Genomic DNA, 52784 nt, shown 5'->3' with positions numbered 1-52784 from the left:
TTCCACTAATTTATGCATAGGCCCTCCGGTGTGATGGGGTTTCTCTTGGTCGAAAGATCCGATCACTTGGAGGGCTATTAGTTCAAATTTTCTTATCCCGAGTTCAGGTTATTTAGGATAAATATGAGTTGAAGGCGAAGTTTTGAGTAGATTAAGCAAAGGTATGAGGTTCTAGTGGCGGCGGTTTAGATAGTATCACTTTACCCACAGCCTTTTAATTTACGCTATTCACCGCCTTTAAAATCATAGCAATATTTTCGCTATTGATATCAATAGTTTTTATGCCATATTGAGCAGTTTTTTCACCCTGACTAACGTTGAATACCTGGACCTAATTAGAGGACTTTGCAGCGGATAACTGGAAAAGTAACCCAGGTTCCATTCTTTGCGCCAAAAGTAACCAACCATGTGTGAGTGCTATTTCCTTGCATATAGATAAACCTAAACCGGCCCCTAAATCGCGACGATGCTCTCCACGCCAAAAGCGTGTAAACAATAGCGAGAACTGCTCTTCTGTAACACCAGAACCCCTATCTCTAACCGTAATATCATGGGGGTAAAGTCGTATAAGAATGTCAGTATTAGGCGGGGCGTGCTGTATCGCGTTTTCTAACAAGTTCTTCAGTAAAGTAAATAACGCACCTTTATCCGCGAACCACTGACTCCCTGCACTATAATCTTCAACAATTAAGTTGACCTTCGCAGTCTCAGCCATACGTTGTAAATATGCGCCAGTCTCTTCAGCGATAGACTTTATATCAACAACCGTAAAACTGTAGTTATGCGGTTCGCTGGTTTCTGCCAACAGTAATAATTGCTGAACCTGTCGCGACATATAGCTGACATCATGCAGTAGCCAATTGCGCTCTTCTGTTTCAGTCATCAACTCGAGTTGAGCACGGATCAGTGCCAATGGCGTCTTTAATTCATGTGCCGCTGTGGCAAGAAACTCCTGCTGCACACGGTAGCCATGTTCCAGCCGCTCCAGAGCTTGATTAAAACTGTTTACCAAAGGTGCAATTTCTGCTGGCACATTGTCATTACTCAAGCGAGCTTGTAAAGAACGGGGAGAAATCAACGCTGCCGACTCAGATAGCTGACGCAGCGGCTTAAGGGTATGTTTGAGAGTAAAATGCGCACAGGCGCCAAACACGATAAACAGCACCACAGATAATACCGTCAGCCCACTCTCTAAAAAGGTAAAACCAAAGGCATCGTGGGCAAAATAGATAAACCGCCTGCTAACGGCGATCTGAATAAACCAACGCTGACCACCATGATCTATCCACCCGGTAGAGGCATCCATCAAGATGCCATCGCGCTCAAACTCAAAAGAGCCGGTGACTAAAGGAAGGTTAATTTCAGCAGCCGACCAGAAAGATGCTCCGGCTGCAGAATAAAATACTACCGTTCCTGATTGATCCAGCACTCGGTAAGCGACTTCCTGTGCGAGGCTTTCGAACAGCCAGTTGTAATCGTCATCTAAGCCAATTTTTACCGGAATGCCTTCTGCATTAAACAGCAGATCTTCAGCTAAATCCTGAGAAGCATCGTTTACTTCAAGTTCTGAAAAAATATTGTTTTTAAACAATAATGTAGTGACCAGTACCAAAGTGATAAGACTGACACTCAGCACCATACCAACCACAAAAGCCAGTAAGACTTTAATACTGATACTATTTAGTTGGTCCGCGAGCCTGAAGCGCATAACCTATACCCCTAATATTTACTATCCGCTGCTGCGAACCAATAGCCAACAATTTACGCCGGATACGATGTAAAGCAACATCTAGCGCGTTGGGAGTAACTGCCTCACTAAAACCCCAACCTGCGGTCTCAAGAGCACTATGGCGTACCGACTCTTTATACTTGCGCACCAGCAACAACATAATTTGCAGCTCTGCCTGAGCCAGAGTTTCGCTTTTATCTCCGCAACAAATAAGACTGTCTGTTGGGCGCAGCACTAAGTCACCACATTGAGGCTCCAGCGAACGGGTTTCAGCTGGGCGGCGTAGCAGTGCCCGTACCCGTGCGATCATTTCTTCCATTGCAAATGGCTTGGCAAGATAATCATCAGCGCCAGCATCAAGTCCCTCAACCCGGTCATGCAGAGCATTACGCGCAGTCAGCACCAGACAGGGGATATTGTTGTTAGCAGCCCGTAAACGCCGCAACAACGATAAGCCATCACCGTCCGGTACGCCGCGATCAATCACTAGTGCCTGATACGGCATTTGCTGAAGCGCGACCAGCGCATAATCAATACGGCTAAACACATCTGCCATAATACCCGCAGATGCAAGCCCCTCGCATATCAGCCGAGCTAAGCGTTCATGATCTTCAAGTAAGAGTATGCGATTCATCAGAAGTTGTAGATGTAACCGAGAAACACTCGGTTTTCAGTTGAGCTGTCTACCAGAGGGCTGTCTTTAATTTCTGATGCTAGGCTGGTAACGCTAACATCCAAAAACATAAAATGCTTTTGCTTAAACATATAGCCTCCACGCGCGCCTATCTCAAAATTTACCGCGGCCTCACCTTGATAGTAAGCCCGGCTGGTATTGACTTCATTTTCACGCACCCCGTAGTAATAATCGACATATTTATCGTCGAACCAACTCACTACAACACGTGGCGTAAACATAAATTGCTCTTTAAAATGCCAAGTTCTTTCTATTCCAAAATTAAACATACTGCCTTCGCTGTCACCAGAAACTTCAGTAATGTATTCAGCACTGATATCAGCAAAGCTGTTTTGCCATTCTGCTTTTAAACCTGCCCAGACACCGCCATCACGATCTTCCATGCCATTCAATATCTTGGCATCATCTTGTTCATACCCAGTAAATTCGTATTTACCGATAATACTGAAATTAAGTCTATTGGAATCACTAAACGCATAACTCGGCAATTTAAATGCTAACTCTGGCCCTGATAACCGGAAATAGCTGTTTTCATAGGTCAGTATCGGCAATACATTATGGTCACGGTCAATATCAATATAGGCTTTCTGGCTGCTGATAGCTGCCACGCCAAGCCCCCAAGATGACGAAGATGAATCGTCCTCCTCCAGCCCCGCTGCAACCGCTGACAAAGGTGAAGCCAAACCAAAAACTATTATCGAAGCTACCACACCACGTATAGCTACTGCACCAAAATGACATTCAGTTGAGAATAAAGACCGCATAGATAAATTCCTTTCAGGTGATGTTATTGAACCTCCATCTTCAATCCCCCTGACTTACATAGAACTTACCAAAACATTTTTTGCCACTGCTCGTCGGTAAGTTTCCTGAAAGGCTCCTTGTCTGATAGTGCCATCCGGTTTCAGATACTGATGAGAGTTTCAGATGCTTCCCTTACCCAAAATAAATTTTGCCTTTATAAGGCGGTACCAAGGCTTAGTCACGCCAGTACATGCGGGGCTCATTATTGTGTCGACGCTATGGCTATCAGGTTGTGCATCCACAGTATCCAGACAGGTAACCGCCGATATCGACTCCCGCATGGCTACACAGTGGCATGCGCCACTCCCCCACAACGGCCAGCTTTTTGACCTTAATCAATGGTGGGCTCAATTTGATGATCCGCTTTTGCTTCAGCTTATAACTGCAGCTCAAGCAGCAGTATGGCTGCCCATACCGAGGTTGAAGGTTTTGAACTGTCATTTCAGGCGATGCAATCCCGCTATCTGCGGGTATTGCTAGTTTGTTTGAACTCGAAGATGCCCGCCGGAGCATGACAGCTCACGCTAAATATAAGGAACTAGATAATGAGAAGGTCACACCAGGTTATTTTAATTACCACGGTGTTCGTGATGGCCGTGACAGCTGTAATCGTCGCCGCTGATAGCGCCAATACGCCCGCGGATAACACTGCTATTGCAACGGCTAAGCCCACGCTGACAGTTAACGTCACGACACCACAACTTATCGTGCTACCAATGACGATATCGGCCAATGGCAATATCAGCGCCTGGCAGGAAGCGAGTATCGGCAATGAAACCGATGGTTTAAGGTTGGCACAGGTGGAGGTGAATGTGGGTGATATTGTCCAGCGCGGCCAAGTGCTGGCTAGCTTTGCCGCCGAGACGGTCAAGGCTGAGCTGGCACAAAGCCAGGCTGCAGTGGCAGAAGCCGAAGCGGTACTCTCTGAAGCTGCCGCCGACGTAAAGCGTACTATTGAATTGCAAGCTGGCGGAGCGCTGTCAGCACAGCAAATTCAGCAATACTCCACGACCGAAAAAACCGCACTAGCCCGGCTTAAATCGGCACAAGCCAACCTGGATACACAACAACTACGCCTGAAACAAACTCAGGTGCTCGCACCGGACAATGGCATTATTTCAGCCAGAACTGCCACTGTCGGCGCAGTCTTGCCAGTAGGACAGGAACTGTTTCGGCTGATCCTAGGCAGCCGGCTTGAATGGCGGGCTGAAGTGTCAGCACAAGATCTGACAAAACTGCACCCAGGGCAAGTGGTACAAGTTACCCCCGTTGGCGGCAAGACCATCACAGGTTCGCTACGCATGGTCGCGCCGGTAGTGGATACCCAAACCCGCAACGCTTTGGTCTATGTTGACCTGCCTGTGGATAACACCACCCGCGCAGGTACTTTCGCACGCGGCCAGTTTGAACTAGGTAGTACCGAAGTCATAACCCTGCCACAAAGCGCCGTACAACTGCGCGACGGTTTTAGCTATGTGATGCGTGTCAGTGCAGATTCCAGAATAATCCAAACCAAAGTCAGTACAGGATGGCGCACTGACAACCTGATAGAAATCGTCAGCGGTATTGAACTATCCGACCAAGTAGTTACCACGGGTGGAAGTTTTCTTGGCGATGGGGATCTGGTGCGAATTATTGGAAATCTGCCACCTGCAAAATCCAGTGCAACACCAGCGGCTTCTGCCACTCAGTTAGACGAAGTGATGTAAGCCGGAGTACAAAATGAATTTAAATATCTCGACTTGGGCAATACGCAACCCCACACCAGCTATCCTGCTGTTTATTCTGCTGACATTTGTTGGACTTATCAGTTTTCGTGCGATGAAAATCCAAGATTTGCCTGATCTTGATCTACCCACGGTTACCGTAGCAATCGAGCTGCCGGGGGCTTCACCTTCACAGCTTGAAACCGATGTAGTACGTAAAATAGAAAGTGCTTTGGCGACGGTGCAAGGCGTTAAACACATTTACAGCAACCTGACCGATGGTGAAGCCAGCATTTCGGTGGAGTTCCGTTTGGAACGCTCGATACAAGATGCGATTGATGATGTGCGGGATGCGGTATCGCGCATTCGCTCTGATCTACCATCTGACCTACGCGATCCAGTAATTAAAAAGGAGGAATTGTCCGGCTCGCCCATTCTGACTTACAGCCTTAGCTCAGAACGGATGGATAACGAAGCCTTGTCCTGGTTTGTCGACAACGATATAAGCAAAGCCCTGCTAGCCGTGAAAGGCGTGGGCGCTATCGGCAGAGTGGGTGGAGTTAACCGCGAAATACGCGTTGATCTGGATTTTGCCGCACTGCTGGCATTCAATACCACTGCCGCCGATATATCACGCCAGTTACGTTTGGTGCAGCAAGAGGCCGCTGGTGGCCGTGCCCATTTTGGTGGTATGGAGCAATCGGTAAGGACCATTGCGACCGTGCAGTCTGCTGAAGAATTCGCCAGTATGGAGATTACCCTAACCGATGGTCGCCGGCTCCGGCTGGACCAGATAGCCACAGTGTCTGACACAGTTGCAGAGCAACGTTCAGCAGCTTTTCTTAACGGCGAGCCTGTGGTGGGTTTTGAGATAACCCGCGCCATAGGTTACGGCGAAATTGAAGTTGCTGAGGGGGTGCATACTGCACTCGAGCAGCTTAAACAACAGCGGCCAGATATTACCATAACGGAAGTATTCAACCTGATTGACCCGGTAGCGGAGAACTATGCCGGTTCCATGCAACTACTATATGAAGGTGCCTTGCTGGCGGTACTGGTGGTATTTCTGTTTCTGCGCGACTGGCGCGCCACCTTTATTTCTGCGGTGGCACTGCCACTATCGATCATTCCCACCTTTATGGTGATCCATATGATGGACTTTTCGCTAAATACAGTGACGCTGTTGTCGCTATCCTTAGTGATTGGCGTGTTGGTTGATGATGCTATCGTTGAAATAGAAAATATCGAGCGCCACTTGCTCATGGGTAAACCGCCGTATCAGGCTGCCATGGAAGCCGCAGATGAAATTGGTCTGGCGGTGGTTGCTACCACCTTTACCCTGATAGCGGTATTCTTGCCCACCGCCTTTATGAGCGGCGTAATAGGTAAGTTTTTTGTCCAGTTTGGCTGGACAGCCGCCATAGCAGTACTGTTCTCCTTGTTAGTTGCCCGCCTGCTTACGCCAATGATGGCAGCCTACCTACTGCGCTCCCCCCAGCAACAGCATAATAAGCAGCAGATTAAACCAGAGCCGGGCTGGATCCGCTACTACCTGAATCTGGTGACTTGGTGCTTACAACACAAAGGCACAACTATTACCGCTGCTACCGTATTCTTCGCTGGTGGCATTATGCTGGCGATGGCACTGCCCGGTGCTTTTATGCCAGCAAACAACGACCAGCAAACCCAAGTAACTATCACATTGCAACCTGGGACTAAGCTGCAGGACACTATCGCCCTCGCCGAACAGGCGCGGCAAATGCTGCAGCAAAATGAATATGTAAAGCAGGTTTACACAGCTATCGGCAGCGGTAGCTCTGGTGCATCAGATGACGCTGGTAGCGCAACAGCCAGTGTGCGCTCTGCAGTGCTGACACTTAGCCTGACCCATCGTAACGAGCGTGCTGGTTTTGAGAAGCAACAAATTGAACAGCAATTACGTGAAACGTTAGGCACACTGCCCGGTGCTAGGATTAAAGTAGGAATGGGTGGTTCCAGTGAAAGCTATACACTGGTGCTGGCTGGCGAAGACAGCCGCATACTGCAACAACATGCACTGCAAGTTGAACGCGAGTTACGTGCTATCCCGGGCATTGGCGCCGTGACCTCCAGCGCCAGCCTAGTCAGGCCTGAGCTGATTGTCACCCCAGATTTTGCGCGGGCTGCCGACCTTGGCGTTACCTCATCGGCCATTGCCGATACCCTGCGGGTTGCCACGGCCGGAGACTATGATCAGGATCTGCCCAAACTTAACCTGAGTGAACGCCAAGTACCAGTGGTGGTGCGCCTGAGCGATATCGCCCGCGAAGATTTTGACACCTTTAAACGCTTACCAGTACCCGGCGCCCGCGGCCCGGTAGCACTAGAGAATGTCGCCAGCCTAGAAATAAGCAGCGGCCCGGCAGAAATCGCCCGCTTTGACCGGATGCGCAATATCAACTTCGACGTAGAGCTGAATAACCTACCGTTGGGTGTGGTTGAACAAGCCGTATTGGCACTGCCCAGCCTGCAAACCCTGCCACCGGGTGTGTCACAAACTACATTGGGCGATGCCGAAATGATGGGCGAATTAGCTAGCGGCTTTGCCGTAGCGATGCTAACTGGCGTGCTCTGTATTTATATGGTGTTGGTATTGCTGCTAAAAGATTTTGTTCAGCCAGTCACCATTCTTGCTGCGCTGGTGTTATCGGTGCCGGGCGCCTTTCTGGCGCTGTTTTTAACCAATGCCGCGCTATCGCTACCGGCGATGATTGGCTTAATCATGTTAATGGGCATCGCCACCAAAAACTCCATCCTGCTGATTGATTACATCATCATTGCCAGACGTGATCACCAGTTAAACCGATGGGATGCCACTATCGACGCCTGCCGCAAACGGGCACGGCCAATAGTGATGACAACGATTGCCATGGGCGCAGGCATGATGCCTATCGCCTTAGGTATGGGTGGTGATCCGAGTTTTCGCGCACCCATGGCGATAGTGGTGATTGGTGGCCTGATCACCTCAACTTTCCTTAGCTTGCTGGTAATACCTGTGGTGTACAGTTGTGTAGATGATATCGTGCAATGGCTAAAACCACGCTTACGCCGTTTTTCTCCGCTTAATCATTAAGCCTTGCCGCTCATTTAACTAAAGATCCGGCATAAGGCATAAATAGAACTGCAAACTCAGGGTTAGCCGCTCTTTTGGCAAAAGAGAGAAAATTAGTGCTGGATCACCAGATCGTCCTCTGAACGACGCCACTGCGCCTCGATTCGGGCATCTGTTGAACGATAGCCCAGCGCTATCACCAAAGGGATGACTGTGCCACGGGGTAAATCTAAAAGTGTGGCTATTTTTGATGCTGAAAATCCTTCCATTGGACAGGAATCAATACCTTTGGCTGCAGCGGCCAGCATCAGCGTTTGCGCTGCAAAAACTGCATTGCGGGCAGCCCAGTGTTTACTGCCTAAATGGCCTACAGGCAGCAGTGACAGGCTGGGACGAACCAAGGCAGCAATAGAGACCAGCGGTGTCCAAATAGGGAAAGCCCCCAGCTTTAACAGGCGTTCAAACATATTCAATTGTTTATGGTAGTAGGCCTTGGATTTCTGCTCAAAGGCTGCAGAACTATCAACATAGGCCCGCTGCTCCGTTGCAGTCTTTAAGCCAAATGCCGGATTGGCCGCCACCACAATTAGCGTAGCTGCAGTCTTAGCCGCTTTCTGACCATTACAGGCCTGTGCAATTGTCGCTTTCGTCTCGGCATTACTAATCCAATGTAATTGATACGGTTGCAAATTACCGCTAGATGGCGCGAGTACTGCCTCTGCCAATATTGCGGCTATGTCATCATCACTGATCTGAGCGCCATTAAAATCGCGGATGGCACGACGTTGGCGATTTGTTGCTTGGAAATCAGCCCAGTTAGCCGCTGTTGTTGAGTTTTTCATTGTAATTTTTCCTAAAAAGTAACTTACGGCGACACTGCATCATGGACATCGCCTTGTGAGTAAAACCACAATATAGTAAGCTTTTACTTTAATTTTTAATACTTACGTTAAGGCATGTCGTGTGAGCCGAATTAGTACTACACAAAAATCAAGGAAAATGCCCTCTCAGGAGCGTTCGCGTTTAACCGTAGATGCGATTATTCAAGCTTCTACTTACATTTTGACCGAGGTAGGTTGGAAGGGATTCACAACAAATGCCATTGCTGAGCGGGCAGGAGTAAATATCAGCTCTCTTTATCAATTTTTCCCAAATAAGGAGGCTATAGTTGCAGAACTGCAAAAACGACACGCGGCAGAGATGAGTGATGAGTTGCATAAAATACTGCAGCTTGTTTCACTACAAGGCTCACTAAAACAAGTACTAACATTACTGGTTCATATGATCGTTGAAAAGCATAAGGTGGCACCTGCAGTACACAAAGCCGTGCTCGAGGAGGTCCCGCTAACCTTAAAAACCAGTTGCTCCGATGCCGACAGCCAATTGAGGATATTATTTTTAGAGGCGTTAAAACCTTTTATGCAAAACGTGCCGAACCCAGAACTGGCTATTCACATCATCACAGTAACGGCGCAGGCGTTGATTAATAACATTATCGTAGAGCGGCCAAAGCTGTTACAGGGTACAGAAATCGTGACTGAACTGGTCGCCTTGTATGAATATTATCTTGAACGACCCACAGCGACCACCTTGCCCTGAGCGGTTCCTATATATGTGGAATGTTCCAGATACAGTACTGCTAGCTTCAACTACTGATCATGTGAGGTATTAGTCAAATCCATATGCCATTCCTTAAAAATATTAATGAACCATCCCATCTATTCATTTGCAATTGTCGCTGAGAAAACGATACGGATTTGTACTATTTTTTTGCACGGTACTATAGTTAAAGTATCAGAAGTACAGATTGAGCTTTCATTTTGATAGGTGGGACAAACATGAATATCCATCGAGAGAAGAACCTAGCTCGCGAAGGAGTATCTATTAATTTTCTTTGGATTTTAAAATTGTGTGAACCTCTTAATATTAGCTTTAAAGCTAACGCTATTAAATCCAAATATTCTAAAATTAACCTTAAGTTGTTATGTACCACCCTAATGAAAATAAATATTTTTATTTTGCTTATCGCTATTTCAACAAACTCAATTTCAAATGAAAATAATATTAAAATCGCAACATTAGACTACCCCCCATTCATATATCAAGATGGTGGTATAGAAAAGGGAATCGTACTTGATATTGTAGTTGCGGCCTTTCACAAACTGAATGTTAATGTTGAAATTGAGTTTTATCCTGTAAAACGAGGACTGGAGATGGTTAAGGATGGTAGAGTTGACGCTTACTTTTCTTTAAAGAAAACACCTGAAAGAATTGAAACTTTGTTATTCACCACCAAACCACTAGTCCAACAAAAATTTGTCGTATTCACATTGATTGACAAAGAGATAAATTACACTGGGAAAATTGAAGATCTTTCAACTTATAGTATTGGAGTAGAATGTAATACATCATATGGGAATATAGTTGACAACGCCATTAAAGGTGGGATATTAAAAAATGTCGATTGTGCTCAAAGTTTTGAATTTTGTATCAAAAAATTACTAGCTGGTCGCACTGATATCATTATAAATAGTCTTGATGTTGGCAATGAACTTATTGCCAAAATGAATAAGACTGGTTTAGTTAAATCGTTAAATCCACCAATAGAGACTTTAAGCAGTTATCTTGCATTCACTAAAGTTAGAGATTATTCAACCCTAGCAGAATCCTTTGATAATGTTTTAAGCGAGATGATTAAGGATGGAACCGTCGAAAAAATTAAATCTAAGTATACTGATAAGGTTTCAATCGGATACTAATTAAAGGTTTAAATTAGTCCACATTCACCACACTAAATACATGCTCCTAGTTAGGTTACGACCTTCCACATCAATAAGCCGATCCTTCACCCCATAGATGAAATTATGCGTGCCTGGGTTTGAGATCGGCTTAAGTGTCTATAATTCTTAACGGCTATTTAGCCATAAATTATTATGGCTAACTCACCATTCATTATGGCTTAAAGCCAAACAAAGACTGCAGTTAATAAATTCCTCGTTAATAAACGAATTAGCTTTCATCGCCATCAGTTGTCATTCAAAAACCAAATGACCAGAGTGCGGGAATGAGGCTCACCAGAGTGACCCCGGCCAGCAGTCGTTCGCGACCACTGAGCCGCTGATGGTCACCAAGCTGTCGGCGGCTGTAGAGAAACAGCAGCAGGCCCGGCCCGTACAGCAGCAAGGAGAGCAGCAGGTATTCCACACCGGCGGCATAGAGCAGCCAGAGGCCATAACCGCTCGACACCAGTGCCACTGTCCGCATCAGGCCATTGCCCTCGCCACTCAAGGAAAGTTTGAGCAGGAACAGGCCGATCAGCAGATAGGGCACCAGTATCATGGAGGTGGAGATGAGCAGCAGGTTGGTATACCCCTTGCCGAGCAGCCATACCAGCAGCAGGCAGCCCTGCACCGTTAGGCTGGTGAGCCACAGCGACGCTATAGGGGTGCCGTTGCGATTCTGGCGCCGGAAGATGGCCGGGAAGGCGCCGTGGCGCGCCGCGCTGAAGGGCACCTCGGCCGAGAACAGGGTCCAACTTACGTAAGAAGCGAGCACAGAGACAACGAGGCCGACACTGATCAGCACCTTGCCCCAGGATCCCGTCATCTGGGCCATCAGCCCCGCCATGGAGGGATTGGGCAGGGCTGACAGCTCAGGGCGACTCAATATCCCCAGCGCCAGTACCGAGATGAGCACATAGAGCAGCAGCGCCAGCACCACCCCCAGCACTGTGGCCGTGCCCACGTCCCGCTTGTTCCTGGCGCGGGCCGACAAAACGGCGGCCCCTTCGATGCCGGTAAAGACCCAGAGGGTGATCAGCATGGTGTTGCGCACCTGTTCGGAGACCGGCACAGCAAGCGTGCTGCCCCCCTGATCCGTCGCGAAGGTCACAGGGTCGAACCAGTAGCAGGCGAACAGGATGAACAGCAGCAGCGGCAGGCTCTTGGCCAGGGTTGCCACCAGATTGAACAGGGCCGCCTGCTGCACGCCACGGGCCACCAGCAGATGCACGGCCCAGAGGATGCAGGACTCGCCGATAAAGGCCGCCAGGGTATTGCCATCGCCAAACCAAATCTGTTCAGGGGTATCGACGAAGCTGCCAAGGGCGGCGAACGCGATCACCAGGTAACCCACCACACCTATGGTGGCGCACAGCCAGTAGCCCCAGGCGGAGAAAAAGCCCACCAGCTCCCCAAAGCCTGCGCGGGCATAGCTGTAGATGCCGCCATCGAGATCCGGTCTTAGCCGCGACAGGTAGAGAAAACTCGCGGCGAGCGCCAGTATGCCCACCCCGGTCACACCCCAGCCAATCAGCACGGCGCGAGCACCGGCCACCTCGGCCATGTTCTGGGGCAAGCTGAAGATGCCCGCCCCCACCATGGAGCTGAACACCAGCGCAGTGAGGGACCAGAGGCCTATTTTGCTCTCTTTCATGTGCTTTCCTTAGCGCAGCCGGCTGGCCAGTGCCTGAATATGCTCGGGGCCTATGCCGCAGCAGCCGCCGATGAGAGAGGCCCCCACGGCGCGCCAGCGCTCGGCCCAGCCGAGATAATCCAGCGGCCCCAGATCGGCGCGGATCTCGTCCAACCCGTCGTTGGCGGTCGCCTCCTTGGGCTGGGGCGGAAACGCATTGGCATAGGCGCCGAGGCGAATATCCCCTCGACCCAGCGCCTGCAAGCTGTCACCGGCCACCGTCAGCGCGGCCTCGATCACCTCGGGCTGACAGCAGTTGAACAGGATGGCATCCACCCCGACCGCGGCCAGTGCGGTGACGGCATCCGCCACCCGCTCACCGGAACGAAGCGCAGGCTCGCTGCCCGGTGCCTCATCTTCCAGGGTGAAGGAGACCCAGAACGGCTTGCCATCCTGTGGCAACAGCGCCTTGAGGGCCAGCGGCTCGGCAATCAGGCTCATGGTTTCGGCCAGCCAAATGTCCACATGGGGCGTCAGCGCCCGAATGAGCGGTGTGGCCAGCTCGCCCACTCTGTCCGCCTCGAACAGGTCGGCGCGGTAGGAGCCAAACAGTGGCGGCAGGGATCCTGCGACCTGCACCGAGCCCGGTTGCTCATTGGCAACCTCACGCGCCAGCTGGCCAGCCAGCGCGGCCAGCGCTTCCCCTTCGGCGGCAAATCGCTCGGCACCGATATGAAACGGCACCAGGGCATAACTGTTGGTGGTGATGACACGGGCACCGCTCGCCACATAGGCCTGATGCACTTCGCGCACCGTCTGTGGCGCCTCCATCAGCGCGAGCGCCGACCATTCAGGTTGGCGAAATGGCGCCCCTCGCCGTGCCAGCTCGCGTCCCATGCCACCATCCAGTACCCACAATGCCTGCTTCTTCATCAGCGTAATCTCTACCTTTTTTGTACAACGTCATCTATCAAGGTACTGATTATTACAATAAAAACCTTAATAGCCACAAAAACATCTAGATGTTTAGATGGCTATATAAGTTAAAGGAATGCGGATGCTAGTGCAATTGGTATTGCTATAAATGGATCTAAACAAAACAGACAAATTCGTAAGACATTGTTATTAAATGAAATACACTATTTAGTATATTTATCGTGAAAGGTTTTAATCTGATTAATGATGGAAATAGTAAGCCTTAGCTCCCTATAAATTTAAGCAATAGGAGAAAGCATAATTTCAAGGCCACACTGAAAGGCGTGTATTGCGATATGATTGGGCTTAGCAAAAACGAGCTTAAATTAATCCTCACCACACTGGGACTTGCCAGTTTGATAGCAACTGGGTTGGCGAGGACACACTGCGCCGCGAGAGCAAATTAAGCGGGCATCATTTATAATCCCGCGCTCAATCCAATTGATATTTAAGATCTTAGCTACGCTGACTAAATCACTTTTAATGTGTTTGGGGATCTTAACTGAACCACCGCTGGCAACGCAGGCATCCTTTAAATCGTGGGCAATAGACAAGGCATCCTTACCTTGGGCTTCAATTGCAGGATTTAAATCAATGCCGGCGCAGAGCACATGGGGATTACCCGCCGAATCTTCGACCTTAATCGACTCACAGCAGTAAATTCGCGGCTCATTGCCGACATTCAAAATTGAAATCTGTGCCGAAGTGCCCACCGTCGGCTCGCTGATCATCCTAAATACTGCCCAATGCTGGCAGGGGTCTTCCACTAAACGCATATTGCCCCAAGGCAATGGAATACCATTGCCACGGTAAACCGCCTTTAGTTTTCCTGGTGCATAAGCGTCGAAATAATGCCAATGGGGATAAGGAGAAACGACTGTCATGCGCCGCATGGCAACCGAAGCAGACACTTGTAGTTGCTTATGTACTTCAATCTCATAACCGTGGCGGTCGAGCAATTGGCGATAAGGTACTTTAGGGCACAATAGTGCACCCGCGAAAAAGCTCGATTCAAAATCGCGCCACGCATGCAAAATATCCTGCGCATTGAGGGTATTGGACTGCATTCCGACCTCTTCATCGACCTCCAGTTTGCGACCGGAAATCATCACACTCTTTAAGCCGTCCTTATTGTGCAACACACAATGGCCTATATGGGCGGCGAGATCATACTTGAGCCGACTGGGGCGATTTTTAAGCACTTTATTGACGTAAATTGTACTGGGCGGCTCGATATAGGAAGTCACTAATTGGCGTGAACTTCCGCCCACTTCATCAATCACCTCCTGTGGAGCGCTATCTATCCATTTGATTTTTAGCCCCATTCCTTTAGCGATATCCAACATATCCTCAAGGGATAATGGCATACGCTTAAGACCAATCTCTTCGGCGGCCCGCTCAAGATCGGGAAAATGGTTTTGATGATGTTCCTGATGGGCACGGATCAGTAAATGGGCAAACTGCCGACCTGATATCCCCGTTTGTGACAACATCTCAGGAATCGCAATTTGTAAAATATCATTGGAAAACAAAAAGCTGGGTTCTAGCGCAATACCGCTAATACCACCTCGTCGGCCTTTGTCTGGCGTGATGGCGCTTTCTTCAGGCGCATCGTCAAGAAACCAATCGACCTCTTTTTGGAAAACCGCGGCAATCACAGCCAACATGCCTGCACTCGGCACACGCTTGCCACGTTCGATCATCGACAAATATGACACAGAAGGTGCACTACCCGCATCGACACGAATACAACGTGCCGATAAATCTTCCATCGTTAAGTTATTACGTTTCCGTAGGTTACGTATTTTGGTCCCGAGGAAGTGTGACTTTCTTATTAAGCTCTGGTCATTGCGCATTTTGTAAAATTCACAGTGTAAAATTTTTATTGTGAAATTGTAGTCAAAAAAGGACTAGACTACAAATTAAGCAATCAAGGAAAGGCTCAAGTAAGTCACCTTAGTCATCCTAACTGTGAAAACCATTTAGTAATGCAAACGTTAACCGGACAAACCAAGTTGAAGATAAACTTTGATAAATCAAAAGTTAAATCAAAACCCTGAATTTTTAAACTGAAAGAGTGAGAGGAACGAGCGATGAATATGTCAATTATCAAGAGCAACCAGATCCTAAACAGTCTCATCGCAGAAGAAGTATTTGCCGTGGCCCAAGTGAATGTTACAGAGCACGAGAAGATCGCCAACGCAAAACAATTTCTTGACCGAGTCTTTCCACTCAACTCTGGCTCACATCAAGATGTCAGCAGCTATGTAGTTTACTACCAACATTTATTAGCATTTTTTGCCGATGGTAGTCACAGTGGTCTGCGCCAGCCAAAGCAATTTGTCGCTTTTGGCGGTACTAAAGACTCGCCCAGCGCCATAGTGTTACAGGATCAAGGTTGCCATGTAGAGTTAAACTTCGATCGCAACGGCATGATAGGTGCGAGAGACGTTGCCAATTTGGAAGATATCCAAATAGAAACGCCATTAAACATGGTAGGAATACCAGAGTCACGTTCAGCAGCATCGCGCCATTGGCTAAGCCTGTTACATGCGGGTATGCCCAGTGCAAATGATACCCAAGATAAGCTGTTTACTGGGAAGGATGGCAGTGATTACAATTTGAAAAGTATCGTGAATTTATAATCTACTATTCATAATCTAGCCATTTATTATCTACTGAAGGAGATGAACTGAGCACAGTTCATCTCCGCTGATTTACCTCTTGATTTATCTCTTAAGTCCCGCAATATCCTCCTAGAGTCAATAAAACTGACTAACAAGATAAGTTTAATTGATTTTATTGAAGATAGTACTCGTAGCTATAATGCCCTCTCGCATCTGTCTCCATGATCAATCCAAATTGATAGCCATTTTGTATGCGTCGCTTAATGTGACGATCTGTGGTGGGAACGATAAAACCGAATCGCTCGAGCCTAAGGCGTTATGAATTCATTCTCGACATTACAGCGGCTTAATAAGCGCCATAACATTATTTTCATCTGTACTGGTCTGTTATGCCTCGCGCCTTTTATCTCATCCCCGATGGCGCTAGTGTTAGGCTTTACCTTAGCCAGCCTAGGCTGGGTGCCAGTGCAATGGAATATTGCCGCACTCACCAAAAAACTCCTGTCTTATTCGATCATTGGCTTAGGGTTTGGGATTAACTTAAACGCGGCGATAGAGGCGAGCACCCACAACTTTGGCCTGATTGTAGGCTCAATCTTTTTTACCCTCAGCCTTGGTTTTTTGCTCACCCGTGCGCTGAAATTTGATCATGTCACTGGCCACTTAATTGCCTCTGGTACCGCTATTTGCGGTGGCAGCGCTATTGCCGCAGTGGCGCCGGCCATCAATGCGCGTAACGATCAAACCGCCACTGCGTTAGCCTGCGTGTTTGTGCTCAATTCAGTCGCGCTGTTTTTATTCCCCGCACTGGGCCATTTGCTCAATATGAGCCAATACGATTTTGGCGTGTGGAGCGCCATCGCCATCCACGATACTTCATCGGTTGTCGGCGCGGCTTCGGCCTACGGCGACGAAGCTTTAAAAACCGCAACGACCATAAAACTCGCCCGCGCCCTGTGGATTATCCCAATCGCCCTTGTCAGCGCTATGCTGTTTGGTGGCGATAGTCGCAAACTTAACCTGCCGTATTTTATCGGTTTTTATTGCTTAGCCATTGGTGTGGCGCATTGGTTGCCACAATTCCATGCCATTTATGACACCTTGTTTGTGGTGTCGAAACGGGCATTAGTGCTGTGTTTGTTTTTGATTGGCGCAGGAATTACCGTGCAGAAAATGCGGGCGAGTGGTCCTAAACCTCTGTTGCTTGGGCTGATGCTGTGGACAGCAATTGGCATAACATCTTTAGTGTATATTCTGTATTTTCAATAATTAAGATTCAGTCTAAAGCCAGTCTACTCTGCCGTCGGTTTCATTCGCCAAGCCCAGCAGAGGACACCTACAAAGGCGGAAAATTCGATAAGTGAGCGCACGAGTCCAGTGGTTTGCGTCGAAACGACCAAAGCAATTAGGCAAAACACGATAATCAGCCAGTTTTTCAATTGCATCTTCCTGCAAACTTAGGGGATACTCATTATTGTTTAGAACTAAAAACTCAGCCAATATCGATTTTCAATAACAAATAGCTATAACAACTAAGGCAAACCAGCACCTATTAAGCTGCCTTATGGCTTGATGCCGTCTCATTCGCAGCAAGATCTTGATTATGTTCTTGAATAAAGTCTTCCATAAACCAAGCACAAAAGGTATGCCGTCCATCCACTGCCGCTTTGCTATAAATGGTCGATGCCTGTTGTCTGACGGTTTTCTCTTTAGTTTGGCGAACTTCGGCAATTTCTTTAAAACTTAAGCCCTTAAGCAATAGAAATGCGACCTGCTGCTCACTCTTAGTAAAACCCCACGTCTCGAATTGATGCGACACGGCTTGACTGTATTCCTGTCTGGCTGAACGCATTTGAGTCGACATATTGTCAATTTTCTTATCCGCATGCTCGAGACGTTTGGCCAACGCTTTCACCTCGCGGGAGCGACGAATAAGGTCATAACTTAAGTAAATAGCACCAACGGCCGTTAGCACTAAAAGTATGCCTTCCTGTGCTATGTGCCATTGGGGAATACCCAATTGAATGTCGGATGAGATGTCAAAAAGCTTAAAGCACATGATCACGGCTAGTAGACCAATAATGACAAGTTCCTTCATCAAAAACTCCTAAAGAAAAGCAAAATCAACCAATTAATTTATGGGACATATGTACCATAGGCGGTTTTATGATACATGTCCCCCACGACTTTCGCCCACCAATCCCTACACTGATAGCACACTTTAATACCACAGAATCGTCCTATGTCTGTCAGTACGTCTTGTATCAAGTTATGTCTGTTGAGCACCTTCGTCAGCAGCAGTTTCCTGTGCCACGCCGCGCATTCCGAGCTATCTCAAGCACTCACCACCAGCCAAGCAAGATTACATTCTCTATCTCAATCGGGCGGCCAGTTACCGCAATCACAAATAAGCTTAAGCAGCTCATCTTGGCTCAATGGCCTGCCGAGCATTAGCCTCAGCCACTTAGGTAGCCTTGATAATGGTAACAGCTACGAGCAGGAACTCTCACTCAATTTGCCAATAAAATCCCCTGCTTTGCACAGCAGCGATAAGCAAATTAAACAACTCACCCAAGGCATTCAGTCACAACAAGTCGCACTGCAAGGCCTGTATTTATCGGGATTATTGCGGCAAAGCCTGTGGGAGCATCGTCTTGCCGCAGTCAAGCTGACTCAATTAACTCGCAAGAGCCAATTACTCGAAAAACTCCATAGCCAGCAGAAGCAACTCACAGATGCGGGCGAGCTGCCAATTGCCAACATACTGTTGTTAGAACGCGAATTGGTAGATATTGGACTGGAGCGGGTTGACCTTAATCAGCAACAGGCTGAAGCGCTTGCCCTCTACCAACAACTGACCGGACAAGAGCAAATACCGCAGGAAATCGCCGAAACCGCACGGCCAATCACTACTAGTACCCATGGTAGCGATGCCCTAGTGCAGCATCCATTATGGCAACTATTGAGCCTGCAGAAGCAACAACAAATGCTAATAATCCAGAGTCAGCAAGCTGGAGATAAAGATCCCTGGACTGTCTCACTCACGGCCAAAAATACCGCCAATAACCAAGTCGATGACCAACAGCTTGGCATCGCAGTCTCTGTGCCACTGACCTTTGGTTCAGCACTATCACAAACTGAGTTATCCCAATGGCAACAGGCGAATACCGAGCAAACGCTCAATCTCGACCGCACCTATATCGAGCTAAAAACCCAGCTCAAAAAGCTAGAGCAACAGCAACAAAACCTGCTCGACCAACAGATATTACTGACCGAAGCCTTACAGCTTAGCCGCACGATCACAGAAGAGCTGGCCAAGGTCAAAGACCAAAATCAAGTCAGTTACGAAGTCTGGCTGCGCCGTTATGTGGATGCCCTCGATACCGAATCCCGCTTGGCACTGAACCAAGTCGCACAGCAAAAACTACATTCCCAACAACTGCAAGCCTTAGGAATTTTATTATGATGGCCAAGTACGGCGCATGCCTTTTATGTTTATCCGCCAGTGTTGCCACTTCAGTGCAGGCTGAATCCTTAACGATTAGCTCCCTCGGTAATTTAGACCTGAGTTATGTGCAGCCGCAAAAAGTCGCCAGCTACGAGGGCAGCCATTTGCCCGCACAGGTTGAGATCCTCCCCGGTAACGATTACTGGATTAGTACGCCTGAGAATATCCAACAGATTAGCTTCCTCGTCGGTCAAGGACAGCGCGTCACTAAGGGTCAAGCGATAGTAAAACTGACAGGGCCAGAAGTATTCCACTATCTCGCCCAAGTCGAAGCTGCTGGCAGTTTGTATAAACTGGCAAAAAGCCGTTATGAGCGCAATAAACCCTTATTAAACAATGGCAGTATCAGCTCTGAAAAATGGCGTGAGATCAGCCAAGACTACTTCAGCACTCATCTCGAATACGAGCATATGCAGCATTTTATGGAGATAGTCAAAAGCACTGATGCCGCCACCGGCTCCTTAGTTGTAGGCACGCCGGTAGATGGAATCGTCAAACTAAACCAAGTGAATGGGCCTTATATGGCGGGTTCACAGCTATTTTCGCTGGTGCCCAGCGACAGCATTCGCGTCAAAGTCAGCGTGCCTATGAGCCAGTCGCACTCGCTCTCGGCGGTAAATATCAATCAGTGCCATATCGCCATTGAGTCCATGTCGGCTATCGCCGAAGGTGCCTTTGTGACTGCTTGGTCATTACCTGTACCGCAGGACTGTAACTTACTGCTAGGACAACAGATCACTGTGATCCCCGAGTACCAAAAAGCCGTGTATCTGCTACCTAAAAATAGCGTCTTTAGCTGGGAGCAAGGCAGCCAAGTCTTCACTAAAAATGCCGACACGCTCACCTCGATCAATATCGAGATCCTGGGCTCAACACCTGAGCAATATATTGTTGAAAGCGATCAAGATCTCAGCCAAATTCAAGTGTTATCCCAGTCGGTTGCCGCAGTCAAAGGCATAATGCTTGGCCTAGGAGGCGAATAAGATGTTGACCTCAGTCATCCGCTTTTCGCTTACGCAGCGCTTATTTGTGCTGATCGTGGCGCTGATTATCATGTTAGCGGGAGCGCGAGCCTGGTTTTCCATTCCCTTGGATGCCTTTCCCGATATTTCGCCCACCCAAGTGAAGATCATCCTCAAGGCACCCGGCATGACGCCGGAGGAAATTGAAGCGCAAATCACCGTGCCGATTGAAACCGAACTGTTAGGTATTCCCCATCAATCGATTCTGCGCTCGACCACTAAATATGCCATCAGCGATATCACCCTCGATTTCGACGAAGGCACGGATATTTATTGGGCTCGCCAACAGGTCAGCGAGCGCATCGCCGCCGTGTGGGACAGTTTCCCTGAAGGTGTAACGGGCGGCGTGGCACCTATGAGTACGCCACTCAGTGAAATCTTTATGTTTTCACTCGAAAACCCCAATCTTTCCCTGATGGAAAGGCGCCAATTACTCGAATGGGAAATCCGTCCGCTGCTGCGTACGGTCGCAGGTGTCGCCGATGTCAATATTCTCGGTGGCTACGCCAAAAGCTTTAGCGTGACGCCAAAACCTGCGGCGATGGCAGCTGCGGGCGTCAGCTTTGCGGCGCTGCAACAGGCGATAGTTGAGAATAATCACAACGAAGGTGCGGGTAAGCTCACTATTGGTACAGATACCATCATAGTGCGCGCCGAAGGTCGCATCGATGATATCGACGAACTCAAACAATTAGTGCTCAAGGCCGATGATGCCAGAGTGTATCGCCTACAGGATTTGGCCGATATTCAAATTGGTCACTTAGCCCGTTATGGCGCAGTCACTAAAGACGGCAACGAAACCGCCGAAGCCTTAATCATCGCCCTCAAAGACGCCAATACTGCACAAGTGGTCAAAAATATTAAGGAAAAGCTCGAGCAAATCAGCCTAACCTTGCCAGAAGGTAGCCAGATCAATACCTTTTACGACCGCGCTAATCTGATCAATACCGCGATTGATACCATCTCCAATGCCTTGTTCGAAGCCGTAGTGCTAGTGATCATCTTGCTGGCGCTATTTTTAGGTAATGTGCGCGCCGCATTAGTAGTATCACTCTCGCTGCCACTCGCCGCACTGATGACGTTTTTGATGATGGATTACTTTAATCTTTCTGCGAACTTAATGAGTCTAGGCGGTCTGGTTATCGCCATCGGCATGTTAGTGGATTCATCCGTGGTCGTGGTCGAAAACATGGTGAATCTTATCGCCACTAAGCAGAGATTACCGCGGCTGCATTTAATTTTTCGCGCAACTAAGGACGTTGCCATTCCCGTTGTGTCGGGCACAGTGATCGTCATGATAGTGTTCTCGCCTCTGCTGACCTTGAGCGGGCTCGAAGGCAAACTCTTCACTCCGGTTGCGGTCACTATCGTATTTGCCATGCTGTCGGCGTTGGTGTTGTCGTTAACTGTTATTCCGGTTATTGCTTCTTATCTCGTCAACGAAAAAGCCGCCAAGGAACCTAAGGCGATTGAAAAGCTTAAGCACCTTTATCTGGGTAGCCTTAAGGGCACTTTTAGCCATCAAAAACGTTTTATAGTGATCGCCTTTAGCTTGCTTATCGTCAGCCTAGGGCTGTTCGGATTAGTGGGCAAAACCTTTATGCCGACCTTAGATGAAGGCGACATTATCCTACAGCTTGAGAAATCCCCGTCGATTTCACTCGAAGCTTCGATTGCCATCGACAAGCAGATTCAGCAAACCTTGTTGGCTAAAGTGCCTGAAATTAAACAGATGGTAGCGCGCACTGGCGCGGATGAAATTGGCTTAGATCCCATGGGACTCAATGAAACCGATGTGTTCTTAGAGCTTTTTCCCCGCAATGAATGGCGCTTCGAGAATAAAGAAGCACTTATCGACGCGATCCGCACTGTGTTATTGGACTATCCCGGTGTTAATTTTAACTTCACTCAACCGATACAAATGCGCGTGTCCGAAATGCTCACCGGCAGCATTGGCGACGTGGCGATTAAAGTCTTTGGTAACGATATCGACACCTTAGGTCAGCTCACTAGCCAGATCCAGCAGCTAGTTAATGCCACCAGCGGCAGCGTCGATGTGAAAATGGCAATGATCGAAGGCAGTCCTTTTATCAACCTCACCTTAGATAACGAGCTCGCCCGTGGCTTTGGCATGAGCACCATGGAGTTTGCCCGCTACCTGAAAAGCCAGCTCGAAGGCGTGATCGTGACCGAAGTGCTGCAGGGTAAGAAGCGCACGCCCGTGCTGATTGCTAACAATCAGAGCCACTTAAGCAGTATCAATGAGCTGAAAAATCAGTTACTGGTGATGCCAGATAACTCATTAAAACGCCTAAGTGATGTCGCTACCTTAAGCTATAAGCAAGGCCCAATCCTTATCGAACGTGAGCAAGGCAATCGTTTTTCAGTGATCACCACTAACGTACAAGGCCGCGATATCGTGAGTTTTGTAGAAGAGATTAACGCTAAAATCGCACAGGAAATCAAACTCCCTAGCGGTTATAGCGTCAGTTTTGGTGGTGAGTTTGAAAACCAACAACGGGCCACCAGCAATCTACTATTAGTGATCCCCATTGCTATCGCGCTGATCACACTGATTTTATTCACCACATTTGGCTCACTGGCCAAAGCTGGCTTGATCCTCGCCAACGTTCCCTTCGCTATGATGGGCGGCATAGTTAGTTTGTATCTGTCGGGGGAATATTTGTCTGTACCCGCCTCAGTTGGCTTTATCGCCCTGCTCGGTGTCGCTGTGCTCAATGGCGTGGTGATGGTCAGTTATTACGAACAAACCAAGCACATGTTCAGTAATCTGCGCGAACGGGTAGAACAAGGTGCGGCGAGGCGTTTACGCCCCATTTTAATGACGGCGACAACGGCCATGTTTGGTCTGATCCCGCTGGTATTTGCCTCAGGTCCTGGGGCTGAAATTCAAAAACCCTTAGCGATTGTGGTGATTGGCGGACTGCTCACTTCAACCATCACCACACTGTATTTACTGCCAATTCTGTATTTTTGGCTGGAGAAACGTAAATGAGCACGGAACAACTGTTAGTACTGATCGCCCAAAATGATATTAAGGACGACATAGTCGATACCCTGATAGAACTGGAGTTTCTCTCCGGTTTTAGCCTAGGCAATATTTGTGGTTTTAGCCGTGAACACAGCCATTTTAATATCAAGGAACAAGTGGAAGGTTATCGGGAGTTTTGTAAATTCGAGATCATGCACCCCGCTGCACAACAAGCGGCGCTGCTCGATGCGCTGGCGTTGGTCTGTAAACATAATCCCTGCCGCTATTGGATTATGCCCATCTATCAGAATGGTACTCTGTCTTGATCTAGATTGATGTTGATCTCACTGAGCAAGGCATACTCACTTTGTTACTAAAGTCAGTATGCCTTTAAAATAGCTACAAAATTGGCGTTGGGCGACGCACTAGAAACCCACTCAGAATAGATAAAATGCAGTAAGCGGTAAAGAAGTAAAAACCGTTTTCAAATTGCGCCTGAGTTTTTAACATTTCCCCCATGCCGCCAGAAGCATTTCCCGCCATAAACGTAATGATCAGCGCCACCACAAACACATCGGCCATCGACCACTTGGCGAGCGCATTAACGAGGGCATTAATCCTAAGTTTCAGCCCAATCGAGCTAACACATTGCTGTGCTAACATTAAACTCAACTTCAACGCAGGAATGACCACGCTAAACAACATGACTAATGCTGCGACCAATCCATTGCCAGTGGTGTAAAGCTCGGTCACTGTCCCCCATATACTGCGGGTTTTCTGCAGCACTTCGACTTCACCCTTAAGGCTGTTGAGCCCAAGTAAACTACTGACCATGCTTAGCATGCCGCGGGCATGGCCACGCCCCGAGTCTTCATCAAACCTTTGGGCAACTTGCTCTATGCCTTGCTCGGCAAGTTTAGCTTTATCGATACTGCCGCTGATGCTCAAAATAGGTTGAGTCACCCCAGGAACGAGCAATGCCAAGGATAAGAGAATAATGAAAATAGAGAATAACGGTTTCATAATACTGCCCAACAAGAGAGATGGGTTCAGTTTACGGTTTTTAACTCGATAACCACAACGCCAATCATAGGTATGATTGGCAAGACATGATTAGCTTGGGTGATTTAATAGAAAGGAGTCGGATCGATATCCAAGGAGCTAGGGGAAATTCCACGCTCAATATTAAGCTCAGATTTTAGCAAATCCACCATAATGATATCGGTATAGCGCTTTGCTTTTAAAGAATAAAAACATTTAACTATCGGATGTAACGCATCTCTATCTTTGGACGTCCAAACAATACCAACGCGACCGTCCGACAACTCAACCAAGGAACCCACAGGGTATACGCCAATACAACGGATAAACTCATAAACCAATTCTTGATCTAAGTGAAATGGCGTGAGACTGAGCAAAATCTTAAAGGCGGCGGCTGGGCTCATGGCTTCTTTGTAGCAACGTGTTGCCGTTAAAGCATCAAAAATATCGACGATACAACTCATGCGGCCATGCAGTGGAATTTGATCCTCTTTTAAGCCTAGTGGATAACCCCGACCATCTAACTTTTCGTGATGCATTAAACCGATGTCTTTGCTCATTTGCGATAATCCTTTAGCTTCGTTCAGAATATCGATTGCAAACACTTGATGCAGCTTCATATGCTCGAACTCTTCTGGCGTCAGCTTGCCCGGTTTATGCAACACTTTATTATCGACCTTAATTTTGCCGATATCATGCAAAATACCGCCAATGGCCATTTCTCGCAGCATAGAACGGTCGAGCTTTAAATATTTGCCAAACGTCACGAGTAAAAAAGCAACATTGACTGAATGCTCGAGTAAATACGCATCCTTTGAACGCAGAGCAGACATACATTTGAGCGCATCGGCATCCAATAGAGCCGACTCAATCATGCTGTCGGCAAGCGCGCCAAAGGGAGCAACTTCAATCGCTTTACCCTCAAAGGTTTCTGACAATACTTTACGAATTAAATCTTTGGCTTGGGTAAGAATCTCCTTAGCTTGCGCTTGTTGTTTCTCACGCGTTAGTGACGACTTTTTGGATTCTAACTGACTATTATTAGATGCTTTTTTCTTAAAACCACAATGGTCGGCCGAGCGTTCGGTATCGACCCAAACATACTTAATACCACTTTGAGTTAATCGAGAAATCGCATCCCTGTGCTTGATTTGTCCTGCGTTGGCGATAGCAAGTTGACCTTGGTCATGTTTGTCTATTGCACTAACAAACATACCTAATGTCAGTTGTGATACTGGCAACTTGATTAGGTCAACTGATTCTACCGACTCACTCATATCTGCAACCCCAGGGATAAGTTAATAAAAGTACTGTAATGTCCATTCGATTCGGACAGGCTTGGCTCACTTCCTTTGGTAGTATAGAGCAAGCCTAGAATTCATTCTAAGCTGTGCATTAGAAAATCACCATGCACTCTTATAGGAGTAGACTGTTGAGCTGTTCGGCTACAATATTAGCCGCTTAGTGCTGCAGTATTAAATATCCGCGGGCGTAAGCATCTGCAACTACCCCACATATCGCTCATCCAACGCCATGTATTCTGCGACCAATTGTCCATTACGCAAACTCAATTGCCGTGAAACTGCGCCATGTTCAATATTTCTATGGCTACTAAGTAAAACGGTGCAACCTTGAGAGCTTAAACCTGTAAGCAAATGCCAGACTTTACCGCAGTAATCTTTATCCATACCCGCTAAGGGATTATCCAATAACAAAACCCGAGGACGCAAACAAGCGAGGGATGCTAAGGCGATCAAATGTTGTTGGCCGTAGGACAGTCTATGGGGGGATAATTCGGCTAAAGAGGATAAGGCTAGCTCATCTAATATTTGGACGGCGCGCTCCTTCGGAAGCTTAAATCGCTTTAAGCTAAATTGCATCTCGGCTAGTACACTGGTTTCAAATAACTGTCGGCTCGGCCTTTGCATTAATAACCCAAGCTCTGCCCCATAAACGCCGAGTTTCGGCCTTCTTCCTAAGACTTTGATAGGCAGTCTTTGTCTTATATTAAGTACCCCTGCAAGGATTTTCAGTAGACTCGTTTTGCCAGAACCGTTATCTCCAACTAACGTCACGATTTCCCCTGCCTGTAATTGGAATCCCTGCGGACACCTAAATAAAACAGGGTTACTATCGAAACCAAAATCAAACGCATCAGCCTTCACAAGCACTTTACCTAAGTGCTCTCGTTTACTGTGGTTTTTGCATTTAAATACCTCTATTTGAGGTGAGTCATTGACGGTATAAATCCCTTCGGAGAGCTTGCCTCGCTCTAGCTGCCAGTAATACTGAATAATATCGGCAAAGGCAGGGGAGTTATGTTCAACCAGCACCAGCGCCATACCCTCTTGGAGTAAATTTCCCATCACCCCCAATAGCTCACTCACACCATGATCATCAAGCTGCGCCCAAGGCTCATCGAGTAACAGTAAATGCGGCTCACATACCAGTTGGGCGGCCATCATCAGCCGGTATTTTTGACCGAGGGAAAGCGTACTCACTTGAGTGTCAAGGCGTAGAAATAATCCGACTCGTCGTAATGCTAGCTGCACTTTTGGCAGCATTTTTTCAACGGGTATGCCTAGATTTTCTAACGCAAAGGCAACCTCAGCTCCCACAGTTTGGCGCAGTAATTGAGTTTGAGGATCCTGCATAACCAAACCCGTTACGAGTTGATGAGTGCGCCAAATCTCACCTTCATGTGGACGATTAAGCACACCCGCGAGCAGGTTTAATAAGCTCGACTTGCCAGAGCCCGTTGGACCGCTTATGCAGTGGCATTGGCCCGAGCCAATTCTTAGGTTAACCTCCTGTAATATGGAGGGTAACTGGCAGTCATAGTTAAAGCTAACACCTTGTAGCTCTAGGAGTTTCATCTTAAGTTTGCCAATTAATGTCAATAAAGATCTGACGTCCCGCCTGCGGCAGAGCCTCACTCTGATAGTCGTTTTCATCCAACAGATTAGTGACACGCAGGTAAACGTCACGAATGAGCGGTTGCGTGAGATTAACATCCACGAGATGTTTAGATCCTTCAGCGTCTAAATCGCTACCACCAGATGATTGTGGATATCGGTACCATCTGCTGTATCTAAAAAAGGGTAAGCACCGGCTAAATCTGTACCTCTGCAAGTTAGCCACCAGCGCCATTATTAACACCTTTACCCGCAGTAAAAGTAGACATTCTAGAGAGGGAATTAGTGATCATCATATTATTGTTGTCATGTATAAAAATTAAGATGTATCACCTATTGTGGGCAGAGATTGTTCAGCCTCAACTGAAAAATAATCAAAAGCCAACCCAGATCGACTAATTAAAACAAAAGGGGGAAGTTACCAAGGAAATAAAAGACAAAATGTCCAGACAACTTGGTTTTAACGACAAAAAGACCCATTTTAATCACATTTTTTATCGTCATAAAATGAGACTATGGTAAAAGTCACATGCTTAGGGCTTATATCTTGACACCTGCGGCAACGGCCTTTAATTTGAGCGAAAGATTCTTATTTACATACTCGAATCCTCAAGCTGTAAAGTACTTGAAAAGAATGCAATAACTTGATTCAAATTCACCGTTGCTAACAGAGTTACATTAGCCTGCACCTTTACTATCGATTACCTTTGGAGTTCTATTTGCCCGTTCATGCGCTGTCTGAAGACCTCAAGTCTCTTATCGACAAACTCATTCAATTGAAGCAGGTTCCTCCGATAGAACCGATAGTGCAGTTGTCCATGACGACTGTATCTATGCCTTTAATCTCATGGCTTGCCTCCCAGACTCAGTACCCACGCATCTACTGGCATGGGCGCGATAGAGTTGAAGAAGTCGCAACAATCGGTGCCTGCAAAGATTTTAGATTTGAAACAGGTGTCGATGATCAACAGCTCGCCATGGCATACCAGCAACAACGGGCCTTATCGACAAATCAAGATATTCGTTACTATGGTGGTGTGGCCTTTGATCGCACCATCGAATCTTGGCCTGAGTTTGGTAATAGTCGTTTTGTGTTACCTCGCATCGAATTTAGGCGTAGTGGCACACATTTCAGTTTGAGAGTGAATCTGAACTTTGCCGATAATGCTCCCCATACTGAAATCGACAATGCCATTGCCGCTATCGAAGCAGTGCTACCCGCAAAACCGCTTGCACCACCAACGAAACTTACTTTGTTAGGACGTAGCGACAGACCCGATTTTCAGCGCTGGAAAACATTAGTCGAACAAGTGGTTGACCCTAAATTTAATCGTGATACTCCAAAGGTGGTGTTATCTCGATTAACGCAACTTGAAGTTAATGAACCCGTTGATCCTTGGATGGTGCTTGCCTGCTGGCAAGGTCGTAACCCCAACAGTTTCCAATTTGGATTTCAATTTAGTCCTGAACGCACCTTTATCTCATGTTCGCCAGAGCGTTTATTTCGCCGTCGCCAACAGGAGTTGTTTACCGAAGCGCTGGCAGGAACAACAGTACGTGGCTTAAACCAAGAAGAAGATATAGCGCTGGCAAATGCCCTGCTAGAAGACAATAAAAATAGTGTCGAAAACCAACTTGTCCGCAGCCATATTGTTAATATGCTCACGCCGTTGAGCCATTATGTGGGTGCCGATGAACTGGCTACTATTTTTAAACTTAATCATATCCAACACTTACATAGAGCTATTCGTGCCGAATTAAAGGCCGGAGTCAATGATTTTCAACTGTTACAAGCACTGCATCCCACACCCGCAGTAGGAGGATTACCTCGACATTCAGCAATGAACTTTATTCGGCAACGTGAAGGCTATATGCGCGGTTGGTATGCAGGCGCCTGTGGCTATTTCAATAAGTACGAGAGTGAATTTTCGGTCGCAATTCGTTGCACACTGATTGAACCGGGTCGGATTAACCTATTTGCTGGTGCGGGAATTATCGCTGGCTCAGATCCTGAAGCCGAATGGCAGGAGCTTGAAAATAAACTCGCAACCATTATGTCAATTCTCATCGAGCTATAGCGCTTAATAAAAGGTTTTAATAGTTGTTCGCCTTCAATTTGTCGATGGTTTCAAGGTAAAGCCTCTCTTGCTCCCCCGAATCAATTAAGCGCTTATGCTCACGATCAAAATGCTGTTTAAGCATAATGCCTTTGTCTGTATCAGCAAAAGCAAAATAGGCTTCTGCTTTAATAACACCTTGAATAATATTAAAGTTTTGAGGTGATTTGAGTCTTGGTACTAAGGCAAGAATATCTTTTTGGTAATCCAATACCGCATCAATACGTCCCGCATTTAAACTGTTAAGCATAGAGAGCATATTACTGCTTTCTTCGTAGTACATAGGTACTGGCGTTAGCATGTTATACCGATAGGCAAGCATAGCTTGGACTTTTCTATGGGATAAACTTTCAATCCCAACCCAGTTTGCCGCTATCTGGGGCGTAACGGCTGCATCGATAGAGTCTACCTCCACAGCATTGTCACTTAATAAACTCTGCTTAATATCGCCCGGATAAACACTGAGAGCCATATCGGCACGCTGGTGCTCGATAAGATAGAGTGTTCGAGCAAAGGGCATAAACTCTACATTAAGCTGCCATTCTGATGCGGGGAAAACACGCTGGAGTATATCAAAGTAGTAACCTGTTTCATCGGGATTAGCATAACCTTCCCATGTCGAAGTCACCACATTGACCATCACCGGACTCGCGGCCGCAGTAGATGATAATGCAGCCAGACATAGGTAAAATACTGCAAGGAATCGTTTCATCGTTTTCCTCCTTTGGCGTCTTAAAAGTGTAGGATAGTTTGGCATAGATAGCTCAAAACGTCCCGAGTCTCGATTTCATCTTCCAAATTGGTGCGAGAATAAACAGTAAGCTTGCATCTTAATAAACGGTCACTATAATGGCGGCCCCGATTTCAGTAAGCTGTGATCGGTAACAGCGTCAAATATAATAAATGAATATTAGCGGGTTCCCTCACCCCGCCCTACACAACTAAAAAGGCCACAAATGTTAATGTTAACCACAGCGCAGCTCCGCCGCGCCTTACTCCTATTAGTAGGATTCCATATACTGATTATTTGCGTCAGCAATTACTTAGTACAATTACCATTTCAGCTGTTTGGCTACCATACCACTTGGGGCGCATTTAGCTTTCCATTTGTGTATTTAGCGACAGATCTCACAGTACGCATTTTTGGCCAACAGGCCGCCCGTAACATTATTCTCAAAGCGATGATCCCTGCGTTGATGATTTCCTATGTAATGGGGGTGCTATTCCATCAAGGTAGTTTCCAAGGTGCTGATTCACTTGCACAATGGAACACATTTGTTTTTCGTATCGCCTTTGCGAGCTTTGCCGCCTACTTGATAGGTCAACTGATGGATATCACAGTGTTTGCTCGCCTGCGAACAAGCCGCTCTTGGTGGGTTGCGCCTGCTGCGTCTACACTAGTGGGTAATTTTGTCGACACTTTAGTCTTCTTTAGCGTTGCCTTTTACGCTTCATCCGATAGTTTTATGGCGGCTCACTGGCCTGAAATTGCCACCGTCGATTACAGTTTTAAACTGCTCGTCAGCTTAGGCCTATTTCTACCCGCCTATGGTGTTTTGCTAAAAGTCTTACAAGATAAGATTTTGCAAACCAGTCCGCAAAAATCACTTTCCTGATTAACCCAACTGGCCAGACCTGTTATAGTTTGACCCGTTAATAGCGCTACCCTACTCAGGTTAACACTTGAATAGGGCTGATTTTCATGAGAGATCATTATGTATTCTATTGAAATTAAAGCCGAGACAAAACTAACGTCCGAGCTAGCCACGCAACTTATTGAACTCAGTCAACAAATTCCTGAACTAGATCGCTCCCTTACAAATGAAACGTTAGCTGAACGACTAGATGGCAAAACCAGCTTAATTTTATTAGCTTTTGTTGAAGGGGAACTTGCAGGCTTCAAACTGGGTTATGAACAAGAAGAAACCATATTTTACAGCTGGCTAGGAGGCGTTGCTTCCGACTTTCGACGCCTAGGCCTAGCTCAGAGCCTCCTTGAATATCAAGAAACATGGGCACGCCGCCAAGGCTACAACCACATTCAAGTTAAGACGATGAACCGTTTCCCTGGGATGCTTAATTTATTGATCAATAATCAATACATGATTACAGAACTCAAAGCCGATCCTAAGAGTCTTGTCGATCATAAATTACACCTCTGTAAAACGATCTAAATCGGCATGAATAGATGCAATGTCTATTTTGTAAAGATCTGCACTTTTTGTAATAAATAGCTTGCAAACACAATTGAGAATGATTATCGTTAACGTGCGTTCCAAAACTCATCTTTAACACCGATGACTGGTAATCTGAAGTTGTTAAAGTGCTCCTGAGTTTGCAAGCACGACATTGCTCACACACACTCTTTTGTGGCCGGACTCATCATCCGGCTTTTTTTTGCTTAAATTTCAGTGGCGCTTCCCGAGAAATGTAATCCGTCATAGGGATTATTCTCCTGCTCTTCTTTCGCCTCATGGTATAAACCAATTGTGAATACAGTACCTTTACCTAAGGTTGAACTCACTTCTATCACGCCACCAATTCGCTTAATAATGCCGTAACTGAGTGAAAGACCTAGACCCGTGCCATCCTTGCGTGTGGTATAAAATGGGTCAAAAATTCGGCCTAATAACTCTGGTGCAATCCCAGAACCTTCATCTTCGACCTCGATTTTAACGCCTATAGGCATATCTTGTTGCAACCAGTCATAGGTTCTCACCCAAATGCGACCTTTACCGTCCATTGCATGTGCTGCGTTTACTACCAAATTAATCAATACCTGCAGCAGCTGCGGTCGATTGACTTGCACAGGGCTAGTGGCACTAAGCTCTGTGATCAAGATAACTTCTTGCTTTTTAATCGAATGGCGAACCAGCACCATCATCTCTTCAATAATGGGCGTAATAGATTGCATTTCTAGCGGAGCATTAAATTCACCAGGCCTGCTGTACTGTAATAAGCTGCGAATAATGGTGCTTATGCGCATAACCTGCTGGATCACGAGATCAATTTCTTCTTTCACAACTTCCGCATTATCACCCAGCTCGTAGCGCATCAACTCCATATTACCGAGGATAACCGCGGTAGGATTATTAATTTCATGGGCTATGCCTGCGGTTAGCTCACCCAGTGCGGTCAGCTTTTCGTTGGTCACAAGCTGTTGGCGAGTTTCGTTCAGTAGTGCAACGTTGCGCTCTAGCTCTAAGGTCTTGTCCTGAAGGCTACGGGTACGTTCTTCGACCTTCATCTCAAGCTGCTCGGCAGCGGATTGGATCTGTGCATTACGGCGTTGCAATAAGTCGAGCATACGATCAAACTGCTCTGCCAAATTCGATAATTCGTTTTCTCTATCCAAGCCTAAGGCGCCGATCCGAATATTGCGCCCAGACTGCACCGCCTGCACAACATGATGGATACGTTCTATGGGTTGCAGCAGGCTATAGGCTCCGCGATAAACAAGTAGGCCTGATACGAGTAGCACTAGCATCAAAATTGTGCCTAGTTCAATGATATTCAAAAGATAATTATGAATAAAGGGTGACTCAGAGAATCCAGTGTAGATCATGCCAACTCGCTGACCACGAATATCCTCCAAAGGCGCATAGGCAGAAATAAACCAATCATTGAACACAAAGGCACGATCCACCCATAGTTCACCACGATTGAGTACTTTTTCACGTACTTCCTCTGACACTAAGCTACCTAAAGCTCGGCCTTGAGTTTCATTACCTTTAGGAAAAAAGTGCAACGGCACGTTAGTAGAAATACGAATATTATCTAAAAAAATGGTGACCGTACCAATTGAACGCTCTGGGAGTGTCCCTTTGTCGTATACCAAATCGCGAATATGATCGACGATACGAATATCGCGGTTAAATAAGATGCCACCATCCAAATACCAAGCAACCTTACCCTCTAAATCAGGTACTGGCAGTAAACTACGACTGAGTAGACCACGCTCTTCCACTTCCTTGCTCGGATTTTGGGCTCGCAAGGTTGCAACAATGGGAATACTCGCGGTAACGGGCAACTCAGGATCGATCCGCGCTAAACGCTCAGGCGATAACACCATCAAGCCAGAATAAGGTAATAGGCCGCCCATTTTAGGTAAAATAAACCGTAAATCTGGATCTGTCGCAGCCTCTGCGACACTGACTAAGCGTAGATAATCAAGATTAAGCAGTTGTTTTTGTTGGCTCAGAAAGGCATCAATATTAGCTCTATGATCAATTTCACCATTTAATATGGGTCGAAAATCATTTTGAAAAGCCCAAGAAGTCATCACCTTCTCGAGCTGCTTCTCCTGACGAAATTGTACCTGTTGCAAGGTATTCTCAGCCACCGCCAAGTCAGCTTTTACCTTCATAAACAGCTGCTTACCTGTATAACTGATATTCCAGTAGATAGTGATAAAGACTAAACTCACCAGCGTCAGCAAGATAGGCAGCAAGGTGAGGATTAATATGCGATAACGCACCTTGGCCTGCATTTGCTGCCAACTGACACCAAAAAAGTGAGTAAAGAAAGACACCCTAAGACTCCTGTTCGTCGCTTAAGCCAAACCACTCTTTATATTTACGATCTAAGGTCTTACGGGAAACACCTAAGTCCCTTGCTGCCGCAGATTTATTACCAGAATGTAAATCTACCACGCTGGTGACATGGTGTTTTTCTACATCTTTTAAGGGCCAATCTAAGGGATAACCTTGGGAAGCTGAAGATTCACTCTTTACCTGTTGTTTCCAATATTCCGCGGGTGGCTTACCGAGTAAAATACAACGCTCGATCATATTACGCAGTTCACGGATATTACCCGGCCATTCATGCTGTTGTAGCTTAACCATATCTTCATGGCTCCAGACGACTTCCCTCACGCCAAGTTCAGCGGCAAGTTGGCGAGTAAAGTGATGGGTTAGCTCCACTATATCTTCCGGACGATCCCTTAGTGGCGGAATTAAGATATCGAGCACATTGAGTCGATAATACAAATCTCGACGGAAGTTCCCAGCATCGACCTCTTCCAAGAGGGTTCGGTTGGTTGCAGCAATAACCCGCACATCAATATTGACTTCTTTTTCACTGCCTACAGGACGGATCGCTTTCTGCTCTAACACCCTTAGCAGAGCAGTTTGCATTTTCAGTGGCATTTCGCCTATTTCATCGAGAAAAATAGTGCCGCCAGAGGCAAAACTAAACAAACCCTCTCGGTTCCCCTTTGCACCCGTAAATGCACCAGCAACATGGCCAAAGAGCTCACTTTCGAGCAACTCAGGGGCAATAGAGCCGCAGTTGACTGGCACAAATGGTCCTTGTCGGCCACTCAGTAAATGCAGTTGTCTTGCGACCAGTTCTTTACCTGTACCAGATTCACCTTGGATAAGCACAACGGCATTAGTTGGGGCCACACGTTCTATCACATGTTTTACCGACTTCATAGCTTCGCTGCTGCCAATAATGGTCGATGAATAACCAATAGAAACCTCACGGCGAAGCATCAGGTTTTCACGCTTTAGCAGACGACGCTCAATGCAGCGATCCACTGCCGACATCATCTGATCAAGATGGAAAGGCTTCATAATAAAATCAGAGGCTCCCGCACGCAGCGCAGTGATTGCCACTTCCATATCGGCATAGCCCGTCATAAAGATAATATCCGAGCGGCGACCCTGCTCATCTAAAGCTTCATGCCATTCAATCCCGGAACGACCGGGCAAACGGATATCGACAATCAGTAAGTCAAAGTGGCAGCGGCTGCGTAATTGCTCCGCATCCTCAATACTGCCAGCGGTTTCAACTAAGGCAAACTTCTTCGAAAGTGCTTTATTTAAAAAACTCCGCATTCCGGGTTCATCATCGACGATAAGTACTGATACGGCTAAAGGGAGAGGCTTGAGGTTATTATCTATCTGGCTCATAGGGTTCGCTTCTGGACATTTTGACTCAATTGCGAGTAATTCTAGCACTGAAACTAAGTAAGTAGGTCACTATGAACCATGAGAAGCATGAGCTGCGACAATTTGTCTGCAGAATATTTGTTAAGGCTGAGACGGAGTTCACAGTTTAGATCGGCTTGTGATGCAAAAAGTACAATTATCGGTTTGGCATCTAATTTGCTTTCAATCGAACGCATTACCATTTATGGAACCATCAACTCAGTAGGCATTTGAGTTGGAATTCTATTTTTTTCGCCAAGGAGTACCCATGCTAAACATGAAGTCACTATTGGGCCTGGTTGTTACCGCCAGTTTGCTCACTGTTTTACCCGCTCAATCGACAGAAATTATTAAACTAGCCACCACTACAAGTACCGAAAACTCAGGTTTGTTAAAGGAATTATTACCTAAATTCGAAACTGAATCAGGTTATAAAGTACAAGTTATCGCAACTGGTACGGGTAAAGCACTAAAACTAGGTGAGCAAGGGGACGTAGATTTAGTGATGACCCATGCCCCAAGTGCTGAGGCAAAATTTGTGGCAGATGGCTTTGGTGTTGAGCCCCGTGGCATCATGGAAAATGATTTTGTGGTATTAGGCCCTAAAAACGACCCCGCAAAACTGCGTGAAAGTAAAACCGCCGAAGAAGCTTTTACGAAAATTGCAAAATCAGGTTTACCTTTTATCTCTCGTGGTGATAATTCAGGCACTCACATTAAAGAGCTAGAAGTATGGAAAGCAGCAGGTGTCACGCCTGATTTCAAAGGTTATACTTCCGTTGGTCAAGGTATGGGTAAAACCCTGCTAATGGCAAACGAGCTACAAGGTTATACTCTGTCTGACCGTGGCACATTCGTAGCTTATAAAACTAAACTGGATCTCAGTGTCGATTTCGATGGTGGAAAAACCTTAGCAAACCCATACCAAGTGATCCTAATCAACCCAGCTAAATACCCAGATCTGAACCACAAAGGCGCTAAAGCTTTCAGTGACTGGTTAAGTAGCAAAGAAGGCCAAACCATGATCAACAACTTCAAAGTTGAAGGCGAACAATTGTTCAAGGCAACCTATAGCGAATGAACGACGGTTGGCTAGCACTGTTACAGCAGGCCCTAAGCCTGCTGTTTTCATTGGACCCCGAAGTCTGGTCCATCATTTATGTCTCGTTTTCAGTATCTTTCGCGGCACTACTGATCACCTTGATTCCGTCTATGGTGCTCGGCTTTGTGCTGGCATTTGCGCCATTTCGTGGCAAGTGGTTAATTACCAACTTGGTTCAAACTCTGCAATCTATCCCCACTGTGGTTATCGGTCTACTGGTTTATTTGCTACTCACCCGAAATGGCCCTCTCGGTGATTTAAGGTGGTTATTTACTCAGGAGGGGATGATCCTCGGGCAAATGTTGATCTGCGCCCCCGTGCTTATCGCCATGAGCCAAGCAGCATTTACCAGCGTTGATCGCAGAGCTTGGGAAACCTCTCAGACCTTAGGAGCATCATGGGTGCGTGCCGTATGGACGGTATGTCGCGAGTTACGCATGCCGCTACTCTTGGCGATTGTTGCGGCTTTTAGCCGGATCCTCACTGAAGTTGGCTGTTCAATGATGGTCGGTGGCAATATTTTGAACATTACTCGCAATATCCCAACAGCCATTGCCCTCGAAACCAGTAAAGGCGATTTCGCCCAAGCTATCGCCCTTGGACTCGTGCTGCTAATCTTAGCCTTGATCCTTAACTTTGCCTTAGGTAGTTTACGCGGCAAAGCTATGCCAAGGAGCCATTAAGCTATGACTAAAGTCAAACTCGTTGCCCGTGACTTAGAGATGTCCTTTGGTTCACGCCGACTCTTTAACGCCGAGTTACTCGAACTACGTCAAGGAGATGTGATTTATCTACAAGGCGATAATGGCTCAGGTAAATCAACATTAATGAAGATTCTGGCGGGCTTAATGCCCCCAACAAAGGGACAAATTGACGCTCTTGGTTTTGCAAAAAACAAATGGTGGCAGCGTAATCCCTTGTTAGGTAAAGCCGTATACCTGCACCAGCATCCTTATTTGTTTGATGGCACGGTGGAATATAATCTCACCTATGGTCTAAATTTCAGTTCTGAAACGAAAGCCAAGGCGAAACAACGCATAGGTCAAGCTACTGAGATGGCGCAGCTAGGCTCGCTCTTAAATGCAAGGGCTAGCAACCTTTCCGGCGGAGAAAGGCAAAGACTCGCGATTGCGCGAGCTTGGATCCTACAACCTAAGCTGTTAATGCTGGACGAACCCACCTCCAATATGGACAAGGACTCCCAAGCTTTAGTACTGCAAATGATCCAACAATTAAAACAGGAAGGTGCAGGCATGTTACTCAGTAGCCACCAGAACTGCGCTTTGACAGCCATCTGTGAACAGCAATGGCACATAGAAAACAAACAGGTGCTTATCTCTCATCAACAGACCCATTCTCACTCTGCACAGGGAGCTCTATATGTCATTGCAAATTGATGCCGTTATTCTCGCAGGAGGCATGGCCCGCCGTATGGGGGGAGACGATAAAGGCTTAGTCGAATTAAACGGCCAAGCCATGATTAAACACACTATTGACAGGATAAAACCTCAGGTTAAGGAGATCCTGATCAACGCAAATCGTAATCAAACACGTTATGCTGAGTTCGGTTTTAGGGTAATAAGTGATGAGCATAGCGGTTTTCTCGGTCCTTTAGCGGGTATGCTAACCGCATTGGGTCATACTAAAGCTGATTATCTGCTTACCGTTCCCTGTGACAGCCCTCAACTGCCGACGGATCTTGTTGAACGCATGTTAAATGCGATTGAAACTAAGGGAGCTGACATGGCGGTTGCCAGCGACGGCGAGCGAGAGCAACCCGTAGTGCTGCTGATGAAACCAAGCCTTCGTGATTCGATGGAAGCATTCCTCAAAGCAGGGGATCGCAAAATTTTCCTTTGGTATGCTGAGCAAAACTACGCTGTTGCGACATTTGCTGATCAGCCAAATGCATTTATGAACATCAATACACCAGAAGAAAAACAGCAATTTGCCTTAGACAACCCATAGTTAAGGCTTACATAACTCAAATTAGAGGTGCAAATGAGTAACCCCTTCGTCAATCCGCTCGCTATTCCCGTTCTCGGATTTTGTGCCTACAGCGGCACGGGGAAAACCACCTTACTCAAGCAATTGATCCCTGAATTAAATCAACGTGGTTTACGTTTAGCCGTAATCAAGCATGCTCACCATAATTTCGATGTAGATATTCCCGGCAAAGATAGCTATGAGATGCGTAAAGCCGGTGCGCGACAAATGCTGGTCGCCTCCCATGTGCGCTGGGCATTGATGACTGAAGATGCGCGCGATGGCGATCCTGAGCTAGTCCATTTGCTCAAACAAATTGAAGCCGACAAAGTGGATATTGTATTGGTCGAAGGCTTTAAAAAACTCACACTCCCTAAAATTGAATTACACCGCGCAGCCCACGGCAAACCTTTTATCTATACCCATGACGAGGATATTCTCGCCATCGCCTGTTGTGATGAAACCCAGTTACCCAGTGAACTACAGCGCCTCGATATCAATAATGTCAGTAAGATAGCTGATTTTGTGGTGGAATATACCCAAAACTGGCAAGCCCCTAGCGTTAAACTTCCTATCGTTCAAGTCGATAACTGTGCCATTGGCAATAACAACAACCTCACAGTAAGCCAAGGTTTAGCGCAGATTTTATCCCATGTATCACCCGTGATAGACGTTGAAGAGGTTGACTTAGACGCTTTAGACAACCGCGTACTCGCTATCGATAGTATTTCTCCCGTCGATGTGCCACAGCAAACCAATTCAGCAATGGATGGTTACGCCTTTGTCTATCAAGAACCCATGCCAACCGCTTTAACATTAGTGGGCGAAGTGCTTGCCGGTCATCAATATTCAAGTACGCTTAACGTCGGCGAAACTGTGCGGATTATGACAGGCGCCACTGTGCCCGCAGGCGCTAATACAGTGCAACCGCGGGAACTGGCAAAAGAAGTCGATGGTATCGTTAGCTTAGAAGGCAGTATTCAATTGGGTCAGCACGTTCGCCTTGCGGGTGAAGATATTGCTAAGGGCCAAATCGCCCTACCCAAAGCCACTCGTCTTAGCGCAGCGGAGCAAGGTTTACTGGCTTCACTTGGCTTAAATCGTGTCAGCGTTTATCGCCGTCCAATCGTTGCCGTATTCTCCACGGGTGATGAAGTCAGCCAACCCGGTGAAACACTCAAAGCCAACTGCATCTATGATTCAAACCGCTTCACCATCAAAGCGATGGCGAAGCGTTTAGGTTGTGATGTAGTAGATTTAGGGATTATTGAAGATTCTGAAGCAGCCCTAGAAGCCACACTTGCCAAGGCTGCGACACTGGCCGATGTTGTGATTAGCTCAGGTGGGGTATCTGTGGGTGATGCGGATTACATTAAAACTGTACTCGCCCGCTTAGGCAATATCGATTTCTGGCGGATCAACATGCGTCCTGGTCGCCCACTCGCCTTTGGTAAGGTGGGTTCCAGTCTATTCTTCGGCCTGCCGGGAAACCCTGTCGCAGTGATGGTCTCCTTCCTGCAATTTGTGCAACCTGCCCTACGTAAGTTAGCTGGTGAGGTAAACTGGCAAGCTGCATTATTCCCCGCCATTAGCGACGAAACGCTACGTAGCCGTGAAGGCCGTACCGAATTTATTCGCGGAATTTATCAGCTTGGTAAAGATGGGCGACTGCACGTTCGCAGCACGGGTAACCAAGGCTCTGGCATGCTCAATTCTATGGTTAATGGAAACTGCCTTATCCTCATTGGCGATGAAGTAGAAACTGTGAATGCAGGCGAAACTGTGTTTATTCAGCCCTTTGCGGATCTGCTTTAGGAGCGAGTGAGCGCTTATGAGTTTAATAGTGGATTCCTTTGGCCGTAAGGTCGAATACCTGCGTCTTTCTGTCACCGACCGCTGCGATTTTCGCTGCGTATATTGTATGACAGAAAATCCCTGCTTTCTGCCAAGGGAGCACGTGCTTCACCTCGAAGAATTAGCTTGGATTGCCCAAGCATTCACTGAACTCGGAGTGACCAAAATCCGCCTAACGGGTGGCGAACCTTTAGTGCGAACCGACTGCGATCAGCTTGTCAGCCTGCTTGGCAAACTCCCTGGGCTGAACGATCTATCTATGACGACGAATGGCTCAAGACTGTCAAAATTTGCAAAACCTATGCGCGATGCGGGCCTAAAACGTCTCAACATCAGCTTAGACACACTTAATCCTGAACTTTTCACGCAATTAACCCGCAATGGAAAGTTGGAGCGCGTAATAGAAGGAATTGATGCGGCTATTGCCGCAGGCTTTGAACGTATCAAGATCAATGCCGTTATTTTAAAAGAACAAAATGACCATGAAGTGCTTGATTTAGTTGATTTCTGCCGTGAACGTGGGTTAGATATTGCCTTTATCGAAGAAATGCCTTTAGGCGAAATGGATGAGCGCAAACGAGCGCGTCACTGTAGTAGCGATGAAGTGAAATCCATAATTGACACTCGCTATCCGCTGCAACTCTCAAATAAACGCACAGGTGGCCCAGCACGTTATTACACTATGGCCGACAGCCACATTCATATCGGTTTTATCTCACCCCATAGTCATAACTTTTGCCATGAATGTAACCGCGTACGAGTCACAGTCGAAGGCCAGCTATTACTCTGTTTAGGAAATGAACACGCCATTGATCTTAAAAGCATCGTCCGCGAATACCCTGGTGATATTGAGAGGCTTAAAGCCGCTATTCTTGCAGGAATAAACCTTAAACCTAAACAGCATTATTTTGACAATAACGAAGTACAAATCCTCCGTTTTATGAATGCTACGGGCGGTTAAAAGTAAGCGATAACATTGCTGACTCACCACAGGGCTAGCATCTCAATTCGAGCGTGATAAACTCAAGTCATCGCCCAATATCCTTATGCTCGCTTGCTATGGCCTTAACCCGTAAACAATGGAATAACATCATTATTGCCGCCTGTGTTTTTATGGTGGCCATACTCACATTTCTGGATAATAAAACCCGTCATATCCCGAGTGATGCCCAGCGATTATTTGATGAAAATGCGCAGCTTTCACAGTTACAAATCGATGGTCTTTGGCTGCATAAACAAACATCTGACTGGCAATGTGATACAAAAGTACTCAACTGCAACGAATGGGCAAACGCGTGGCAAAATATACGAGTTTCACCTTTAGATATCACACCAGAACCCACTGATATACCGCAGGAGTTAATCATTCAGATAGCCGATATTAACCAAACCCAACACTGGTTTTATTTCGCAAATGATGGCTTATTAAAATCCCCCGCGGATAATTGGTATCAAATACCGCCGAGTTTGAGAGCCAAACTACAACCTATTCTCGATGCAAAACCTGCGTCTTAATTTATTCCTATTTAACGATAAAGACAGAATCCATGCCGGAATTACCAGAAGTTGAAGTCACCCGTCAGGGTATTGCACCCTTTCTCATCGGGCAAACAGTAGCAGATCTTGTGATACGCAATGGCTCGCTACGCTGGCCAGTGCCTGAAATCGCTAAACAAATTATTGGCCAAACCATACGCCAAGTGCGCCGACGTGCTAAGTACCTGTTAATTGATACAGATGCAGGCACAACCATAGTGCATTTAGGCATGTCGGGCAGTTTGCGGATCTTGCCCCGCGATACTCCTGTTGAAAAGCATGACCATATCGACTTAGTGCTCGCCAATGGTCGCATGCTACGCTTCAATGACCCTAGACGCTTTGGTGCTTGGCTATGGTGTGAACTACCTGAAGAAGCCCATCCATTGCTCGCTAAACTTGGGCCAGAACCCTTAACTAATGCCTTTAATGTTAATCAATTAGCCGCAGCATTAGCGGGGAAAAAGAAGGCGATTAAACTCTGCCTAATGGATAACCATATCGTCGTTGGCGTGGGGAATATCTATGCTAACGAGGCGCTATTTGCCGCAGGTATTCACCCAGAAGCCGAAGCGGGAAAAATCGATACAGAGCGTTTGACTCTATTAGTTACCGAGGTGAAGCAAATCTTAGCCCACGCGATTAAACAGGGTGGCACCACGCTTAAAGACTTCACCAATGCCGATGGTAAGCCGGGGTATTTTGCTCAAAAACTCCATGTTTATGGCCGCGGTGGTGAAATCTGCACCCATTGTGGTCACCTCCTGAGTGAAATCCGTTTAGGCCAACGCACCACAGTTTTTTGTAGTATTTGCCAGACACGCTAAGCATGACCACCCGCTAACAACCATAAAAAAATGCCTGCAATTTGCAGGCATTTTTACATTTACTCTTTTAACCAACGCCCCGGATGATCGGTAAAATAGCTGCGTTCTCGTTTTGGCGGTGCACATTGGGCTTTAAGTTCAGAGGCCGATAATAAAATCCACTCTTCGCGATGGGCAATCCCCATGCTCTTGCCATCGTTAATATCGAAGCAGTTGAGCTCTATCCCGCTTGGCACTAACAGATAACGCTGTTTGCTGGTTTGCATCCATTGCCACGCGTTTCGCTCTTGCTCTTCAACTGGCGCCAAATAACTAAAGTGCGTCACACTCATAGGCGAGAATAAAATAAACTGCTCTTTAAAGTTAACTAACCCTAGCTCCGCATCTTCGCCAATGACTTCTGACGTATGCAACATCAAGCTTCTTGGGGTGCGCATTTCATCGAGCATAGAGTATCCCCAAGTGCTGACCAGCGCCCAGCCCAATGCAGAGACAATGCCAACTCTCACAAGAGCAAACTGCTTACGTGCGAGCCAAAGCAGCAATAACCATAACCCCCCAAGCAGGATAAAGAGATAACCAATCCCAGTTAAATCATCTGAATAGTCGGCAAGAGCTTTAACTAAGGCAGGATGATGAATAAGAGCAAGTACCCCCGCCATCAAGACCACGCCACCTAAAAACCACAATAAGCCACTGACGAGTTTTTCAAACCAAGCCTTAGGAGAAACGCCTGTTAATACTGCCGAGGTAGCAAGTGCCAACATAGGCAGAGCAGGTAAAATATACACGTTGCGCTTACCCGGACTGATGCTAAAAAACACCACAACCAGTGCCACCCAAATCAACAGAATCGCAATAGTCGGATCGGCCTTAACCTTCTGTATCCATTGCTTCCAGTATGCAATCACCAGCAGCGAAATCGGGAACCACATCCAAGGGATCACGCTCAAAATGAAGAAATACCAAGGCTTAATATGATGCCAAGCGTTGACATAACGCTCACCGGTTTGCTTAAACAAGATGTTGTTTTGATAGGCGACAAGCTCAGGCGTACCATGGGCTTGAACTGTTAGCACCATAGGCACTAACCAGCAGGCAATCACGGCAAGCATAGCCAAAGGCCCAGCAAGACACAGCCAAGTCAAACGGCCCTGAAAACGGCTTCTGTCTTTAACGGCATAAAGACTAATAGGGATCAGCATCAGCAAAGGTAAGAATCCCACTCCCTTAGTGATCACACCTAGCCCCATAAAACCCCAGCCAATAAAATACCAACGCCAATGGGGGCCAAGCATAAAGTGGCGGATCAAACCGTAACATCCCACAGTGATCCAACACATCACCATGGCATCAATCTGGGCATTCTTAGCCTGCATTAAAAACTGCGGCACTATCAAGAGTAACAAGGCTGCATTGCGGCCAACACGCACATTCCATAGTCTTGCGCCAAGATCGTAAACGAGGAATACCGTCAACAGACCACATAAAGCATTCGGCAGCAGAAAGGCAAGTTTAAGTGAGCTTGTTAGTTGGTAAAACAGCGCGATAGTCCACATAAACACTGGTGGCTTATCGGGATAGTATTCGCCCCCACGGGTTGGAAATAACCACTGGCCTGAAGACACCATTTCCCGCGCGACCTCCACGAAACGCGGCTCATCTGCGGGCCAAGGGGAGCGAAAACCAACCCCCACCAGCAAAATCAGCAAGCTCATCAAGAGTAAAGGCCAAAGTACTTGGTAATAGTCTTCACTATTGAAACGACGACTAAGTGCTTCCATTCTGAATCCTTATTCTTCAGTTTCTAATGCATCCACCTGTTTACGCAGGTTAGAACGGTACAAATACGCGCCAATTATGCTTGAGATAATAAATAATCCGATGCTGATCCCGAGCTGATAATGATCCGATAACCCTATGCCCGCGCCCGCGAAACTAAAAATCAGCATTTGCGGTAAATATCCTAATACGCTGCCCAGCATAAAGCCCCCCAAGGGAACATGGGTCGATCCGGCAAACAGATTAGTGAGTAAATTACTGCCGACGGGCAGTAAACGGATCATCAGCACTTTCAGCCAAGTTTTATCGATAATCAGCGCTTCAAACTTTTGCAACCTACGTCCAAAGCGGTGCTGCAAACTGCTGCGGATGGTTAATCTCGCCACATAAAAAGCTAACACGCAGCCCAACAAGGCAGCCAGAGTCGAAAATAAACCACCATAAATGCCGCCCAAGGCAAAACCAAAGACAAAAGCAATGACTTGTCTTGGGCCTCCCACAGCAGTAAATAAAGCGCCCACGGCCAGTAACACTAAGAGGGAAAATGTACCTCCATCGGCAATAAAACGTGCGACCCAGTTGCTATCAGTAACATGCTCGAATAACCCTTGCTGGGCAGCAAACATCAATACCAGCAAAATACAGACAATCAATACCGCCTTATAGACTCGCTGCATGCTAGTCACGCCAGCTCGTTTCGCTTCGAACAACCTTAGCTACTTTGGCTCTACGCCCTAGCCACATTACGCCCATAATATCGACGATACCGACCCATACTCGATTCCAAGCCGTATACTTGGACACCCCCACTTGACGATCCCTATGATTCACCACTGAAATGAAAATTTCACCGCCCATACGGCGCACTAAAGCAGGAATGTATCTGTGCATATGATCGAAATAGGGCAATCGAAGGAAGGTTTCTCGGGGAAATAACTTAAGACCGCAACCGGTATCTGGCACACCATCGTGCAAAAGAGTATCGCGAACCTTATTGGCAAAGCGAGATTGAAATCGCTTCCAAGCCGTATCCTTACGGTTTTTACGGTAGCCCGCAATACAGAAATGCTCGGCATGGATCCGCGGCAATAGGGCTAACATGGCTGGAATATCGGCGGGATCATTTTGGCCGTCGGCATCTAAAGTCACAATATATTTGCCGCGGGCATGTAAAATGCCAGTCGATATTGCGGTACTCTGCCCAGTGCTATGCTCATGGCGAATCGCCTTCGCATCACATTGCTTTTCAACAGCTGTGCGCATCACTTCACCAAAGGTATCATCTTGGCTGCCGTCATCGACGACAAGGATTTCAAACTCAGTCAAACCCTCAAAGGCTTGGCATATCTCTTTCATTAGTGGGCCAATATTGCCCACCTCATCTTTAGCGGGGATCACGATAGAGATCAATTCAACGCTCCACAACTTTATGACCACAAATACGGTATCACATAATTATTGCAAAACTAACATCTGCAATAATAGCGGGCAAACAGTATGCCATATTGGTATTATAAACTAGACAAAAGACAAGAAAGCTATTTAATTTGGAACTGAGGATTTCATAGAATGGTCATACTTCCAATAAAATAGTGTTAATTCATGAAGCGAAACGCGTAACACAAGTTAAAGAGCATGAGTGCATTATAGTCGATAAATCACTCGAAGATTGCCTGCAAAACAAGCCACTGAATTTAACCGCAACATGCAAAAAGGTCTGCGAGAATGCAGACCTTTGCTTAGATTTAGCTTAATTAAAAACGATACTCAAAACTGCTAAAGAGTGTGGTATTAGTATCATTGTCTTGAACTTCAAATTCCGATCTCGATACTGTTCCACCCAAGCTCAGCATACCTTTCCATACTGGCATTCGATAGGAAAGCTCAAGCATCAATAAATCCTCTTTGGCCGGCTGTGGCGCCCACGTATTGACCACATTGGTGCCATCTTTATTCAGTTGAGCGTAACGCAGCAGTGAGGTAAAACCTCGGCTATTATTGAACTGCCCCACCAAGCCCAACACAAACACTTGGGCATCACTGTCATAGGTAGAACCTATTGCACGACCATAATAGCGAGAACCGCTCAAATAGACGGGATCTTCATAGAAGCAATTTGCACTGTCGCCATCACACTTAACATAGGTGTCAGAGTATTCCATAAACAGCTTAAACTGCTGACTCGAAGTACCAAAATGAGTATCTATTCCCCAAAGGGAACCACAGTCGCTACCATTCTCACAACTACGCTCTAGATATAAACCCACTGGAATATCCTGCCAAGTATCGGCATAGCGCATATCGATACTTTGGGTTCTGTGCCCGGCATCGCGGCGCTGGTCGAACGCGCAATCATTCGAACCATCAATGCAAACAGAGTCACTTACTACCGCATCCCACCAAGAACTTACGTCACACTCTTGGCCTTCACCACAAAATAGTGTCGACCAAGACAATCCCACTTCAACCTGTTTAATCGGCCTTGCACTGAAGCGCATATCCCACTCTGCTGTCTTAGACACGGCGCGGTCAACTTCAGCTAAGCTGAACCCCGTTTTAAATGTCCAAGGGCCAATCCAAGATAACCAAGGGGTTTCAAAGGCCGAAGCATTGTTACGACTTAAGGTTAAGGATTGCATAGGGCGAGCATTGTTGGATCGGTGAAGTGCAGAGTCAAATCCCGCTCCCCACCACTGTTCAACCGAACCTAAGGTTGCAATCCAGTTACCAAAGATAATCGCGAAATAGGACTCATCAAGACGGAAGTTTTTATCATCTTGGGGATCATAGGTTTCAGCTACAGTGGTCTTATAGGCTATGCGTGAACCAAGATACTCATAAGAACCCAGCACCTTACCTTTCTCACGGTAGCCAGAGCCATAATGTTGAAACCTTGCAGGATCCGTTGCCACCGACAGTTTTATCCGTGCATTACCACGATTCTCAACTGCATTGTGGTAGTAAAAATTAACCCGCGCAAAAGCTTGTACTAATGATGCTGAAAGTAGCTCTGGTTCGACTTCCGCTAAATCACCACCAATCCCTGACCACATCAAGGGATAAGTATTGACTGGTACAGTGATAACACCCGCATCGGCCAGCGCCTGAATATCGGCTCTAAGATAAATATCTGAGGCATCAACCCAAGGCGCAGCGGCAAGCATTGAAGAAAATAATAGGCCAGAGGCAACGCTAGTAGCGAGGATAGTGGGGGTTAAAAAAGCCTTCATAACATCCTTTTAGGTATCGTCGCGAGGTCACAATGCCTCAAGAATAACACAACTTATCTAGGTAAAAACTAAATAGGTTAGCAGCAAAAATCTAGGAATTAACCGACTTAAGCTTTGCCGCTAAGGCAGCCGCCACCTCAGGGTGCACAAATTGGCTGACATCGCCACCGTGCAGAGCCACTTCTTTTACTAAGGTCGAAGAAATAAAAGAGTTTTCCTCTGCAGGTGTTAAAAATACGCTTTCAAGATCTGGGCTCAATCTACGATTCATATTCGCCAACTGGAATTCATATTCAAAATCAGACACAGCACGTAAACCACGCACGAGTACGCTGGCCTTTTGCTCCTTGGCAAAATCCACCAAGAGACCAGAAAAACCAACCACGTCAACATTATTCAGATGAGCGGTAACACGATTAACCAGTTCAACACGCTCTGCCAAGGTAAATCTTGGCTGCTTAGAGGGATTGGCCGCAATGCCAATAGTCACGTGCTTAAATAGCTTAGCCGCACGCTCAATCAAGTCGGTATGACCATTGGTAATAGGGTCGAAAGTCCCAGGATAAATAGCTCTTGTATGCATAGTAAAAGTACATCCCCGCTTTCATCTATTAAGTAAGGGGACCAAAGTAATCCCTCTTAGTACGTTGTTGACTCAATGAGCTGATTAAATGCAATCAATTTGTTGCAGTAATTATTTATCTTATAAAATCAATGAAATATAGATAAAACCCTTTAATACTCAGACGCATTATATACGAATTTAATACAGATATCTGACAATCATAATTCAAACCTAAACAGTTAAAAAATGGCTTTCGGCATAATCCGAGCCTAGGCTCGTAGCAAACTTTAGAAAAAAAGTTTAAAATATATGGAATTTAAATGAGATACAAAGAGTTACAATTTGACTTTGCTATGCGTAACTGAGTCATCTTAAAAATCCGCAGTAAATTACTAAAAAATGCTGAGAGCCACAAACTGCAATAAAATCTATAAACCAATCACCCAATAAGATGCTTTAATTTTCTTGGCTAATGCCTAACAGCATTAACCAATAAGCATTTTGTATAATTATATTTTTAGTAAAAGGTGTTCAAGTGATAGACCATTCCTTTAAATTAAAACTTCATACTCATGGAGGGATAATACTATTTAATTCACTCATCGCGATGGCCATTGCTAGCCGCTATTTTGCTTTTTTACCTGAACTCCCTAGCGACAGCCTTGGGATTTTTTTCATGCTTGTCAGTACTTTCTCACAAATGGCACTACTCGCGGGGATTTTGGGGTTAGTGACACTGCCCTTACTTTATTTCCCCAAGGTATTAAGACAACTTCTCCAATCAGGAACGGCGGCATTAGGCATAAGCGTATTAGTCATTGACACCTTCGTCTTCGCCCAATATCGTTTTCATATCAATGCAGTCGTACTCGATCTAATTCTAGCGGGCCAAATTGTCAGCTTCCCGTGGTCAACTTGGGTAATGGTCAGTGTTGGGGTAGGACTCTTATGGATTGGTGAATGGTTATTTATTCGTTGGCTAGAAACCGCTCCTTTGCAACAAAAATTATTAAACCGCTATTTTTTATCATTAACTATCACAGCATTACTCTCAACTCATGTAGTGCATATCTGGGCTGCAGCTAATGCATACCAGCCTGTCACCCAGCTAAAACGTTACTTGCCACTGTTTTATCCTGCAACAGCAAACAGTCTAATGCGCAAATATGGCTATATTAACGAACCAGCAATCGCCCAACAAAAGGCACTAACCTTAAAAAGTAAAAGTGACTTACGTTACCCAATTGAACAACTGAGTTTTGCAGAAGTATCGAAACCTACCAATATCCTGCTGATCGTGATTGACTCTTGGCGAGCGGATACTTTTAACGCAGATAATACGCCTAACCTGTGGGAGATCGCACAATCTGGTGTCATATTTAACCAGCACATTGCTTCTGGCAACTCAACAAGGGCGGGTATTTTTGGTATCTTTTACGGTATACCTGGTACTTACTGGCACGCCATGTTGGCCAATCAACAAAGCCCCTTAATAATAGACCGATTACAACAACTCAATTACCAGATGGGAATTTTTACTGCTGCGCAATTGCACCAACCTGAATTTGACCAAACAGTGTTTGCAAATATTGATAATTTACGTATCGGTTCATCAGGCGCAAGCCCATCAGCACTGGATGCTAACCTAGTTAAAGATTGGACAGCATGGTATGCACAACGTGATAAACAGAGGCCAGTATTCTCATTTTTATTTTTTGATTCTCCGCACGGTTACGATTTCCCCAGTGATTACCCTCATCGCTATGAACCCATGCTAAGTGAAATTAACTACTTACAATTGAATAATAACTCAGATCCAGTCCCATTCTTTAATCGCTACAAAACCAGTGTTCATTATGTTGATAGCTTAGCCAAACAGGTATTAGAAACACTTAAGTCATCTGGTGAACTCGATAACACTCTAGTAATTATAACGGGTGATCATGCTCAAGAAATCAATGACAATAAACTAAATTTCTGGGGTCATAATAGTAATTATACTGACGCTCAAGTTAAAGTACCATTTGCAATAGTGGGGCCTAAAGTTAATGTTGAAATGATATCAAAGAGTAATAATAAACTCACAAGTCACCAAGATGTAGTACCGACATTAATGGAAAACTATTTGGGTGTAAAAAGCCCAATAAACCATTACTCTGTAGGTAAAAATCTTCTCAATCAAATAATGGAACGTCCCTGGATCATATCCACGGATTATAATGGTTTCGCTATAATAACTGACAAGTCAATTTTAGAAGTGGGAGCCAGTGGTCAATATGAGCTATTGGACAAAACTAATCGACCACTTAAAAACCAACAACCTAACTTTGACTATTTACAACAAGCATTGGAACAATTAAGTCGTTTCAACAAGTAACAATAAATAAAAAGGTTAAGGTTTTTAGCATATGCAGTAGATAAGATAAACACTCAATTACGTTCAGATTGCTAGGATCAGCGGTTACAATATTCCCAATTAACCGCTGTTCTAGGCTGACTTACCTAGGTTGTTTTGAAGGATACGCCCCGTTACCCATGATCCAATTTTTAAAATAACGTAGCCTCACACTCGGTTAAATCGGCACAACCATAAGGCATCAAAGCGCCTAAATCACTGCCCTAAATAAGCTTGACGTTGTGGGTTGTGGCTAATTTGGGGAACACTCAGCTCCTGACTAGGAATCCAAAATTGAGGCTCATAAGCCTAATGCGCCCCTTCTTTATGCGGTTTACAGCAGATGTTGCGCTATTTTGAACAGTTGTTTAGGGCAAGATACTCTTGTATCCACTTTGCTAACTCAACTTACATAAATACCATAAATTTATTGCTCGCCAGTCTACTCGTTTTAACCTAATGAGTGAATAATCAGAGCTAAACCCCCTTCAAATACCCTCCAAAACTTAAACAGAGCTAACAATTCCGGCGATTAACCCCACGTAAAGGCCTTAACTGATATAATGTCGCCACTCAGTATATTGAATTAACACAGATCAAAGACAGCCGCGGTTTCACTCAAGTTCATTGTTTAGCCAAGCTTGATTGAAAGTAGCGAGATCCAGATCCACGCATTAGAGCACTTATATGAAGAAAATCGCGATTTTTTGTCATAACTTTTTCTCCAACGGCACTGTCAAAGTAGCCTTATCCCAAGCTGAAGTGTTACAGCAAGCTGGGCAAGATGTATATTTGTTTGTGTTCCACAAAGAAGGTGATTTTATGCCACCGCAAAATGTAACGATTCATTATCTGTTTGAAGCGGGCCAGAAACCTTCGTTACATGAACAGAGACAACAGCTGAAAGCGAAAGTAACTGAGGTCGAGAAAACAGGTAAATTCTCACTCTTTTTAAGTAATTCAACTGACTGTGATATCGTGGTTTCCGGTTGTGATTTCGAACCTTGTTACTATTTCTGTCACTGCGCTTTAAAACAAGAACTACTGATGGAGCTAAAGCGCGGCCCAGTACATTTCTGGCGCAGATGGAAAAAAGCCAAGGCTCTAATTGGCAAAAAAATCATTACTGTATCAAATGGTATCGCAGACGAGCTCCGAACCACCTCTTGGTTAAAGCCAAAGAGCGTGCAAACTATTTACAATCCTTTTCGCTTAGAGGAAATACAAAAGAAAGCTAAAGAAGTGATCGCAGACATTCCGACCGAACCTTATATGATCCATGTAGGTCGAGTCACTCGTCAAAAGCGCCATGACATCCTCTTTAAAGCACTTAGGGACATGCCGACAGCGCCTAAGTTAGTACTACTGTGCAATAGACCAAACAAGGCTCGTAAATTAGCCAAAAAATATGGTGTTGAACACCGGATTATCACCCCAGGTTTTCAGCATAATCCCTATGCTTGGATTGCCAGAGCAGAATTGATGCTATTGAGTTCCGACTTTGAAGGCTTGCCCACTGTAATTATTGAAGCTTTGGTCTGTGGCACGCCAGTTGTTAGTACTGACTGTCCCCACGGACCGAATGAAATCCTTACAGGACACTTAGCCAAATATTTAGTACCCGTTCGCCAACCAGCGCTACTAGCGCAAAGGGCTCTTGAATGCCTAACATCGCCCCCATCACTTGAAGATCTTGAGATTCTTAAAGCCGTAGATAGCCAATTTATTGCCCAGCAATATATTGAGTTAAGTAGGGATTAAACCAAACTATGACTTCGTAACTCACCTGAACTGTACATAAAAAGATCACAAAAACCCCAAGCCTCGATCTGCAGGGCGGGATTAAGCTTTGTTAAATCTCTTAACCAAAGAAAATCTCGCTCCTAAAATCACCATTCCATGCTGCCTTTCTTATTTTGGTTGGTTTACTGGCTTTTAGC

43 protein-coding genes are annotated in these 52784 nt (G+C 46.2%); 23 read left to right on the top strand and 20 right to left on the bottom strand.

Features of this window, described 5'->3' with window-relative positions; translation table 11 throughout:
• Positions 1-331 precede the first annotated feature (331 nt).
• Genes L2744_RS14790 through L2744_RS14780 form a run of 3 tightly spaced genes read right to left on the bottom strand, consistent with a single transcriptional unit; the run spans position 332 to position 3187 of the window.
• Complete coding sequence (locus tag L2744_RS14790; RefSeq protein WP_248992639.1) at positions 332-1708, bottom strand: ATP-binding protein; 1377 nt, start codon at positions 1706-1708, stop codon at positions 332-334.
• A complete protein-coding gene (locus tag L2744_RS14785) occupies positions 1677-2363 on the bottom strand; it encodes a response regulator transcription factor (protein ID WP_248992638.1) in 687 nt (228 codons plus the stop codon). The genes L2744_RS14790 and L2744_RS14785 overlap by 32 nt, the downstream gene beginning before the upstream one ends.
• The gene (locus L2744_RS14780; protein ID WP_248992637.1) at positions 2363-3187 is read right to left on the bottom strand and encodes a MipA/OmpV family protein; all 825 of its coding nucleotides are present in this window, start codon (positions 3185-3187) and stop codon (positions 2363-2365) included. The genes L2744_RS14785 and L2744_RS14780 overlap by 1 nt, the downstream gene beginning before the upstream one ends.
• A 585-nt stretch (positions 3188-3772) precedes the next feature.
• On the opposite strand from L2744_RS14780, the gene L2744_RS14775 reads away from it, so the two are divergent.
• Entirely contained in the window at positions 3773-4936 is a 1164-nt protein-coding gene (locus tag L2744_RS14775; protein WP_248992636.1) for an efflux RND transporter periplasmic adaptor subunit, read from the top strand.
• A 13-nt stretch (positions 4937-4949) separates the two neighbouring features.
• A complete protein-coding gene (locus tag L2744_RS14770; RefSeq protein WP_248992635.1) occupies positions 4950-8045 on the top strand; it encodes an efflux RND transporter permease subunit in 3096 nt (1031 codons plus the stop codon).
• Between the two features lie 92 nt (positions 8046-8137).
• On the opposite strand, the gene L2744_RS14765 is transcribed toward L2744_RS14770, so the two are convergent.
• Positions 8138-8866 (bottom strand): nitroreductase family protein, encoded by a 729-nt coding sequence (locus L2744_RS14765; RefSeq protein WP_248992634.1) that lies wholly within the window; start codon positions 8864-8866, stop codon positions 8138-8140.
• A gap of 121 nt (positions 8867-8987) precedes the next feature.
• On the opposite strand from L2744_RS14765, the gene L2744_RS14760 reads away from it, so the two are divergent.
• Positions 8988-9623, top strand: a complete 636-nt coding sequence (locus L2744_RS14760) for a TetR/AcrR family transcriptional regulator (protein ID WP_248992633.1) — start codon at positions 8988-8990, stop codon at positions 9621-9623.
• A 239-nt stretch (positions 9624-9862) separates the two neighbouring features.
• Positions 9863-10783, top strand: a complete 921-nt coding sequence (locus L2744_RS14755) for a substrate-binding periplasmic protein (protein ID WP_248992632.1) — start codon at positions 9863-9865, stop codon at positions 10781-10783.
• 277 nt (positions 10784-11060) lie between these two features.
• Here the strand turns inward: L2744_RS14755 and L2744_RS14750 are convergent, their stop codons facing one another.
• The 3 genes from L2744_RS14750 to L2744_RS14740 all read right to left on the bottom strand — a co-directional run bounded on the left by L2744_RS14750 (position 11061) and on the right by L2744_RS14740 (position 15268).
• Positions 11061-12458, bottom strand: coding sequence for a basic amino acid/polyamine antiporter (locus tag L2744_RS14750; RefSeq protein ID WP_248992631.1), 1398 nt, complete (start codon positions 12456-12458; stop codon positions 11061-11063).
• Between the two features lie 9 nt (positions 12459-12467).
• Positions 12468-13370, bottom strand: a complete 903-nt coding sequence (locus tag L2744_RS14745) for a homocysteine S-methyltransferase family protein (RefSeq protein WP_248992630.1) — start codon at positions 13368-13370, stop codon at positions 12468-12470.
• Between the two features lie 368 nt (positions 13371-13738).
• Positions 13739-15268, bottom strand: coding sequence for a DUF3612 domain-containing protein (locus L2744_RS14740; protein WP_248992629.1), 1530 nt, complete (start codon positions 15266-15268; stop codon positions 13739-13741).
• A gap of 237 nt (positions 15269-15505) precedes the next feature.
• On the opposite strand from L2744_RS14740, the gene L2744_RS14735 reads away from it, so the two are divergent.
• The gene (locus L2744_RS14735; RefSeq protein ID WP_248992628.1) at positions 15506-16057 is read left to right on the top strand and encodes an aldolase/citrate lyase/malate synthase family protein; all 552 of its coding nucleotides are present in this window, start codon (positions 15506-15508) and stop codon (positions 16055-16057) included.
• 300 nt (positions 16058-16357) lie between these two features.
• Complete coding sequence (locus L2744_RS14730; protein ID WP_248992627.1) at positions 16358-17308, top strand: YeiH family protein; 951 nt, start codon at positions 16358-16360, stop codon at positions 17306-17308.
• Between the two features lie 283 nt (positions 17309-17591).
• Here L2744_RS14730 and L2744_RS14725 read toward each other — a convergent pair whose 3' ends face one another.
• Positions 17592-18137, bottom strand: a complete 546-nt coding sequence (locus L2744_RS14725; protein WP_248992626.1) for a helix-turn-helix transcriptional regulator — start codon at positions 18135-18137, stop codon at positions 17592-17594.
• Positions 18138-18281: 144 nt separating this feature from the next.
• Between L2744_RS14725 and L2744_RS14720 the strand changes: the two genes are divergently transcribed.
• From L2744_RS14720 to L2744_RS14705, 4 genes are read left to right on the top strand one after another with little or no spacing between them, the layout of a single operon-like run.
• The gene (locus L2744_RS14720; RefSeq protein WP_248992625.1) at positions 18282-19505 is read left to right on the top strand and encodes a TolC family protein; all 1224 of its coding nucleotides are present in this window, start codon (positions 18282-18284) and stop codon (positions 19503-19505) included.
• Positions 19502-20530 (top strand): efflux RND transporter periplasmic adaptor subunit, encoded by a 1029-nt coding sequence (locus tag L2744_RS14715; RefSeq protein ID WP_248992624.1) that lies wholly within the window; start codon positions 19502-19504, stop codon positions 20528-20530. The genes L2744_RS14720 and L2744_RS14715 overlap by 4 nt, the downstream gene beginning before the upstream one ends.
• A 1-nt stretch (position 20531) precedes the next feature.
• Entirely contained in the window at positions 20532-23585 is a 3054-nt protein-coding gene (locus L2744_RS14710; protein WP_248992623.1) for an efflux RND transporter permease subunit, read from the top strand.
• A complete protein-coding gene (locus L2744_RS14705; RefSeq protein ID WP_248992622.1) occupies positions 23582-23887 on the top strand; it encodes a DUF3240 family protein in 306 nt (101 codons plus the stop codon). Before L2744_RS14710 ends, L2744_RS14705 begins: the two co-directional genes overlap by 4 nt.
• 73 nt (positions 23888-23960) lie before the next feature.
• Here the strand turns inward: L2744_RS14705 and L2744_RS14700 are convergent, their stop codons facing one another.
• From L2744_RS14700 to L2744_RS14685, 4 genes are all read right to left on the bottom strand, one after another.
• A complete protein-coding gene (locus L2744_RS14700) occupies positions 23961-24584 on the bottom strand; it encodes a paraquat-inducible protein A (RefSeq protein ID WP_248992621.1) in 624 nt (207 codons plus the stop codon).
• 104 nt (positions 24585-24688) lie between these two features.
• Positions 24689-25879 carry an HD-GYP domain-containing protein gene (locus tag L2744_RS14695; RefSeq protein ID WP_248992620.1) on the bottom strand — a complete coding sequence of 397 codons (1191 nt, stop codon included), beginning with the start codon at positions 25877-25879 and terminating at the stop codon, positions 24689-24691.
• A 228-nt stretch (positions 25880-26107) separates the two neighbouring features.
• Positions 26108-27478 (bottom strand): ATP-binding cassette domain-containing protein, encoded by a 1371-nt coding sequence (locus tag L2744_RS14690; RefSeq protein ID WP_248992619.1) that lies wholly within the window; start codon positions 27476-27478, stop codon positions 26108-26110.
• A 1-nt stretch (position 27479) separates the two neighbouring features.
• Positions 27480-27620, bottom strand: coding sequence for a hypothetical protein (locus L2744_RS14685; RefSeq protein WP_248992641.1), 141 nt, complete (start codon positions 27618-27620; stop codon positions 27480-27482).
• A 616-nt stretch (positions 27621-28236) separates the two neighbouring features.
• Between L2744_RS14685 and L2744_RS14680 the strand changes: the two genes are divergently transcribed.
• The gene (locus L2744_RS14680) at positions 28237-29595 is read left to right on the top strand and encodes an isochorismate synthase (RefSeq protein WP_248992618.1); all 1359 of its coding nucleotides are present in this window, start codon (positions 28237-28239) and stop codon (positions 29593-29595) included.
• A gap of 16 nt (positions 29596-29611) precedes the next feature.
• Here L2744_RS14680 and L2744_RS14675 read toward each other — a convergent pair whose 3' ends face one another.
• Positions 29612-30346, bottom strand: coding sequence for a transporter substrate-binding domain-containing protein (locus tag L2744_RS14675; RefSeq protein WP_248992617.1), 735 nt, complete (start codon positions 30344-30346; stop codon positions 29612-29614).
• Positions 30347-30590: 244 nt separating this feature from the next.
• Here L2744_RS14675 and L2744_RS14670 point away from each other — a divergent pair, with 244 nt between their 5' ends.
• Together L2744_RS14670 and L2744_RS14665 are read left to right on the top strand one after the other, a co-directional pair.
• Positions 30591-31250, top strand: a complete 660-nt coding sequence (locus L2744_RS14670; RefSeq protein WP_248992616.1) for a 7-cyano-7-deazaguanine/7-aminomethyl-7-deazaguanine transporter — start codon at positions 30591-30593, stop codon at positions 31248-31250.
• A 99-nt stretch (positions 31251-31349) separates the two neighbouring features.
• Positions 31350-31808, top strand: a complete 459-nt coding sequence (locus L2744_RS14665) for a GNAT family N-acetyltransferase (protein WP_248992615.1) — start codon at positions 31350-31352, stop codon at positions 31806-31808.
• Between the two features lie 227 nt (positions 31809-32035).
• Here the strand turns inward: L2744_RS14665 and L2744_RS14660 are convergent, their stop codons facing one another.
• Together L2744_RS14660 and L2744_RS14655 are read right to left on the bottom strand one after the other, a co-directional pair.
• The gene (locus tag L2744_RS14660; protein ID WP_248992614.1) at positions 32036-34165 is read right to left on the bottom strand and encodes a sensor histidine kinase; all 2130 of its coding nucleotides are present in this window, start codon (positions 34163-34165) and stop codon (positions 32036-32038) included.
• Position 34166: 1 nt separating this feature from the next.
• Entirely contained in the window at positions 34167-35549 is a 1383-nt protein-coding gene (locus tag L2744_RS14655; RefSeq protein WP_248992613.1) for a sigma-54-dependent transcriptional regulator, read from the bottom strand.
• Between the two features lie 286 nt (positions 35550-35835).
• Here L2744_RS14655 and L2744_RS14650 point away from each other — a divergent pair, with 286 nt between their 5' ends.
• The 8 genes from L2744_RS14650 (at position 35836) to mutM (ending at position 42872) form a co-directional block, all read left to right on the top strand.
• Positions 35836-36648, top strand: coding sequence for an ABC transporter substrate-binding protein (locus tag L2744_RS14650; RefSeq protein ID WP_248992612.1), 813 nt, complete (start codon positions 35836-35838; stop codon positions 36646-36648).
• Positions 36645-37352, top strand: a complete 708-nt coding sequence (locus tag L2744_RS14645) for an ABC transporter permease (protein ID WP_248992611.1) — start codon at positions 36645-36647, stop codon at positions 37350-37352. Before L2744_RS14650 ends, L2744_RS14645 begins: the two co-directional genes overlap by 4 nt.
• A gap of 3 nt (positions 37353-37355) precedes the next feature.
• Positions 37356-38066, top strand: a complete 711-nt coding sequence (locus L2744_RS14640; protein WP_248992610.1) for an ABC transporter ATP-binding protein — start codon at positions 37356-37358, stop codon at positions 38064-38066.
• Positions 38050-38637, top strand: coding sequence for a molybdenum cofactor guanylyltransferase MobA (gene mobA, locus L2744_RS14635; protein WP_248992609.1), 588 nt, complete (start codon positions 38050-38052; stop codon positions 38635-38637). Before L2744_RS14640 ends, mobA begins: the two co-directional genes overlap by 17 nt.
• A gap of 33 nt (positions 38638-38670) precedes the next feature.
• Positions 38671-40470: a bifunctional molybdopterin-guanine dinucleotide biosynthesis adaptor protein MobB/molybdopterin molybdotransferase MoeA gene (locus tag L2744_RS14630; protein WP_248992608.1), complete on the top strand. Its 1800-nt coding sequence runs from the start codon at positions 38671-38673 to the stop codon at positions 40468-40470.
• A gap of 16 nt (positions 40471-40486) precedes the next feature.
• A complete protein-coding gene (gene moaA / locus L2744_RS14625; RefSeq protein ID WP_248992607.1) occupies positions 40487-41470 on the top strand; it encodes a GTP 3',8-cyclase MoaA in 984 nt (327 codons plus the stop codon).
• Positions 41471-41568: 98 nt separating this feature from the next.
• A complete protein-coding gene (locus L2744_RS14620) occupies positions 41569-42024 on the top strand; it encodes a hypothetical protein (RefSeq protein ID WP_248992606.1) in 456 nt (151 codons plus the stop codon).
• 32 nt (positions 42025-42056) lie between these two features.
• The gene (gene mutM, locus L2744_RS14615) at positions 42057-42872 is read left to right on the top strand and encodes a bifunctional DNA-formamidopyrimidine glycosylase/DNA-(apurinic or apyrimidinic site) lyase (RefSeq protein ID WP_248992605.1); all 816 of its coding nucleotides are present in this window, start codon (positions 42057-42059) and stop codon (positions 42870-42872) included.
• Between the two features lie 59 nt (positions 42873-42931).
• On the opposite strand, the gene L2744_RS14610 is transcribed toward mutM, so the two are convergent.
• The 5 genes from L2744_RS14610 to coaD form a co-directional block, all read right to left on the bottom strand.
• Positions 42932-44656, bottom strand: coding sequence for an ArnT family glycosyltransferase (locus L2744_RS14610; protein ID WP_248992604.1), 1725 nt, complete (start codon positions 44654-44656; stop codon positions 42932-42934).
• A gap of 9 nt (positions 44657-44665) precedes the next feature.
• Positions 44666-45331: a TVP38/TMEM64 family protein gene (locus L2744_RS14605; protein WP_248992640.1), complete on the bottom strand. Its 666-nt coding sequence runs from the start codon at positions 45329-45331 to the stop codon at positions 44666-44668.
• A 1-nt stretch (position 45332) separates the two neighbouring features.
• The gene (locus tag L2744_RS14600) at positions 45333-46064 is read right to left on the bottom strand and encodes a glycosyltransferase family 2 protein (protein ID WP_248992603.1); all 732 of its coding nucleotides are present in this window, start codon (positions 46062-46064) and stop codon (positions 45333-45335) included.
• 344 nt (positions 46065-46408) lie between these two features.
• Entirely contained in the window at positions 46409-47884 is a 1476-nt protein-coding gene (locus tag L2744_RS14595; RefSeq protein WP_248992602.1) for a capsule assembly Wzi family protein, read from the bottom strand.
• Between the two features lie 91 nt (positions 47885-47975).
• A complete protein-coding gene (gene coaD, locus L2744_RS14590) occupies positions 47976-48467 on the bottom strand; it encodes a pantetheine-phosphate adenylyltransferase (RefSeq protein WP_248992601.1) in 492 nt (163 codons plus the stop codon).
• Between the two features lie 517 nt (positions 48468-48984).
• Here coaD and L2744_RS21660 point away from each other — a divergent pair.
• Both L2744_RS21660 and L2744_RS14580 read left to right on the top strand, forming a co-directional pair.
• Positions 48985-50826: a DUF3413 domain-containing protein gene (locus L2744_RS21660; protein ID WP_248992600.1), complete on the top strand. Its 1842-nt coding sequence runs from the start codon at positions 48985-48987 to the stop codon at positions 50824-50826.
• 705 nt (positions 50827-51531) lie between these two features.
• Entirely contained in the window at positions 51532-52605 is a 1074-nt protein-coding gene (locus L2744_RS14580; protein WP_248992599.1) for a glycosyltransferase, read from the top strand.
• Positions 52606-52784: the final 179 nt, after the last annotated feature.

Origin of the sequence: Shewanella profunda, from assembly GCF_023283765.1 — a bacterium.
GTDB classification, from domain to species: domain Bacteria; phylum Pseudomonadota; class Gammaproteobacteria; order Enterobacterales; family Shewanellaceae; genus Shewanella; species Shewanella profunda.
The sequence above is the reverse complement of the archived record's forward strand: the minus strand, read 5'-3'. Positions and strand labels throughout refer to the sequence as shown.

What these genes read in the sequence shown, in the direction of transcription:
- L2744_RS14595 (WP_248992602.1), bottom strand. Translation starts at nt 47,884, where the DNA reads ATGAAGGCTTTTTTAACCCCCACTATCCTCGCTACTAGCGTTGCCTCT.
- L2744_RS14790 (WP_248992639.1), bottom strand. Translation starts at nt 1,708, where the DNA reads ATGCGCTTCAGGCTCGCGGACCAACTAAATAGTATCAGTATTAAAGTC.
- L2744_RS14610 (WP_248992604.1), bottom strand. Translation starts at nt 44,656, where the DNA reads ATGGAAGCACTTAGTCGTCGTTTCAATAGTGAAGACTATTACCAAGTA.
- L2744_RS14725 (WP_248992626.1), bottom strand. Translation starts at nt 18,137, where the DNA reads ATGAAGGAACTTGTCATTATTGGTCTACTAGCCGTGATCATGTGCTTT.
- mobA (WP_248992609.1), top strand. Translation starts at nt 38,050, where the DNA reads ATGTCATTGCAAATTGATGCCGTTATTCTCGCAGGAGGCATGGCCCGC.
- L2744_RS14715 (WP_248992624.1), top strand. Translation starts at nt 19,502, where the DNA reads ATGATGGCCAAGTACGGCGCATGCCTTTTATGTTTATCCGCCAGTGTT.
- mutM (WP_248992605.1), top strand. Translation starts at nt 42,057, where the DNA reads ATGCCGGAATTACCAGAAGTTGAAGTCACCCGTCAGGGTATTGCACCC.
- L2744_RS14665 (WP_248992615.1), top strand. Translation starts at nt 31,350, where the DNA reads ATGTATTCTATTGAAATTAAAGCCGAGACAAAACTAACGTCCGAGCTA.
- L2744_RS14695 (WP_248992620.1), bottom strand. Translation starts at nt 25,879, where the DNA reads ATGAGTGAGTCGGTAGAATCAGTTGACCTAATCAAGTTGCCAGTATCA.
- L2744_RS14630 (WP_248992608.1), top strand. Translation starts at nt 38,671, where the DNA reads ATGAGTAACCCCTTCGTCAATCCGCTCGCTATTCCCGTTCTCGGATTT.
- L2744_RS14785 (WP_248992638.1), bottom strand. Translation starts at nt 2,363, where the DNA reads ATGAATCGCATACTCTTACTTGAAGATCATGAACGCTTAGCTCGGCTG.
- L2744_RS14640 (WP_248992610.1), top strand. Translation starts at nt 37,356, where the DNA reads ATGACTAAAGTCAAACTCGTTGCCCGTGACTTAGAGATGTCCTTTGGT.
- L2744_RS14670 (WP_248992616.1), top strand. Translation starts at nt 30,591, where the DNA reads ATGTTAATGTTAACCACAGCGCAGCTCCGCCGCGCCTTACTCCTATTA.
- L2744_RS14770 (WP_248992635.1), top strand. Translation starts at nt 4,950, where the DNA reads ATGAATTTAAATATCTCGACTTGGGCAATACGCAACCCCACACCAGCT.
- L2744_RS14580 (WP_248992599.1), top strand. Translation starts at nt 51,532, where the DNA reads ATGAAGAAAATCGCGATTTTTTGTCATAACTTTTTCTCCAACGGCACT.
- L2744_RS14765 (WP_248992634.1), bottom strand. Translation starts at nt 8,866, where the DNA reads ATGAAAAACTCAACAACAGCGGCTAACTGGGCTGATTTCCAAGCAACA.
- L2744_RS14710 (WP_248992623.1), top strand. Translation starts at nt 20,532, where the DNA reads ATGTTGACCTCAGTCATCCGCTTTTCGCTTACGCAGCGCTTATTTGTG.
- L2744_RS14605 (WP_248992640.1), bottom strand. Translation starts at nt 45,331, where the DNA reads ATGCAGCGAGTCTATAAGGCGGTATTGATTGTCTGTATTTTGCTGGTA.
- L2744_RS14755 (WP_248992632.1), top strand. Translation starts at nt 9,863, where the DNA reads ATGAATATCCATCGAGAGAAGAACCTAGCTCGCGAAGGAGTATCTATT.
- L2744_RS14730 (WP_248992627.1), top strand. Translation starts at nt 16,358, where the DNA reads ATGAATTCATTCTCGACATTACAGCGGCTTAATAAGCGCCATAACATT.
- L2744_RS14655 (WP_248992613.1), bottom strand. Translation starts at nt 35,549, where the DNA reads ATGAGCCAGATAGATAATAACCTCAAGCCTCTCCCTTTAGCCGTATCA.
- L2744_RS14705 (WP_248992622.1), top strand. Translation starts at nt 23,582, where the DNA reads ATGAGCACGGAACAACTGTTAGTACTGATCGCCCAAAATGATATTAAG.
- L2744_RS14645 (WP_248992611.1), top strand. Translation starts at nt 36,645, where the DNA reads ATGAACGACGGTTGGCTAGCACTGTTACAGCAGGCCCTAAGCCTGCTG.
- L2744_RS14690 (WP_248992619.1), bottom strand. Translation starts at nt 27,478, where the DNA reads ATGAAACTCCTAGAGCTACAAGGTGTTAGCTTTAACTATGACTGCCAG.
- L2744_RS14650 (WP_248992612.1), top strand. Translation starts at nt 35,836, where the DNA reads ATGCTAAACATGAAGTCACTATTGGGCCTGGTTGTTACCGCCAGTTTG.
- L2744_RS14750 (WP_248992631.1), bottom strand. Translation starts at nt 12,458, where the DNA reads ATGAAAGAGAGCAAAATAGGCCTCTGGTCCCTCACTGCGCTGGTGTTC.
- L2744_RS14740 (WP_248992629.1), bottom strand. Translation starts at nt 15,268, where the DNA reads ATGCGCAATGACCAGAGCTTAATAAGAAAGTCACACTTCCTCGGGACC.
- L2744_RS14720 (WP_248992625.1), top strand. Translation starts at nt 18,282, where the DNA reads ATGTCTGTCAGTACGTCTTGTATCAAGTTATGTCTGTTGAGCACCTTC.
- L2744_RS14780 (WP_248992637.1), bottom strand. Translation starts at nt 3,187, where the DNA reads ATGCGGTCTTTATTCTCAACTGAATGTCATTTTGGTGCAGTAGCTATA.
- L2744_RS14700 (WP_248992621.1), bottom strand. Translation starts at nt 24,584, where the DNA reads ATGAAACCGTTATTCTCTATTTTCATTATTCTCTTATCCTTGGCATTG.
- L2744_RS14735 (WP_248992628.1), top strand. Translation starts at nt 15,506, where the DNA reads ATGAATATGTCAATTATCAAGAGCAACCAGATCCTAAACAGTCTCATC.
- L2744_RS14675 (WP_248992617.1), bottom strand. Translation starts at nt 30,346, where the DNA reads ATGAAACGATTCCTTGCAGTATTTTACCTATGTCTGGCTGCATTATCA.
- moaA (WP_248992607.1), top strand. Translation starts at nt 40,487, where the DNA reads ATGAGTTTAATAGTGGATTCCTTTGGCCGTAAGGTCGAATACCTGCGT.
- L2744_RS14745 (WP_248992630.1), bottom strand. Translation starts at nt 13,370, where the DNA reads ATGAAGAAGCAGGCATTGTGGGTACTGGATGGTGGCATGGGACGCGAG.
- L2744_RS14620 (WP_248992606.1), top strand. Translation starts at nt 41,569, where the DNA reads ATGGCCTTAACCCGTAAACAATGGAATAACATCATTATTGCCGCCTGT.
- L2744_RS14775 (WP_248992636.1), top strand. Translation starts at nt 3,773, where the DNA reads ATGAGAAGGTCACACCAGGTTATTTTAATTACCACGGTGTTCGTGATG.
- coaD (WP_248992601.1), bottom strand. Translation starts at nt 48,467, where the DNA reads ATGCATACAAGAGCTATTTATCCTGGGACTTTCGACCCTATTACCAAT.